This window comes from Paenibacillus favisporus, assembly GCF_040545415.1.
In the GTDB taxonomy this organism is placed as follows: domain Bacteria; phylum Bacillota; class Bacilli; order Paenibacillales; family Paenibacillaceae; genus Paenibacillus_AQ; species Paenibacillus_AQ favisporus.
The window spans coordinates 225,410-282,944 of the sequence record NZ_JBEPLV010000008.1 but is presented as its reverse complement, the minus strand read 5'-3'; the positions used below and the strand labels follow the sequence as shown (position 1 = coordinate 282,944).

55 protein-coding genes and 1 riboswitch (2 of these 56 cut by a window edge) are annotated in these 57,535 nt (G+C 54.0%); of the genes, 16 read left to right on the top strand and 39 right to left on the bottom strand.

The window, feature by feature from the left end:
• From ABID47_RS29975 to ABID47_RS29965, 3 genes are all read right to left on the bottom strand, one after another.
• A protein-coding gene (locus tag ABID47_RS29975; RefSeq protein ID WP_435530685.1) for a PucR family transcriptional regulator crosses the window boundary here: on the bottom strand, window positions 1–535 show its start. Its footprint begins 995 nt before the window's first position; 535 of the gene's 1,530 nt are visible here — the first part of the coding sequence; the start codon lies at window positions 533–535; its stop codon lies off the left edge, out of view.
• 706 nt (window positions 536–1,241) lie between these two features.
• The gene (locus ABID47_RS29970; RefSeq protein ID WP_354502429.1) at window positions 1,242–2,153 is read right to left on the bottom strand and encodes a hypothetical protein; all 912 of its coding nucleotides are present in this window, start codon (window positions 2,151–2,153) and stop codon (window positions 1,242–1,244) included.
• Window positions 2,154–2,263: 110 nt separating this feature from the next.
• Window positions 2,264–3,271 carry an SH3 domain-containing protein gene (locus tag ABID47_RS29965; protein WP_354502427.1) on the bottom strand — a complete coding sequence of 336 codons (1,008 nt, stop codon included), beginning with the start codon at window positions 3,269–3,271 and terminating at the stop codon, window positions 2,264–2,266.
• A 658-nt stretch (window positions 3,272–3,929) separates the two neighbouring features.
• Between ABID47_RS29965 and ABID47_RS29960 the strand changes: the two genes are divergently transcribed.
• A complete protein-coding gene (locus ABID47_RS29960) occupies window positions 3,930–4,013 on the top strand; it encodes a putative holin-like toxin (protein ID WP_220687457.1) in 84 nt (27 codons plus the stop codon).
• Between the two features lie 454 nt (window positions 4,014–4,467).
• On the opposite strand, the gene ABID47_RS29955 is transcribed toward ABID47_RS29960, so the two are convergent.
• From ABID47_RS29955 to ABID47_RS29945, 3 genes are all read right to left on the bottom strand, one after another.
• Entirely contained in the window at window positions 4,468–4,950 is a 483-nt protein-coding gene (locus ABID47_RS29955; protein WP_354502425.1) for a DinB family protein, read from the bottom strand.
• Window positions 4,951–5,260: 310 nt separating this feature from the next.
• On the bottom strand, window positions 5,261–5,914 hold the full coding sequence (locus ABID47_RS29950) for a lysozyme inhibitor LprI family protein (protein ID WP_354502423.1): 654 nt from the start codon (window positions 5,912–5,914) through the stop codon (window positions 5,261–5,263).
• A gap of 393 nt (window positions 5,915–6,307) precedes the next feature.
• Window positions 6,308–7,876 (bottom strand): copper amine oxidase N-terminal domain-containing protein, encoded by a 1,569-nt coding sequence (locus tag ABID47_RS29945; protein ID WP_354502421.1) that lies wholly within the window; start codon window positions 7,874–7,876, stop codon window positions 6,308–6,310.
• 150 nt (window positions 7,877–8,026) lie between these two features.
• Between ABID47_RS29945 and ABID47_RS29940 the strand changes: the two genes are divergently transcribed.
• A complete protein-coding gene (locus ABID47_RS29940) occupies window positions 8,027–8,410 on the top strand; it encodes a winged helix-turn-helix transcriptional regulator (RefSeq protein ID WP_084204047.1) in 384 nt (127 codons plus the stop codon).
• A gap of 125 nt (window positions 8,411–8,535) precedes the next feature.
• On the opposite strand, the gene ABID47_RS29935 is transcribed toward ABID47_RS29940, so the two are convergent.
• On the bottom strand, window positions 8,536–9,042 hold the full coding sequence (locus tag ABID47_RS29935) for a GNAT family N-acetyltransferase (protein WP_089545564.1): 507 nt from the start codon (window positions 9,040–9,042) through the stop codon (window positions 8,536–8,538).
• 98 nt (window positions 9,043–9,140) lie between these two features.
• Complete coding sequence (locus tag ABID47_RS29930) at window positions 9,141–9,986, bottom strand: SDR family oxidoreductase (RefSeq protein WP_354502755.1); 846 nt, start codon at window positions 9,984–9,986, stop codon at window positions 9,141–9,143.
• Between the two features lie 319 nt (window positions 9,987–10,305).
• On the opposite strand from ABID47_RS29930, the gene ABID47_RS29925 reads away from it, so the two are divergent.
• Both ABID47_RS29925 and ABID47_RS29920 read left to right on the top strand, forming a co-directional pair.
• Complete coding sequence (locus ABID47_RS29925) at window positions 10,306–11,037, top strand: MBL fold metallo-hydrolase (protein WP_354502418.1); 732 nt, start codon at window positions 10,306–10,308, stop codon at window positions 11,035–11,037.
• A gap of 216 nt (window positions 11,038–11,253) precedes the next feature.
• Window positions 11,254–12,345 carry a M24 family metallopeptidase gene (locus ABID47_RS29920; RefSeq protein ID WP_354502416.1) on the top strand — a complete coding sequence of 364 codons (1,092 nt, stop codon included), beginning with the start codon at window positions 11,254–11,256 and terminating at the stop codon, window positions 12,343–12,345.
• Window positions 12,346–12,468: 123 nt separating this feature from the next.
• Here the strand turns inward: ABID47_RS29920 and ABID47_RS29915 are convergent, their stop codons facing one another.
• The 14 genes from ABID47_RS29915 to cobD form a co-directional block, all read right to left on the bottom strand.
• A complete protein-coding gene (locus tag ABID47_RS29915) occupies window positions 12,469–13,155 on the bottom strand; it encodes a queuosine precursor transporter (RefSeq protein ID WP_212982549.1) in 687 nt (228 codons plus the stop codon).
• 297 nt (window positions 13,156–13,452) lie between these two features.
• A complete protein-coding gene (locus ABID47_RS29910; RefSeq protein ID WP_354502414.1) occupies window positions 13,453–14,535 on the bottom strand; it encodes a hypothetical protein in 1,083 nt (360 codons plus the stop codon).
• A gap of 426 nt (window positions 14,536–14,961) precedes the next feature.
• Window positions 14,962–16,356 (bottom strand): L-cystine transporter, encoded by a 1,395-nt coding sequence (locus ABID47_RS29905; protein ID WP_076173412.1) that lies wholly within the window; start codon window positions 16,354–16,356, stop codon window positions 14,962–14,964.
• Between the two features lie 240 nt (window positions 16,357–16,596).
• Window positions 16,597–18,210 (bottom strand): cobyric acid synthase, encoded by a 1,614-nt coding sequence (locus ABID47_RS29900; protein WP_354502412.1) that lies wholly within the window; start codon window positions 18,208–18,210, stop codon window positions 16,597–16,599.
• A 16-nt stretch (window positions 18,211–18,226) separates the two neighbouring features.
• A complete protein-coding gene (gene cobS, locus ABID47_RS29895; protein WP_354502410.1) occupies window positions 18,227–19,060 on the bottom strand; it encodes an adenosylcobinamide-GDP ribazoletransferase in 834 nt (277 codons plus the stop codon).
• The gene (gene cobU, locus ABID47_RS29890) at window positions 19,057–19,650 is read right to left on the bottom strand and encodes a bifunctional adenosylcobinamide kinase/adenosylcobinamide-phosphate guanylyltransferase (protein ID WP_354502408.1); all 594 of its coding nucleotides are present in this window, start codon (window positions 19,648–19,650) and stop codon (window positions 19,057–19,059) included. Before cobU ends, cobS begins: the two co-directional genes overlap by 4 nt.
• Window positions 19,647–20,717, bottom strand: coding sequence for a nicotinate-nucleotide--dimethylbenzimidazole phosphoribosyltransferase (gene cobT, locus ABID47_RS29885; protein ID WP_354502406.1), 1,071 nt, complete (start codon window positions 20,715–20,717; stop codon window positions 19,647–19,649). Before cobT ends, cobU begins: the two co-directional genes overlap by 4 nt.
• Before the next feature lie 94 nt (window positions 20,718–20,811).
• Window positions 20,812–21,591 (bottom strand): ABC transporter ATP-binding protein, encoded by a 780-nt coding sequence (locus ABID47_RS29880; protein ID WP_145136761.1) that lies wholly within the window; start codon window positions 21,589–21,591, stop codon window positions 20,812–20,814.
• Window positions 21,588–22,634 carry a FecCD family ABC transporter permease gene (locus tag ABID47_RS29875; protein WP_354502403.1) on the bottom strand — a complete coding sequence of 349 codons (1,047 nt, stop codon included), beginning with the start codon at window positions 22,632–22,634 and terminating at the stop codon, window positions 21,588–21,590. Before ABID47_RS29875 ends, ABID47_RS29880 begins: the two co-directional genes overlap by 4 nt.
• Entirely contained in the window at window positions 22,634–23,647 is a 1,014-nt protein-coding gene (locus ABID47_RS29870; protein WP_354502401.1) for an ABC transporter substrate-binding protein, read from the bottom strand. Before ABID47_RS29870 ends, ABID47_RS29875 begins: the two co-directional genes overlap by 1 nt.
• A gap of 352 nt (window positions 23,648–23,999) precedes the next feature.
• Window positions 24,000–24,217, bottom strand: a riboswitch (cobalamin riboswitch).
• Between the two features lie 284 nt (window positions 24,218–24,501).
• Window positions 24,502–25,443, bottom strand: coding sequence for a histidine phosphatase family protein (locus ABID47_RS29865; protein WP_354502399.1), 942 nt, complete (start codon window positions 25,441–25,443; stop codon window positions 24,502–24,504).
• Window positions 25,431–26,402: an adenosylcobinamide-phosphate synthase CbiB gene (gene cbiB, locus ABID47_RS29860; protein WP_354502397.1), complete on the bottom strand. Its 972-nt coding sequence runs from the start codon at window positions 26,400–26,402 to the stop codon at window positions 25,431–25,433. The genes ABID47_RS29865 and cbiB overlap by 13 nt, the downstream gene beginning before the upstream one ends.
• Entirely contained in the window at window positions 26,399–27,121 is a 723-nt protein-coding gene (locus tag ABID47_RS29855; RefSeq protein ID WP_354502395.1) for an adenosylcobinamide amidohydrolase, read from the bottom strand. The genes cbiB and ABID47_RS29855 overlap by 4 nt, the downstream gene beginning before the upstream one ends.
• Before the next feature lie 187 nt (window positions 27,122–27,308).
• Window positions 27,309–28,403, bottom strand: a complete 1,095-nt coding sequence (gene cobD, locus ABID47_RS29850; protein WP_354502393.1) for a threonine-phosphate decarboxylase CobD — start codon at window positions 28,401–28,403, stop codon at window positions 27,309–27,311.
• Between the two features lie 173 nt (window positions 28,404–28,576).
• Between cobD and ABID47_RS29845 the strand changes: the two genes are divergently transcribed.
• Entirely contained in the window at window positions 28,577–29,578 is a 1,002-nt protein-coding gene (locus ABID47_RS29845; protein ID WP_354502391.1) for a lipoate--protein ligase, read from the top strand.
• 188 nt (window positions 29,579–29,766) lie between these two features.
• A complete protein-coding gene (locus ABID47_RS29840) occupies window positions 29,767–30,231 on the top strand; it encodes a GNAT family N-acetyltransferase (protein ID WP_354502389.1) in 465 nt (154 codons plus the stop codon).
• Window positions 30,232–30,283: 52 nt separating this feature from the next.
• On the opposite strand, the gene ABID47_RS29835 is transcribed toward ABID47_RS29840, so the two are convergent.
• On the bottom strand, window positions 30,284–30,544 hold the full coding sequence (locus tag ABID47_RS29835) for a YqkE family protein (protein ID WP_105446012.1): 261 nt from the start codon (window positions 30,542–30,544) through the stop codon (window positions 30,284–30,286).
• A 174-nt stretch (window positions 30,545–30,718) separates the two neighbouring features.
• On the opposite strand from ABID47_RS29835, the gene ABID47_RS29830 reads away from it, so the two are divergent.
• Window positions 30,719–31,621 (top strand): DMT family transporter, encoded by a 903-nt coding sequence (locus ABID47_RS29830; protein WP_354502387.1) that lies wholly within the window; start codon window positions 30,719–30,721, stop codon window positions 31,619–31,621.
• Between the two features lie 345 nt (window positions 31,622–31,966).
• Window positions 31,967–32,764, top strand: a complete 798-nt coding sequence (locus tag ABID47_RS29825) for a Cof-type HAD-IIB family hydrolase (RefSeq protein WP_076173429.1) — start codon at window positions 31,967–31,969, stop codon at window positions 32,762–32,764.
• Window positions 32,765–32,889: 125 nt separating this feature from the next.
• On the opposite strand, the gene melA is transcribed toward ABID47_RS29825, so the two are convergent.
• The 3 genes from melA to ABID47_RS29810 all read right to left on the bottom strand — a co-directional run bounded on the left by melA (window position 32,890) and on the right by ABID47_RS29810 (window position 36,293).
• Window positions 32,890–34,398, bottom strand: coding sequence for an alpha-glucosidase/alpha-galactosidase (melA, locus tag ABID47_RS29820; protein ID WP_145160678.1), 1,509 nt, complete (start codon window positions 34,396–34,398; stop codon window positions 32,890–32,892).
• Window positions 34,399–34,539: 141 nt separating this feature from the next.
• Window positions 34,540–35,487 (bottom strand): AraC family transcriptional regulator, encoded by a 948-nt coding sequence (locus tag ABID47_RS29815; RefSeq protein ID WP_308737721.1) that lies wholly within the window; start codon window positions 35,485–35,487, stop codon window positions 34,540–34,542.
• Between the two features lie 29 nt (window positions 35,488–35,516).
• A complete protein-coding gene (locus ABID47_RS29810) occupies window positions 35,517–36,293 on the bottom strand; it encodes an MBL fold metallo-hydrolase (RefSeq protein WP_354502384.1) in 777 nt (258 codons plus the stop codon).
• A gap of 447 nt (window positions 36,294–36,740) precedes the next feature.
• On the opposite strand from ABID47_RS29810, the gene ABID47_RS29805 reads away from it, so the two are divergent.
• Window positions 36,741–38,003, top strand: coding sequence for an MFS transporter (locus tag ABID47_RS29805; RefSeq protein WP_354502382.1), 1,263 nt, complete (start codon window positions 36,741–36,743; stop codon window positions 38,001–38,003).
• A gap of 73 nt (window positions 38,004–38,076) precedes the next feature.
• Here ABID47_RS29805 and ABID47_RS29800 read toward each other — a convergent pair whose 3' ends face one another.
• From ABID47_RS29800 to ABID47_RS29765, 8 genes are all read right to left on the bottom strand, one after another.
• Window positions 38,077–38,346 (bottom strand): hypothetical protein, encoded by a 270-nt coding sequence (locus tag ABID47_RS29800; protein WP_251672975.1) that lies wholly within the window; start codon window positions 38,344–38,346, stop codon window positions 38,077–38,079.
• Between the two features lie 302 nt (window positions 38,347–38,648).
• Window positions 38,649–39,716 carry a sulfate ABC transporter substrate-binding protein gene (locus ABID47_RS29795; RefSeq protein ID WP_354502380.1) on the bottom strand — a complete coding sequence of 356 codons (1,068 nt, stop codon included), beginning with the start codon at window positions 39,714–39,716 and terminating at the stop codon, window positions 38,649–38,651.
• A gap of 200 nt (window positions 39,717–39,916) precedes the next feature.
• Complete coding sequence (locus ABID47_RS29790; RefSeq protein WP_354502378.1) at window positions 39,917–40,981, bottom strand: sulfate/molybdate ABC transporter ATP-binding protein; 1,065 nt, start codon at window positions 40,979–40,981, stop codon at window positions 39,917–39,919.
• A 1-nt stretch (window position 40,982) separates the two neighbouring features.
• Window positions 40,983–41,780 carry a sulfate ABC transporter permease subunit gene (locus ABID47_RS29785; RefSeq protein WP_354502376.1) on the bottom strand — a complete coding sequence of 266 codons (798 nt, stop codon included), beginning with the start codon at window positions 41,778–41,780 and terminating at the stop codon, window positions 40,983–40,985.
• Window positions 41,777–42,592: a sulfate ABC transporter permease subunit CysT gene (cysT, locus tag ABID47_RS29780; protein ID WP_354502374.1), complete on the bottom strand. Its 816-nt coding sequence runs from the start codon at window positions 42,590–42,592 to the stop codon at window positions 41,777–41,779. The genes ABID47_RS29785 and cysT overlap by 4 nt, the downstream gene beginning before the upstream one ends.
• Window positions 42,593–42,915: 323 nt before the next feature.
• Window positions 42,916–43,710, bottom strand: coding sequence for a DMT family transporter (locus tag ABID47_RS29775; protein WP_354502372.1), 795 nt, complete (start codon window positions 43,708–43,710; stop codon window positions 42,916–42,918).
• Between the two features lie 332 nt (window positions 43,711–44,042).
• Window positions 44,043–45,041: an alpha/beta hydrolase gene (locus ABID47_RS29770; protein ID WP_354502370.1), complete on the bottom strand. Its 999-nt coding sequence runs from the start codon at window positions 45,039–45,041 to the stop codon at window positions 44,043–44,045.
• Between the two features lie 36 nt (window positions 45,042–45,077).
• The gene (locus ABID47_RS29765) at window positions 45,078–45,962 is read right to left on the bottom strand and encodes an MBL fold metallo-hydrolase (RefSeq protein WP_354502368.1); all 885 of its coding nucleotides are present in this window, start codon (window positions 45,960–45,962) and stop codon (window positions 45,078–45,080) included.
• A 300-nt stretch (window positions 45,963–46,262) separates the two neighbouring features.
• Here ABID47_RS29765 and ABID47_RS29760 point away from each other — a divergent pair, with 300 nt between their 5' ends.
• Together ABID47_RS29760 and ABID47_RS29755 are read left to right on the top strand one after the other, a co-directional pair.
• Window positions 46,263–46,808 carry a helix-turn-helix domain-containing protein gene (locus ABID47_RS29760; RefSeq protein ID WP_145160688.1) on the top strand — a complete coding sequence of 182 codons (546 nt, stop codon included), beginning with the start codon at window positions 46,263–46,265 and terminating at the stop codon, window positions 46,806–46,808.
• 126 nt (window positions 46,809–46,934) lie between these two features.
• Window positions 46,935–47,336 (top strand): secondary thiamine-phosphate synthase enzyme YjbQ, encoded by a 402-nt coding sequence (locus ABID47_RS29755; RefSeq protein ID WP_089545536.1) that lies wholly within the window; start codon window positions 46,935–46,937, stop codon window positions 47,334–47,336.
• Window positions 47,337–47,509: 173 nt separating this feature from the next.
• On the opposite strand, the gene ABID47_RS29750 is transcribed toward ABID47_RS29755, so the two are convergent.
• The 3 genes from ABID47_RS29750 to ABID47_RS29740 form a co-directional block, all read right to left on the bottom strand.
• Window positions 47,510–48,094, bottom strand: a complete 585-nt coding sequence (locus ABID47_RS29750; RefSeq protein ID WP_076173442.1) for a TetR/AcrR family transcriptional regulator — start codon at window positions 48,092–48,094, stop codon at window positions 47,510–47,512.
• A gap of 5 nt (window positions 48,095–48,099) precedes the next feature.
• Window positions 48,100–48,732, bottom strand: coding sequence for a YigZ family protein (locus ABID47_RS29745; protein WP_076173443.1), 633 nt, complete (start codon window positions 48,730–48,732; stop codon window positions 48,100–48,102).
• Window positions 48,733–48,839: 107 nt separating this feature from the next.
• Window positions 48,840–50,195: a glucose-6-phosphate isomerase gene (locus tag ABID47_RS29740; RefSeq protein WP_200633988.1), complete on the bottom strand. Its 1,356-nt coding sequence runs from the start codon at window positions 50,193–50,195 to the stop codon at window positions 48,840–48,842.
• Window positions 50,196–50,408: 213 nt separating this feature from the next.
• On the opposite strand from ABID47_RS29740, the gene ABID47_RS29735 reads away from it, so the two are divergent.
• Window positions 50,409–51,308, top strand: coding sequence for an NAD(P)-dependent oxidoreductase (locus ABID47_RS29735; RefSeq protein ID WP_354502364.1), 900 nt, complete (start codon window positions 50,409–50,411; stop codon window positions 51,306–51,308).
• A gap of 121 nt (window positions 51,309–51,429) precedes the next feature.
• Here ABID47_RS29735 and ppnP read toward each other — a convergent pair whose 3' ends face one another.
• Both ppnP and tkt read right to left on the bottom strand, forming a co-directional pair.
• Window positions 51,430–51,747 carry a pyrimidine/purine nucleoside phosphorylase gene (gene ppnP, locus ABID47_RS29730; RefSeq protein WP_076173446.1) on the bottom strand — a complete coding sequence of 106 codons (318 nt, stop codon included), beginning with the start codon at window positions 51,745–51,747 and terminating at the stop codon, window positions 51,430–51,432.
• Between the two features lie 50 nt (window positions 51,748–51,797).
• Window positions 51,798–53,840: a transketolase gene (tkt, locus tag ABID47_RS29725; protein WP_251672959.1), complete on the bottom strand. Its 2,043-nt coding sequence runs from the start codon at window positions 53,838–53,840 to the stop codon at window positions 51,798–51,800.
• Between the two features lie 435 nt (window positions 53,841–54,275).
• On the opposite strand from tkt, the gene ABID47_RS29720 reads away from it, so the two are divergent.
• The 4 genes from ABID47_RS29720 to ABID47_RS29705 form a co-directional block, all read left to right on the top strand.
• The gene (locus tag ABID47_RS29720) at window positions 54,276–54,968 is read left to right on the top strand and encodes a response regulator transcription factor (protein WP_354502362.1); all 693 of its coding nucleotides are present in this window, start codon (window positions 54,276–54,278) and stop codon (window positions 54,966–54,968) included.
• A gap of 198 nt (window positions 54,969–55,166) precedes the next feature.
• Window positions 55,167–56,087 (top strand): ABC transporter ATP-binding protein, encoded by a 921-nt coding sequence (locus ABID47_RS29715; protein ID WP_354502360.1) that lies wholly within the window; start codon window positions 55,167–55,169, stop codon window positions 56,085–56,087.
• Window positions 56,084–56,833, top strand: a complete 750-nt coding sequence (locus ABID47_RS29710) for an ABC transporter permease (RefSeq protein WP_354502358.1) — start codon at window positions 56,084–56,086, stop codon at window positions 56,831–56,833. The genes ABID47_RS29715 and ABID47_RS29710 overlap by 4 nt, the downstream gene beginning before the upstream one ends.
• Window positions 56,834–56,918: 85 nt before the next feature.
• A protein-coding gene (locus ABID47_RS29705) for a sensor histidine kinase (protein ID WP_354502356.1) crosses the window boundary here: on the top strand, window positions 56,919–57,535 show its 5' portion. Its footprint extends 316 nt past the window's final position; only the first 617 of its 933 coding nucleotides appear in the window; its start codon is at window positions 56,919–56,921; its stop codon lies off the right edge, out of view.

The following is a 57,535-nucleotide window of genomic DNA, read 5'->3' as shown; positions in this document are numbered from 1 at the left end:
TGACACGATTGATGATATCCAGGTTGCTGTTTGTCAGAACGATGTTCGCTTTCATCCGGTCCGACAGCAGTTTAAGGGTAATTTCCACGCTCCGCAAATGCTCCGGCAGCAGTGATACCTTTTCCAGTGATTCATTCACGAAATGCTCATTCACATTCTGATTGCTGACGATCGCCTCCATGACTTCATAAATGACTTCATTATATCGAAGAGAGTAATCGTTTCTCGGCATGCAAATGATAATAAAATTCAAAGATTCAGCCAGCTCGAGCACTTCATCGGCGATATCCGGCATTACAATGCCAACATAGTACAGAATCAGCCCCACTTCACCCAGGTCATGCAGGTACTGAACGGTTTTGCACTGCTGCTCTACGCTGTCCTTTATGGAATAAAAAGAGCTGATGACCAGCTCTTCGGCATACCACTCTTCTTGAACGGTCTGAATAATTTGCGAAAAGAAATTAACATCCGCCACCTCTAAAACAGATAAAGAGGATACGGTCTGATGAAGCCTGCTTGTTCCAGTGACCACCTGAGCTCCTCTAAATGAAGGCAGCTGCAGTATATCTTTAACGGTTACCCCAATTCAACCACCACTTTTTTGTCGATTCAAGCTGCTCCTATCTTCAATCTGTACGATAGCTTGATCATATACTTCTCTACATTTTTTATAGATAATATTAGTATAACCCTCGTTATGATAAGCAACCAAGTAAGTTCCTTTGCCAACTATGAAATTTTTTGCATACTCGGCTGTAACCTTTGATAAAGTGATATTTCAGCTATAATTAGATCTGCAAATTTGGGGTTTTTATTTCCATCCTGGTCAGGTTTTATGTTCATCATTTCTACTTGAAGGTTTTGTTTTGTAGAGACTGTATCTACGAACCCGAGAGGTTTAAAGGAGCGTGGCGACTGGGTCCAACGGACTTATCCTTGCAGGGTTGTGAATTGACTACGCTCCTCTTCCTTCTTAATCTTGCGAACCAAGGCAGATATTCAGCTGTCTTAAAGTCAAATAATGTTTCGTCTAAATCGAAAAAGATCATTCATAGTTCTCCTTTATTTGTTCTTTTATAACTTTGCGCTGATTTCCTATAACGTTTCCGTATTCACGACGTCCTACCGACTTAAGGCGACGACGTCGCCGGTGCTGAACCCTCTTCCCTACGAGCGCTTCTCGTGGACCGAGGGCGTCAGGCCCGAAGCGTAAATATAATGTTATCAGAAGTACCGAGCTACCTTGAATCAGCTCTAGCATTCCTGTTCCTTGTAACAAGTTCCACAGTAAAGCAAGCAAATACAGAACCAACTAAATATGGAAGAGAGAACCATTTTACTATTACGTCTATGAATTCCTTAACTTCAGATATAGTAATAGATTCAAGTTCACTAATTTGGTTCAGTTTTGGTGTGATTATTTCTGCGAGATAATCAGAAATAAAAAAACAATATGAAATTGTTGAAAATACTGCAAGTAGCAAGTAAACTGCAACTTTTACTTCATCAAATCTATTAGCAGGTGTCCAATAAACGAAAATGTTTATTAACAAAATACAAAAAAGAATAACCATCCACTTTGATGCAGAATCCGAAATAAAAATTTTCTTGTTAGTAAGTTCGAATAGTAACATCCCAATAAAACTATATATAATCAAAGAAATTAAAGGCATCAGAAAAAATAATAGGAAATACATGGTCCAATGTCTTATCCATCTTAAAAATAAATATCTAATTCCATAGTACAGAGCACAGTAAAATGGAAAGACAAAGAGATTTATTATATATGGTATAATATGAATTAAATTAATAGAAATAATCACCGAAAAATAGCTTGTAGCAAACCACCAACCTAGCATGCGAGAAAAATAATCCTCACTACCTCTTTCTAATTTGAGTATTTCTCTATATACACTTCCCAATACTATTACTATAAAAATAATTATTCCAAAATTTAATGACTTTGAAAGAATATTATTATATTTAAATATCAAAAAGGATAATATCGATATAACAATACCATAGATTACATATATATCTTGAAATCGGCCCATTGATAATTTTCTTTGGCTCCAAGTAATAATACTTGGAATAATGTATGAAAATTGTCTTGATAAAAAGATAAATAGATTATGTAATACTTCTTTCAAAATATATTATCTCCTTCAATTCAGTATTTCGGATACATCTATGCGTTAACACATTGTTATAGGATGTTTATCGTAATCTTCGAATTACTTACATAACTTCTTTCATGTGTCTATATAATTTTAACGAGGTATCTTGCAAAAACCCATCCTTCTTTATAAGAATCTTCGGAGTGATCATAATAACGGATGTATGCCCAGTCCTTTTTCTTGCCAATCAGTTTTACTCTTTGTCCGATGTATACTAATCCTACAATCTGACTATTTTTATTTGGATTCTTTCGAGCTATTAGCTCCTCCGCTCTGACTAGGCGTAGCTGATTAACAGCGAGAGTCTCAAACTCAGTATACACACTTAGTGCTTCTTTTTCCTCCCTAATAATCGTGGACTTTGAAGCCTGTATATCTCTTTTTATTAAATCTGATATGGTTAGTGCATCTGACAACTGATTAACTAGGTAAGGTATTAATATGACTGATATTAGAAATTTAACTATTGGGTTTAATGATTCGTATTTTTCAATAAATTTCTCAACAAAATTTTGCGATTCATCTTGTTGTACTTGAACAGAAAACTGCTCAACTTCATTTTGAAGAGAATGCTCATCGACAGGGCTTAATTTATCCTCTGAAACTCTCGATTTCTCAACGATAGTATGCAATGCCGTTTCATAAACTCCTAGCAGTTCTTGTTTATAGGTCTGAATCCCGAACTCATCTTGCTTTGGAATTTTAAAGACGGTTTCCAACGTTCTAGCTACAGTCCTCATAATCGGACTGTCTATCATTGAGGCTCCAATGCCCCCCATTTGTCTCACAGCTTGCATTGCCGGACTGTCTACCAGTGAGGCTGCAATCCCCTCCATTTGTCTCACAGCTTGCATTGCCGGACTATCTACTAGTGAGACTGCAATCCCCTCCATTTGTCTCACAGCTTGCATTGCTGGACTGTCTACTAGTGAGGCTGTAATGCCCTCCATTTGTCTCACAGCTTGCATTGCTGGACTGTCTACTAGTGAGGCTGTAATGCCCTCCATTTGTCTCACAGCTTGCATTGCTGGACTATCTGATAGATTGACATTTAACCATACTTTTTGGTTTCCCTTAATTTTCTTCATCATATGTTTTTGCCTCTTCTTTAAACTATATTATTATATTTTTTATTCTTCGAGAATTTCGCATAACGTTCCCTCATTCACGAACCCGAGAACCTTAAGCCCCCAACTGGGGCGGCCGCGATGCGGTTAGGTTCGCAGGGTTGTCGCCTGAGTTTCCACTCCTTCAAAATGCCTCTCGGCGACCAAGCAGCCGTGTGGTTGCACCCCGTGAATGCAGTGTTAACTGAAGTTCATTGCTTCTTCGAAATTACCTTAACTGATTTTGCTTATTAAAATCATGGTCTCCCTCACATGTATAATTTTATTTAATGCGGATAATTCATATAACGTTCCCGCATCTATGACGCGACCTGGCCTCAGATAACTCTTATCTTAGGCCAGGTCACGTGTTGTCTGATTTAACGCCTATGAGCTTGCTTCTGACAACCAAGGGGCGAATGCTTCGCAGCATAGATGCATTGTTAAGTGATGTTACTGCCTTCACTGTTTTTACTATCTCATATGAGTTTTACAGATTTATATTGTTTTTTTGTCCTTGGTGTATTCTAGTTATTTATAGTATTTTAAAGGTATTTTGTTCTATCCTATATGTTATAATTTGTTAGTACAATATACGGCTATAAGGGCGGTCGGCTAATCTCCCAGAAGGGAGGTGATGCCCATGGAGGTCAAAGATGCACTTTCCTTAATGTTCATGTTCGGTATGTTCATTTTGGCATTGCTCACCTACATGAAAAAGAAATAGACCGCCCTGGTTAGGATAACGGTCTATTTCCGACCCATCTTACATGGCCGACTGCTCTTTATGCAGTTATTGTACTTGGGGCCGTGTTACCGCACGGCTCCTTACTTATTCTTACCTCAGTATAACTCATTTTATAACGCTTTTATAGGGTTATTTGTTTATTTATCTTGGTCCTAATGATTTAATTGCAGTGATTTCACGTAACGTTCCTGTATCCACGACGTCCCACCAACTTAAGCTCCGCGAGGGGCTGGCCGCGGTGCGGTTAGTCGGTGCGGATGTGTCCGCCTAAGCCTGCTGCTCTGCTGATCTCCTTCAGGCGGACCGAGGGTCGTCAGACCCAATGCGTGAATATAATGTTAACTGAAGTCATCATCTCCTCAAGGACACACAGAAAAGATAGCCCCATATACCATTCTTGAGGCTCAGGAAGCTTAATACCTACAACCGTTTTTTAACCTACACTTATCAATAGTTTTTTGAGCAGCATGATCTGACCAATATGATATGCATTATGAATACATAAATTTGATACTACTCCCCACCAAGGAGCATTGAAATATGAGGGGATTTCTTTTATAAGTTTAAGATCTTCGCTTTCCTCAAGTGCCCTATTCCAACTTTCAAAGACTGTTTCAAGTCTCTGTAAGGTCTTCTTCCACTCAAAATCATTTATTGTATGTTGATTCACATAAAAAGTATCATCATTGTTTATTGAATTTTCTAATTCAAATTGTTCAACGTTATATCTCTCAAGCCACTTCTCATTCCAAAATATGAGATGATTCACGATCGACCAAATTGATTGTTCACTTTCACTTTTCCATGCAGCTTGTGTAGCATTTAAATCTTTTAAAATTTCATGGAGTGGAATGAACCAACTCTTATCGTTATAACAGGCGTTTAACTGGTCTATGAGAATAGATCTATAACTCATTCTTTTACCTCACTTTTCGATTAATCTTTCGGTTACTTCGGACGACGTTCCTGTATTCACGACGTCGAGAGGCTTAAACGACCGGAGGGAGTAGGTGTGTCAGCACTTAGGTCACGTCTAACGTTCTTGTATTCGTTAAATGACCCAACCTTAGATAGCGTTTATCTTAGGATGGGTAGTTTGTTGTCTGAGCTAATTCTATGATCATACATCAGACAACCGAGGGGTAGTAGCCACGCAGCGTGAATACATTGTTATCCGCCATTACTGTCTTCGAAACACCTAAAAACCATTGATCAAGATTCCAACTCTATTTCTTACTTTGGTATAAAAACTCAACTTCACCATCTAGCAAATATCGATATTCAAATAATTGCATTGTTCTTTCCCTAATTCTCCCCCGTATAACCGTGGTTAGGCTTACTGGTCCTTTTGATCCAAGATAACCGTTATAAATAAATGTCTCTTCTATAAATTTTGATTCCCTTAAGTGATACTGTAACCATTCTTTCTGCGATTCAATTAGTGCTTCTCTGGATTCTCTATCCAACTTAGAAAGAAGCGTTTTATATATTTGATTCAACTCTTTATCCCAAATCTCTGTATATTTGCTTTCAAATGCTCCCCATTCCAATGTTGTAATAATCTCTTTGGAATTTTGAAATTCATCAAATTCCACTTCATAATCATGATCTATAGGGTTACGAAGCATTTCATCATAAAATTCTCCTTTAGAATCAAGGTTCCCAATGCTCATGGATAACACTTCATTGTTAGAAGGATCTGATCGACCTTCAGTTGTTTCTTTCGATTCTCTTCCATTACCTGTACTCACTACATCAGGAGGCAGTTCAGAAATCCTTATTGATTTAGTTTCGCTGTCCAAGGTAGCCGATTGACTAATATTTTGACAAGATGAAAACACGATCGTAATAAAAAATAATAAGAGTATCTTACCTTTCATAAATGATCTCCTTAAATATTATCTTTAATATTTACCGGTAATGTCGCCTACGCTTTCCTTACCCACTCAGTATGCGACAGACATTCATATTACCCTCTGTACCTCCAATCGTATGCTATACTTCCAAATTATTCAATCCAAAAATCGGCCTGCGGACTCTGTATACGGCGGATATTTTTGATACCGACATGGGCGTACTATGCACCGTAACGGGCTTAACATTTCCCTTGCCTCTTTGATTTTTTTGTTAGTCGACCGCCCCCTATGTCCCTTATCCCCATTAAAAAAAGGCAGCCCCTCAGGGCTGCCTTCAGTTCTTCTCATACGTTCCGCATTCGTCATCAGCTTCATCCGAGTTTTTCAAGCTTTCCAGCTTTCAAACCCATTAATAATCTACTCCCGCTCAATCGTCACCAGCTGCTCGCTCTTATCCCAGTTCACCTTCGTGCCGAAGGCGTCGGCCACAAAACGCAGCGGCACGTACAGCGTGCTGTCGCGGTTGATCACCGGCTGGGTCAAGGTAACGGCTTTGCCGTCGATCGTCGCTTGCTTGGAGCCTTCCTTGATGACGATCTGGGTGCCTTTCAGGTCATCCACCATCGTCAACTGCTTCGTAGCCCCGTTCCATTTTAACTGAGCATCCAGTTGACCGGCCACATACTTGATCGGCACCATCGTCGTATTGTTCACGATAATGGCTTCCGGGTAGTACCAGTAGTCATCGTCTTCGCCATCTTGGCGCGTTGTCATCGAAATCTGCTTTTGCGTAATCTTCGCATCTTCCATCAAGAGACGGTACAGGTCGGATTTCGCATCGAGATGACGGATCACTTCACCTGGCGTCACGCCGATCAAGCTTGGTTCCCATACGCCTTTGGACGTGTCGACCTTGTTCACAGTCACCGGCTGGTTGACGTTCCACGTCTCCGACTGCGAGTGAACCTTCACCTGCTTCACAGGCACGCCTTCACCCTGCGGAATTTGGATCGTCAGGTCCATGTTCTGCTTGCGGATCTGCAGCTTGCTGTCCAGGAAGAAGTCCAGGGAAAGCACGGTATCCTTGCCAAGGATCACCGACATATCGGGTTCAGCCATCATTTCTTTGACGGTGTTGTCGTATTGAGGCAGGAACTCGTTCAGCGCCTTCAGCGCTTCATCGGTAAAATAAGTCACCGCCGCGTCTTTATCCTTCAGCACGCTTTCCGGCGTGCCGAACGCTGCAGCCATATCGCCCATGTCCTCACCGGACTGGCTAAACGTAGATTCAAAGATCGGATAGTAGACGTCGTAGACGGCCGCGATCATTTCTTTTAATCCTTCTTTATCCTGGGATACGCTGGTCAGGAAGCCTTTAACCAAGCCTGCCAGCTCATCCCCGCGAATGTCGATGTGCAGCTTCTGCAGCGACAGCGATTCGCCGTTCACTTTGTCAGTCACGGAGGACAGTGCGATCGAGGACGGGTTCGGAGCGTGCTTGATCAGGAAGCCGCCGACATCCTTCACCATTTTCAACGCGCTTTCGTTGGACATTTGAAGTCCAGTCATCGTGAGCCCTTCCATGCCTTCCATGCCGTTCAGCGGAATCACGACAGGTTGAGTCATGCCTTCAAGAGACAAGGCCAGGTTGTCCTTATCTACGGACAGATGGAACGGAATTTGCTTGCCGTTAACCTTCACGGCGCCTTCAATCGATCCGGTGTTTGGATCCTGCGTACGAGCCGAGTCAATCGTGAGCGAGATCGAGTTGATCAGGTCGATCATCTGCTTATCTTCTGCCGACAGCCCGCTATCCGCAGGCACCAGTTCAAGCGACATCGAGGACTTCGCTTCGGACGATTTGACATCCAGGGTACTGAGCACCGCTTTGTTGACGTCCAGGCCGCCAACGGCCTGACAGCCTGCCAGCACAATCAGCATGATGGCCAGTCCGAGCGCCAATCCCCATTTGAAACGCTTCTTCATCAGTTTACCTCCCCAATATGTATGTATGGAAAAAATTCCATTTTATATAGTATGCCAGCAGGTAACACCGGATGTAAAGAACATTTCAAACCGTATATATTTAACGCGGCATTTACGATATAATGAACATCATAAACGAGGTGAAGAAGCATGCAATCAAGTCCTTTGTGCCCCAAATTGGAAAAAGGGATGGAAATTATCAACCGGCGCTGGACCAGCCTGATCATCCATCAGCTGCTGAGCGGCCCGAAGCGTTTTTGCACCATTGAATCCTCCCTGCCGATCAGCGGCCGGTTATTGTCGGAGCGGCTTAAGGATTTAGAGCAGGACGGTGTCGTCCGGAGAGAGGTTTTTCCGGAAACGCCGGTGCGAATCGAATATTCCTTGACCGAGAAGGGCATGGCACTCGAACCAGTCATCCGGGGAATCGAGCTCTGGTCCGAGCAATGGGTCACGATTGATAATGCGGACTCCACGCCCGCCGAAGCTGCCAAGTGCTGCGAAGCGAAGCCTGCCTGCGACGAGGACCTTTAATACGTACGGATTGGACCAACGCCCTCATCATCACACACAACAAAAGGCGCCTGCTGCATGCAGAGCGCCTTTTCGATATTCCTGCCTTTATTATGGATAATGAGCCGCCATTGCCTCCGGGCTTACTATACTTTGCGCCCAACGATGACCAAATCCCGTTCCACGCCATCCAGCTCGGCCACGCCCGGCAGCACGCCCCAATCCTCAAAGCCATAGCGGCGCAGCAGCTTCAGGCTCGGTTCGTTATGACCGAACACAAAACCCACCAGCCGGTTCAGTCCGAAGCGTGGAGCTTCGGCCAGCGCCTTTTCCAGTAAAATCCGGCCGACGCCCGCCCCGCGGCACTCTTCCGCCACGTAAATGCTGATCTCCGCCGTCGCGTTATAGGCTGCCCGCCCATAAAAAGACTGGAAGCTGAGCCAGGCCACAACCTTCCCTTCGGAACGCATGACCCACAGCGGACGGTGATGGCTGTTATGCTCATGGAACCAGGCCAGCCGGCTCTCGACCGTCACAGGCTCCAGATCCGCGGTCACCATTCTGCCCGCTACTGTCGTGTTGTAGATATCGACCACCGCCTGCAAATCCTCCAGCGCGGCGTCTTCAATGATGTAATGTTGTTGCGTCGTCATCTGCCCTGTTCAGCCTCCTACCGCTTGTCTACGAATCGTTATTTTCTATTGTAAAAGAATCCGAGAATCTGTGCTATAGGAAGCTTTTGACGATGCACTCATCTGTCCAGTCCCACCATCTGCTCGCTCCAAGCCCACAAGCGTTTTGCACTCTCCCGGTCGGCTGCTTTGGACTTCAGCGCCTGCTGCTTTTTCCGGTAAAAATATTTCCCGCTTACGCCCGCAACCTCCGGCGAAGCTGCCAGGTAAATGGCGGTGTCCGCCCCCTGCTCCGGCGTCAAGAACATGGGCTTCAGCGCGGCCAGCACCCGCTTGCCAAAGCCCGTATCGCGGTTCACCCCGATTTGAGTCGCGACGGCGCCGGGATGGACGCAGTTCGCGGTGACCCGGGTGTCTTTCAGCCGCTCGGCCAGCTCCACCGTGAACAAAATGTTCGCGAGCTTCGACTGGGCGTACGCCTTGATCGGATTAAAGCGGCGAGACAAAAACGGATCGTCAAAATGGATGCTGCCGGCCTTATATGCTCCGGATGCAACGACCACGATTCTTCCCTGCTCCGCGGCGGTCAGCCGGTCCAGCAGCAAGTTGGTCAGCAGAAAATGACCCAGGTGGTTCACGCCAATGTCCATTTCGAAGCCGTCGCGGGTTAGCTGTCTTTTCAGCATAACTACTCCCGCGTTGTTGACCAGCACATCCAGCACCGGATAACGCGCCTTGAACGCCTCCGCAAAGCGGCGGATACTCGCCAGATCACCCAAATCGCACAGCATCAGCTCAATCGCCTCCGAGCCGCTCCGGCGGATAGCCTCCTGCAGCGCAGCTTGGCCGCGCGACTCGCTCCGGCACACCATAATAACGTGCGCTCCCTGCTTCGCCAGTTCGACCGTCGTCGCCAGTCCCATACCGGAGTTGGCGCCTGTCACGACCACCGTTTTTTGCTCCATGCTCACCCTGATCCCTCCCTTTTCGCGTACAGCTTTTCTAAAATACTAGCACACAGGCAAGGGAAAGCGTAGATGGTTCTGCTGAATTCCTCCCCTCTTCTTTCCGCATAGGCAGCGCCATTATATACGGCTTTTCCGCAGGCTCATACTAGAGAGGCATCCTGCAGGACCTGGCCATAACGGACAGCATTTTGCAGCATCAAGACTCGAGGCACTTTCAAGAACTGCTTTTTCTTTTTGCAGATGAGAGGTTTATAATAGAAGCAATCCATACTTTCACATTAAAAAACATAGGAGGTGTACCGGATTTATCCGGGAAATGATGCAAATCGGACATCAGATCGTATCCATTGAGCTGTTTGCCCAACCGACGGCCGAGCAGCCTGCTTACCAGCCAGTCCTGCTGTGGGATGAAACCGGGGCCACGCTCGTCGACACTGGCAATGTCGGCCAGTTCGACCAGGTCCAGAAAGCAATCTCCGAAGCCGGTCTCACCCTGAACGATATCAAGCGCGTCATCCTCACGCACCAGGACATCGACCATATCGGCAACGTATCCCGCCTGCTTGAAGCTAATCCCGACATCGAGATCTGGGCCCATGAAGACGATATTCCCGTCATCACCGGACAAGAGCCGCTGATCAAGGTCACGCCAGAGCGTCTCGCCCAAATGCCCGAAGCGGCCCGGGAGGCAATTCAAAACGTTCTCGACGAGCGTTCCTCCATTTCCATCAGCCGGGTGCTGCATGACGGGGATCATCTGGAGCTGCACGGCGGCATTCAAGTAATCCATACACCAGGGCATACACCGGGGCATATTTGTCTGTACCTTCCCAAAGAAAAGCTGCTGCTCGCAGCCGATGAGCTGACCATTCGCGAGGGCGAACTGCAGGGACCGATACCCGGTTTCACGCCGAATATGGCGCAGGCCATCGAAAGCATGGGCAAGCTGGCCGATCTGCCGCTGGATGGAGTGTTCTGCTACCACGGCGGCTTGTACGACAAGTCACCGAACGAACGCATCCGGGAGATCATTCAAAGTCACCGGTAACCCATACGTCTATCGAAGTCATTGCATTGAAAATGGCCGCGTTTAAAGAAAATTCTCGAGCCGCGTAACCATAGGATTGAAGTGATACGGGGAGCCTGGATCGGGCAGTTCGATCAACGAGCAATCGAGCAATCGAGCCATCGGGCAATCGGACAACAACATTGACGGACACGGCCTGCCCACCAGCCCCCTCTACATAAGAAAGGATGAATAACCATGAGCAACCGAATCACCGCCTTGGAAAAGGCCATGAACGAACACGGCCTCGACAGCCTGCTCGTTACCGACCCTAAGCATGTTTATTACTTGACCGGTTTTGCCAGCAACCCGCATGAACGGTTTCTCGGCCTGCTGTTGACCCGCGGCGAACAGCCGCTCCTGATTGTTCCGGCACTTGATGCCGAGGCCGCCCAGGCCGCATCCTCGGTAAAAAACATCATCACGCATGCCGACACGGACAATCCGTACGACCTGCTTCGGCAGCAGTTCAAGAACACGATCGGCACGCTCGGCATCGAAAAGGAACAAATCAGCGTGGCGCGCTACGAACAGCTGCAGCAGTCGGTTGGCGCCGGGCAGTACGAAGATATCGGTCCGCTGCTGCGCGCGATGCGCGTCAGCAAGACGCCGGAGGAAATCCAGCGCATGAAGCATGCGATTGACCTGATCGAAGAAGTGCTGCGGCAGGGCCTCTCCCGCGTGAAGCCGGGTGTGACCGAGATCGAAATCGTCGCCGAGCTCGAATATTTAATGAAGAAACTCGGTGCGGACGGTCCTTCGTTCGACACGATGGTGCTGACTGGACCGAAGACGGCGCTCCCTCACGGCACGCCAGGTCAGACCAAGATCCAGTCCGGCGACCTGCTCATGTTTGACATGGGCGTCTACGCCAACGGCTACGCTTCCGATATCACCCGAACGTTTGCGGTCGGCGACATTTCGCCGGAGCTGACGAAGATTTACAATACCGTGCTGGAAGCCAACCTGCAGGGCATTCAGGCGATCAAGCCGGGCGTGACGCTGGCTTCCATCGACCAGGCTGCCCGCCAAGTAACGGAAGACGCAGGCTACGGCCAGTACTTCATGCACCGTCTCGGGCACGGCCTCGGCATGGATGTCCACGAGTATCCGTCCGTGCACGGCGGCAATACCGACTTGGCGCAGCCGGGAATGGTCTTCACCGTGGAGCCGGGCATCTACGTGCCGGGACTGGGCGGAGTACGGATCGAAGACGATATCGTCGTCACCGACAACGGCGTTGAAGTCTTGACCTCGTATCCGAAAGAATTAACGGTTATCGGCGATTAATGCCTTATGAAACGGCAAAACCGGAAGAACCCTTCGACAGATGGATCTTCCGGTTTTATTGTGCTGCAACCATTCAGCTTATCTATTGAACAGCGGCAATCATACAGTGGCCGTCTGCTCTGCTTAATCCTCGTCCTTGAATTTGAAATCGCGGGCGATATATAGAAACGGCGTTCCCACCGCGGTCAGCACGAACTTGATCAGATACGTCGTCACGAATATTTCAATCCATACAGAGAGCTCGTAACGCGGACCGGCAAAAGCAATCGTACAGAAAATAAGCGTGTCCACCAGCGAGCTGATCATCGTGCTGCCGTTGTTGCGGATCCAGAACTGGTTCCGCTTGCCGAACAGCTTCCGCAGCCAGGCATACAGGCGCACGTCCAGGAACTGGCTGACGAAGTAAGCCGTCAAGCTTCCCAGCGCCAGGCGCGGCATCAGGCCGAAGATGTTCTGCAGCGATTCCTGCGCGAGATCGCTCTCGTCCGGCGTAAAGAACAGCGCCATCTGCATCAGCAGCGTCGTCATCAGCAGTGTGAAAAAGCCGAACCACACCGCCTTCTGCGCTTCCTTCCGGCCGTATTTTTCGTTCAGCAGGTCACTGGTCATATACAAACTGACATACATCGTGTTGCCCAGCGTCAGGACGATGCCGAAAATATCGATCGTCTTCGTCACCTGAATGTTCGCGATCACCGTCGCGACCCCGATCCAGGCGTACAGCCCCTTTTTGCCGAATAAACGGTAGCACAGCAGGTACAGCGAAAAATTAACAAGTACGAACAAAATACCCCACAACAAATTGTACACTCGTGTTCCTCCTAGTTTTGATTACGCGGGATGGTTGCGAACCGCGGTTTTGGGGTCTTTGTCTATTCTTTCAAACCCAAAACATGTACTACTGTATCACACGGAAACGGAAGTTGCCATGTTTTTTTCTGGGACCGGAAATGTCTTGGGCAGGCTCCGGGAACCGCCGGGAGGCACTGCTGCAAACAAAAACTGCCCACGTTCCGGCGTTCGCAGTCGGCATGGGCAGTCTCTTCAATGTCGCATATATAATGGATCACACTCGTTCATCGTCCTGAATAAGGCACAAGCACGGCTTTACTGCACGTCCGAGTTGGTGAAATACAGCGTCTGCGGTCCGGCCGCTCCACCGGTCAGGCTCAGCTCGGCCGCGATCGTTTTGCCCTTTTTGTTCACCGTAAATTCAGTAAACTTCCAGGCGTTCTGATAGTTTACGAACGGCGACTGCAGCAGATCCTTGCCCCAGCCGATCACGTAGTGGCCTGCGCCGCCGGAGGGGTTATCGTACACGGAAATAGTCCGTTTGACGTCCAAATCGTTGTTGATGGCAACGCTGAGGTTGTACATGACCCCATAGTTGCCGTTGTTGATGACGGTTCCGCCGTCCACCGCGTTCCAGCCTTCCTCATACTCACCCGGCATGCTGTCGCTCCACGGACCGCTCGCCGCTGAGGAAATGCGGATCAATGAATTGCCGCTCGACGTATTGTAGTCCAATGTACCGGTTCGGTCCGCATGAGGGAATGTCCCGCGCACGTGCACATCCTTCGGCAGAATCGGTACGTCCAATGGGTTAGCCGGCTGCTCTTTATAGCCCAGCGTCGTTACCGTGACGGTCGCATCCCCATGCCCTTGCTGCGTATACGCGGCAAAATTAGCGATGCCGCTGGCGGTGTGCGTATTTTCCGCGAGGGCGGTCAAGTAATAGCTCTCACCCGGCTGCAGGATCGCTTCCTGCTTCTGGGCTGCACGATTGCTCATAAAATCAGCCAAGGCCATCTGACCGGCGACGTCCGGATAATAATCCGTCGCAAGCCCGATCCCCTCCGAGAACAGCATGACAGGCTCGTCGGACGTGTTGGTCACAGCCACGGCCACGGTCAGCGGCTCGCCGGTCATATTTTGATGATGCCAAAATACGCGGAACGATCCGGTCACCGCATCCCTGTAGTAAGCGCCTTCAACTTTAGGGGATTCCGGGGAGTCGCTCAGGATCAGGGATCCGCCCGTTCCCGTCAGCACCGGTTTCACCATGGGGACCGCCGGTTTCAGCGTCTCAATCGGTACCAGCTCCGTGTCGTCCGCAAAAGCCGCAGCCGATCCGGACAGCAGCAGCGTGCCCAGCAGGCCGATGTTCAGCAGCCATTTCGTCTTTTTCATGCTCATTCCCTCCTGAATTTGTAAGAGTATCCTTCCAGGTGGCGATCGTGAGATGTCATTTCGGATGGTTAACATGTTCGCGAAGGTGCGGTGTTTTCCTTTTTTTAGGGACTGCGGCCAAAGGCTCATTTCTTGGGATTGTTTCGTGACGAATCTATTTTGCCCGATGGTGCGGGGCTCCCAAACATCTCAGCACTGTTAAAGCCTTGCTGCGGCACGTATCCTTTCTCCGCGGCCCCTCCCCGCCCTGAGGACATTTCGCTTGGGTTCGCCAGCCAGTCCTTTGGTCGCAGAAAATAACGCCGAATGGTCTAGATTTTTATTGCAATCTAAAAATGCCGATCCTCTTAAGCTCATACTTTCTCATATCAAAAAAAGAAACCAAAGCCCGCAAAGGCTTTGGTTTCTTCGGACGCGTCCGCAAGCTTACGCATGCGCCGAGTCAAGTTCGACATGGTTGTTGTTAAACGTATCCTGGTCGTTCTCTTTCAAAATTTTGCTCGAGATCAGACCGGCCGTGATCGAGTCGTTGACGTTCAGCGCCGTGCGTCCCATGTCGATCAGCGGTTCAACCGAGATCAGGAGACCGGCGAGCGCCACCGGCAGGTTCATCGTGGACAGCACGATCAGGGATGCGAAGGTGGCACCGCCGCCGACGCCGGCAACCCCGAAGGAACTGATGGTTACGATCAGAATCAGTTTAATAATGAAATCCCAGCTTGTCGGATCGATGCCGACCGTCGGTGCGATCATCACCGCCAGCATCGCCGGATAAATACCGGCGCAGCCGTTCTGGCCGATTGTGGCACCGAAGGTTGCCGACAGGTTGGCGATCCCTTCCGATACCCCAAGCTTCTTCGTCTGAGTTTCCACGTTCAGCGGGATGGTTGCCGCACTGGAACGGGAAGTGAACGCGAAGACGAGCGTCGGGAAAACTTTGCGTACGTATTGGATCGGGTTGAACCCGAACAGTGTAATCAGAATCAGATGAATGATAAACATGACGATCAGGGCCACATACGAAGCGCCGACAAACTTGGCCAGCTTCAGAATCTCATCGATATTCGTGGTAGCGGTCGTCTTCGTGATCAAGGCCAGGATGCCGTATGGCGTCAGCCTGAGCACCAGTGTAACGATCCGCAGGACCACCGCATAGACCGCTTCGACCATTTTGCGGAAGGTAGCCGCCTGCTCCGGTTTTTTACGGTCAATACCGAGAACGGCAACTCCGATAAAGGCCGAGAAAATAACGACAGCCAGCGTCGAGGAGCGGCGTGCTCCGGTCATATCCGCGAACGGATTCGTCGGAATGAATTCCAGCACCTGCTGCGGGATCGATTTGTCCTTCACGTCTCCCACTTTTTCTTCCAGCTTCTGACCTTGAGCTTGCTCGCGGTCACCCGCTTGAATCTCAATCGCCTTCAGGTTAAAGGACAAGCTGGTTACGATACTTACCGAAGCTGCAATCGCTACGGTGATGAGCAGAACAGCGATGATCGAGCCGCTCATTTTGCCAAGGTTCTGTCTGCCCTTCAGGTTCATGATCGCCGAAATGATCGAAACCATGATCAGCGGGATGACGACCATTTGTAACAAGCCGACATAGCCGCTGCCGACAAGGCTGAACCAGTCGGTAGACTTGCTGACGACCTCCGATTGCGTGCCGAAGGCCCATTGAAGGATAAATCCGAAAATAATACCGAGCGCAAGGCCGGTAAATACGCGTTTCGTGAACGATACGTGCTTCTTCTGCATCCAGATCAACAGGCCGATCAGGATGAGCATCACAACGACGTTCACCACAGTCCAAAGTGTGTCCATCTCTCTTTCGTTCTCCCCTCTTATAACAATAATGTTAACGCCTGTCCCTGCGGCTTGCCCGCGGGCAGGTCGCTTGCTTTTTTGGGCAATCTGTGAAACTGGACTTTAGTGTAGCATAATTCATACTATTTGGGTAGGGTTAATTTCATGTTAGAATTTGCTGTAAAAAAAGAAAAAAGAAGCCATTCGCCAAGTGTACTTCGGAATGACTTCTATTTATTACCCGCATCCTGCTCAAAACTATACCGTCTTGGCGGATATTCCCATGATTTGATACACCTGCTCCAGATCGAGATGCTCTCTGACGAGCGACGCAACCCGGTCAAACTCCTGCTCTTTCAGCCCCGATGCGGAGAACGTCTCCTTCACCGGGCGGAGCCCTTTGCTCTCGCGGATCCGGTCGAGCCATAAACGGCGAAGCCGGTCGTTATGAAACACGCCGTGCAGATAAGTTCCCCAGATCCGCCCGTCCAGCGTCCCCCAGCCTTCGGCGGCCGGCTGCTCTCCGTCCGGCCCCAGCTTAAACACCGGGGCCATCTGCTCCCCTTTCAGGCTGCGGCTCTGCCCCATATGGATTTCGTATCCTTCAACGGAAATCGGTTCGCCGGCGGCCAGCAGGCATCGGCTCTCTGCGGACAGCAGCAGAGGGGAATGGTCCGCAACCCGGCCGGTCACCCGGACCGTGCGCTTCTCCTTCGCAAACGTCGTCGCGACCGGCAAATAGCCGAGTCCCTCCTCCTCCCGGGCCACGCCGCCATCGGCGGCGTCCGGATCATGCAGCATTTTGCCGAGCATCTGGTACCCTCCGCAGATGCCGGCCAGCTGCGCATCGCCCGATTCGACGGCTGCGGCGATCGCCAGATCGAAGCCCTGGCTGCGGAGATACTGCAGGTCCCCGATCGTATCCTTCGTCCCTGGCAAGATGATCACATCCGGATGACCGAGATCAGCCGCCTTGGTAATAAAGCGGACCCGGACATCCCTTTCCTCCTGCAGCGGATCAAAGTCGGTGAAGTTGGAAATGCGCGGATAGCGGATGACGGCAATGTCGATGTCCGCTTCCGGGCTGGACTGCCCTTTGGCGGTCAGCTCATCCAGCACGACGGAATCCTCGGCCTCGATGCGGATGTCCGGGATATACGGAAGCACGCCCAGCACCGGAATGCCGGTCCGCTCCTCCAGCCAGTCCAGCCCCGGCTGCAGCAGGGACAAGTCCCCCCGGAACTTGTTGATGATAAAACCTTTCACCCGCTGCCGCTCGTGCGGCTCCAGCAGTTCTAAAGTACCCACCAGGAACGCGAACACGCCGCCCCGGTCGATGTCCGCAACGAGCAGCACGGGCGCATCGGCCCAGCCGGCCAGGTTCATATTGACGATGTCACGGTCCTTCAGATTAATCTCGGCAGGGCTGCCTGCGCCTTCCATCACGACGATATCGTACTGCCCGCGCAGCCTGTCGAGGGCTTCCAGCACCGTGTCCTTCGCTTCCGGCAGAAAGCGGCTGCGGTAATCGGTCGCGCTCATGTGTGCCAGCGGGCGCCCGTGAACGACGATCTGCGAATGCATATCGCCCGTCGGCTTGATCAGGATCGGGTTCATATCGGTGGTCGCCTCGATCCCGCAGGCTTCGGCCTGCATCCCCTGCGCCCGTCCGATTTCCTTGCCGTCCGCGGTCACGTAGGAATTCAGCGCCATATTTTGCGACTTGAACGGTGCCGTGCGGTATCCGTCCTGCACGAAGATGCGGCAGAGCGCCGCGGTCACGACGCTTTTGCCGACGTCCGAAGCCGTTCCCTGCAGCATCAGCACGGCTCCCGGTGAGCCGTCATTCCGTGTTGTATCGGTTAATTCCATCGCGTCTGCCTCCTAGTCAAAAACGGTAGATGAGTATGGTCAGCACGAGCAGAAGCACCGTCTCAATGCCCTCGTTCAGCGCGCCGTAGGTGTCGCCAGTTAAGCCGCCGAGCTTGGCGTTCATCCGCCGCCCGGCCCACCATCCGGCAGCCCATGCCGCCAAAGGAAGCAGCAGCCAGGCTAATCCGGCATGGAGCCAGGTGATGCCTCTATAGCTCCAGATCCCGGCAGGTCCGTAGGGAAGCAGCGGAGACAGCAGCGCCGCGATCAGGGTGAGCCCTGCCGCCAGCAGGAAGGACTCCATGCTCTGCTTCCGGGTCATGCCATTGAAATAACTGCCCGCCAGTCCCTCTTTGCCCCGCGCCATCGGCCAGGAAGCCATCGCATGGACCATGAACCAGCGGCTCCATACCGGCGGCAGCAGCAGAAGCAGCGGCGGGAGGCCGCCGAGCAGCAGCGAGTAAATCAGCGATGCCTTCAGCAGCAGGAGCAGCACGCAGGCCATGACGCCCATGGCCCCGACCCGGCTGTCCTTCATGATCTCCAGCATCCGCTCCCGCGAGCGGTAGCTGAGCAAGCCGTCCGCCGTGTCCATCCAGCCGTCGAGATGCAGGCCTCCGGTCAGGCCGACCCACAGGATCAGCATGAGCACGGCGGCAGGAAGCGGCGGAAGCAGATACGAAGCGGCCGCTCCGCCGATCCAGACGGTCAAGCCGACCGCCAGCCCGACCAGTGGATAGAAGCGCGTACTCCGCCGAAATAGCTCTGGCGTATAATCCAGGGTCATCTTGACCGGAAAACGGGTCAGAAATTGAAAAGCGGCCGCAGCCGCCTGAACGTTCATTTTCATAGGTGATACTCCCTGCTCTTCAGCTCGATCGGAATGCCGGCCGTCACCAGAAAAACCTGGTCGCTGATGGCCGCTACCTTGCGGTTCAAGATGCCCGCATAATCGCGGAACACCCGGCCCAGCCGGTATTCCGGCACGATGCCGTCGCCGACCTCATTGGTGACCAGCACCAGCGGAGCGGGATACGCCTGAATCTGCTCCACGAGTTGGTTGATGGCTTCCATGAGGCGCGGTTCCATATCCTCCTCGCCCTCATGCGCCAGGAGCGTATTGGACAGCCACAAGGTCAGGCAGTCCACCAGTACGGCCGGTGCGCGATCTTCCGAGGGTGAAGCAGCGCCAGCAGGATCAGCCTGCGCGGTGCGCAGCGCCTGCAGCAGCTCGGCCAGCCGCAGCGGCTCCTCCCGGGTCTCCCAGGGATACGCCGCTTCGGTGCGCTGCTGCCGATGGAGGGCGATCCGCTCCTCCATCTCCCGGTCAAAGGCCTGCGCCGTCGCCACGTACACTGCCTGCCGGGCGTGGGCCATCATCCAGCGCTCCGCAAAGGAGCTCTTGCCGCTGCGGGCGCCGCCCGTTACGAGTACGCTCACTCGGACGTCACCGCCTCGCCGCCGGAGATGCCGGCGCTTTCGAAGGTGGCCATCTCGCGAACGATGCGGCACGCCGCGTCCACCAGCGTCAGGCCGAGCACGCCGCCGGTGCCTTCGCCGATGCGCATGTCCAAGTCAAGCATCGGCGCCAGCCCGAGCTCCTGCAGCAGCAGGCGGTGCCCCTGCTCATGCGAGGCGTGGGACGCGATCATGTATTCCGCGGCCAGCGGAGAGATTGCCCGCGCAAGCAGAGCGGCGGCGCTCGAAATGAACCCGTCGATGACCACGGGACATCGATGGGCGGCCGCGCCGAGGATGACGCCGGCCAGGCCGCCGATTTCGAGCCCGCCGACCTTGGCGAGCACACCGATCGGGTCGGCAGCGTCCGGCGCGTTGACGGCGAGCGCCTTCTCGATGACGCCGATCTTATGAAGCAGGCGCTCGTCGGTCAGGCCTGTCCCGCGTCCGGCCGCCTCCTTGACCGGCGTGCCGGTCAGCGCGCACATGACGGCCGAGCTGGCCGTCGTGTTGCCGATGCCCATTTCGCCGGTAACGAAGATGCGGACGCCTTGCGCCACCGCTTCCTCGACGACGGCGATGCCGGTCAGAATCGACTGCTCTGCTTCCTCGCGGCTCATCGCCGGTCCCTTGGCCATATTGGCCGTCCCGTACCGCACCTTGCGGGACACCAGCTGCGGATGGGCCAGGTCGCTCTTCACCCCGATGTCGACGCAGACGATGTCCGCGCCGGCCTGCCGCGACAGCACGTTGACCGCTGCGCCTCCAGCGAGAAAATTGAGGATCATCTGCGGCGTCACTTCCTGTGGGAAGGCGCTGACACCTTCCTCGCACACCCCATGGTCCGCGGCCATAATGATAACCTCTTTGCGCTCGAACAGCGGCTTCGTCTCGCCGGTTATGCCGGCCAGGCGGATTGCCAGCGACTCCAGCTTGCCGAGGCTGCCCGGCGGTACCGTCAGGTTGGCGATATGGGCTGCCGCCTCCTTCGACGCGGTCTCATCCAGGGGCTGAATCCGCTCCACGTACTGCTTCAAAAGTTCGTTCATCTTGCATCTACTCCCTCTCTCGTAAAACTGCCTTCAAACCGATCAACTCACGGACCGCTTACTTTCCGCACTCGTTCTCTGGGCTGCATTAATCCTACCGCTGCCTGGTCACCAGCACCTGCGGAATACCGCTGACCGGATGGGGAACGATGACCGGCTCAATGCCGTACACCAGACGGATCGTTTCCTCGGTAAGCATATCTTCCGGCGTTCCCATTCCGACCGCCTGCCCGTCCCTTAATACCAGCAGTTTATCACAAAACTGCGCCGCGAGGTTCAAATCATGCAGGACGGCGACGACCGTGATGCCCTCTTCCTTCCGCCACTGCGCCACCAGTTCCATGAACTGGTGCTGGTAACGGATGTCCAGGTACGTCGTCGGCTCGTCAAGCAGCAGAATCTGCGGCTCCTGCGCCATCACTTTGCCAAGGGCGACGCGCTGGCGCTGCCCGCCGCTCAGCTCATCCAAGGGGCGGTCCGCAAGTTCGTGCAGCTGCAGCTTATCCATAATGCCCTCAATCAGGGCGTCAGGATCGCCGCCCTCGTCCCGTCCGAGCCAATCCTGATACGGGTAACGTCCCATCTCCAGCACTTCCCTGACCGGATAATGAACAGGAGGAAGGCCGTCCTGCTGGAGAACGGCCATCATGCGGGAGAGGATTTTCCGGTTATAGGCAGAGGCAGGTTTACCGTGAATCAGTACCTCGCCGCTGCTGGCCTTTTCCACGCCGGAGACCAGCTGCAGCAGCGTCGACTTGCCGCTGCCGTTCGGCCCGATAATCCCCCACCATTCGCCTTCCTGGACCGACCAGTTGAGGCCATGGAGAGCTGTGATGCCGCCATACTGTTTCCCTGCTTCCCTGATCTCGATCATGTCCATCTCCCCTTCCGCTGCTTTTTGTTCCGGTACAGCAAATAGGCAAAAAACGGAGCGCCTACGAAGGCCGTCACCACGCCGAGTGGAATCTCGGTCGGCGCCAGCAGGGAACGGGCGATCGTGTCGGCCCAGACCATAAAGACAGCTCCGCCGATGGCCGACAGCGGCACGATCAGCCGGTAATCGGGACCGGTAATCAGCCGGATCACATGCGGAATGACCAGTCCGACGAACCCGATAATGCCTGCAACCGACACCGCGGCAGCCGTGAGCAGCGTGCTGACGAGCAGCACCCCCAGCTTCACGCGGTCCACGTTCATCCCCATATGGGCCGCCTGCCGCTCACCTAAGGACAATAGATTCAGCGCGCGGGCCCGGCTCCAGACCACAGCAAATCCCACCAGAAAATACGGCAAAAGGATGGCCGTATACGACCATCCACGCAGGCTGAGGCTGCCCATTGTCCAATATATAATTTCATTGATCGTCCGGTTCGACATCGCCGAAAGGAAGGATACGACCGCTCCGAGAAAGGACTGCATCACCACGCCGGACAGAATCAGGCTGTTCGTCGGAATTTTTCCGCTCTCCCTGGCCAACGCGGTAACCATCCACAGCGTCAGCATTCCGGTCACGAAAGCGACCGCAGGCAGCGTCCAGCCGCCGAAAAACGAATACTGCAGCCCGAAAAAGATCAGGAACGACGCGCCTACCGCCGACCCCGAGGAAACCCCGAGCGTAAACGGATCGGCTAGCGGATTTCGCAGCACGCCCTGAAACCCCGAGCCGGCCACGGCCAGTGCCGCGCCGACCAGCATGCCCAACAGAATCCGCGGCAGCCGCACCTTCACGATAATCTGCTCAAACGATGCGTTCCACGTCGGGTCGATATGGCTCCCAATCCATGGAATCCGGTGCAGCAGAATGAGGGCGATGTCCTGGACCGGCAGCGCGACCGAGCCGATCCCCAGACAGATCAGCAGGGTCAGGACGAGCAGGACGATGCCGATTCCTCCATAGCCTGCCAGCTTTTTGCTCATTATTTAAACAGGTCCGGATAAACGGCTTTCGCCACTTCCTTCAAGCCCTGCGTGACACGCGGGCCCGGACGGCTCAGCAGATTGTCGTCAAGACCGATGACCGCATCGTTCTTCACAGCTGTAATCTGGTCCCAGCCGCTGCGGCCTTTAATGATGTCGCCAAGGCTTTTCTTCGTCTTCTCGTCGATGACACTGTTGGCATACAAAATTACGTCCGGGTTGTCCTTGATGATTTTCTCTTCGCTGATTTCGCTCCAGCCCTCGGTGTCCGCCGCCACGTTCACGCCGCCGGCCAGGGTGATCAGCTCATCCATGAACTCACCCTTGCCGACCGTCCAGCCCGGGGAAAATTCGATGTATACCTTTTTCTTCTGCTCCGGCGTCAGCGATTTTACCGCTTCAGTAACCTCATTTTCCTCCTGCTTCATCTTGTCGACCACCGCTTTGGCTTCCGCCTGATGATCGGTGATGAGACCGTAAGTTTCGATATTTTTGATGACGTCATCGACCGTTTTCGGATCGGTCTTGAAAATTTGAATGCCGAGGTCGCGCAGCTTCTTCACCGCTTCCTCACTCATCGAAATGCCCGTGAACACGATGTCCGGCTGGGCCGCAATGATCGCTTCCTCGTTCGGTTTAGTGATGCCGCCCATTTTCGCCTTGGACTTGGCCGCTTCCGGATAATCGTCATAATCGGACACCCCGACGATCTCGCTGTCCAGCCCGATCGCGAAGAGCGCCTCCGTTTCCGCTGGAGATACCGAGATGATATGCTTCGGCGCTTCCTTGAAAGTAAAGGACTCTCCGGTCGCATCCTGAATGGTCAGCGGATAGGTTGTTTTCAGTTCGTCTGTCTTTGTCTGCGACGCACTGTTATCCGTGTTTTGCTCCGTTTGTGCAGCAGGCTGCTGCGAGGCGGAGCTGTCTTCATTCTTGGCGCCGCAGGCACTCAGCGATAAGGCAAGCAGCAGCGCCGCAAGGCCTGTGGACCAGCGTTTCAACGTTACGTTCATGATTTCGTTCTCTCCCTCTTTGTCTATCGAATAATTTTCACAAAAGAGGCCTGACCGGTATACGAAAACGGAATAAACCTGACGGAAATGCTAGAGTGGTAGCGCCGCTGCTCACCATGAGCAGGTGTATGGCGTCTGCCGCTCCATTCTTTGTCAACTAAAAAACCCTGACTCTTGTTCGATCAAGAATCAGGGATTACGTCTGCACGGAACATCCCGCGGCATCGCCGCGATGGACCGGTGTGCCTTGTGGCATGGTGCGAGGCCAAGAGTTCAAGCCAATGCTTGCTTGAGCCGCGGCGAACATGCGTTATGAAGGGCACGTGAAACGTAATCCTTTCCTCGAAGGACCGTCATTTCCTCTTATGAGGCAGGTCTCCTGACTTACAGGCTGGGTAAAATCGTCCCCGCCTTCCCATCCCGTGTAGCGGCGGAACAGTGGCTTCCTGGGGACATACCTGTTTACAGTGGCGGGACCGTGCCGGAGTTGCACCGGCTTCCCTTTTCACCCGGATCAACGCTCGCCTTATACGGCAGACAGCTTCCGGGACCTCACAAGCACTCCTATTCAATTATCCTGGCCATGCTTCTTTTGTCCTGATTATAGGGGAAAAGCCTGCGGGTGACAATGGAATTTTTGTGTCCGGTACTTGCCAGGATACATGTCCCGTCACGTGCCCGTTGGCATGTCCGGTCGCGGGCACGGGGGGCATGTCCAAACTCGGGAGAACGGACGATTCGGGGAGCAAGTCCTTGTATACCGGCCGCCTGAGCCCTTTCGCCGCTTCCCATTGCCGGAGTGAAGAAAAGCTCGGACCAGTCAATGCCGACCATTACCTTGTTTGCATCCTCTCTCAAGCTTCATTCACCAGCTTGCCGTTCCAATCGCCGGTTTCTTCAGTGAAGCTCAGCCGGATCCGCAGCAAACTCCCGGGCTGAGCATGCACGTCCCAGAAGGACAGCCCCGGAACGAGGCGGACCGCAAGCTGCCGCAGAACGCCGCCATGGGCGACGATCAGCATCTCCGGCGGAACCTGAGATTCGGGGCCGGTGCCTTCCGGTCCTTCCGACCGGGAAAGGACCGCCTTGTTGTCATCGCTCCCTTGCGATCCGGAAAGTGCCGCCTCGCCAATTTCGGTTCCTTTCGATCCGGGCAGTGCCACCTTAACTATCTCGTTTCCTTTCGATCCGGAAAGTTCCACCCCGCCATTCTCGTTCCCTTGCGAACCGGGCAATGCCGCCTCACCAATCTCGTTCCTTTGCGATCCGGAAAGTGCCGACCCGCCATTCCCGATCCCCTTCGATTCAGAATGCGCCGACCCTCCGTCGTTCTGGGCCTCTGCCGGTCTGCTGCATGTCCCTTCCACGTCCTTCAACAAGCTGCCGATAAACCCGTCGACCCTCCCGGCAAAATCCGCCCATGACTCCCCGCCCGGCGGCGTCACCTGCTGCGGCGAATCGATCCACTGCCGGTATAGGGGCTCATGCTGCAGCTGCTCATAGGTATGCCTTTCCCAGGCGCCAAAGTCCATTTCCCGCAGCCGCGGGTCATACATCGCTGTATCTGCGTGCGCCGGACTGATGATCGCCAGTGTCTCCCGGCATCGGGCCAGGTCGCTGCAATATACGCCGTGGAACGCCTTCCCGGCCAGCTCCCGGGCCAGCGGCGCAAGCTCGTTCCTGCCGCCCGGATCCAGCGGGATATCCGTATGCCCGAGGTAACGCTTCTCCCGGTTCCACCGCGTCGTGCCGTGCCGGACCAGCAGCAGATCGACCTGTTTCACTAGGAGGTCCATAAGCTGCCCCCTGTCGCCCACAGCACGGCAATGCCCAGCAGAATAAAGATGATCGATACCGTGATAAGCAGCCGGATCGTCATCGCGATGTCGCGCGCCTCCATAGGGCGCAGCACCTCACCCATGTAAGCCCGGAACGAGACGACGCCGTGGTACACGTTCTCGCCGCCGAGCCGGATGCCGAGCGCGCCCGCCACCGCGGATTCGGGGAAGCCGCTGTTTGGGCTCGGATGGCGGCGCGCGTCCCGGCGCACGGTGCGCCAGGCTCTGACGGCGTCCAGACGCAGCAGCCAGGCGGACAGCACCAAGATGCCCGCAGTGATCCGGGCAGGAATGAAGTTGGCGATGTCATCCAGCCTCGCCGACGCCCAGCCAAGATGCAAATATTTGTCGTTCTTGTAGCCGACCATGGAATCGAGCGTGTTCACCGCCCGGTAGGCCATCGCCAGCGGTGCGCCGCCGATGATGGCGTAGAACAGCGGCGAGACGACGGCGTCGACGATATTTTCCGCCACCGTTTCGACCGTGCCGCGGACGATCTCCGGCTCGTCCAGATGGGCCGTGTCCCGGCCGACGATCATGCCGAGCGACTTGCGCGCCTCGGGTAGATCGCCGCGCCGCAAATGGCCAAGCACTTCCTTGCCGGCATCCTTCAGCCCCTTGACGGCAATCGTTGTGGCGATGAGCAGTGCCTCCACCGCCCAGGCCAGCCACGGATGCACCTGATGCAGCCCCCAGAGGACAAGCCATGTCAGCAGCAGGGAGCCGCCCGCCATGATGACCGGGAGAAGAATTCCCGCTCTCTTGAGTCCTGCCGGACGGGTGACCCTCGCCCGAATAGCGTTCTCCACCTTTTTGATCGCCTTGCCCATGCCGATGACCGGATGGGGAATCCACCTCGGATCCCCGATGATCCAATCGATGATAAAAGCTGCGGCAAGGATCCATATTGCGGTCATTTCCGCTCGCTCCAGGCCGCCAGCAGGCCTTCCTTCACCGTGCTGTACACCGCGCGGCCAATCATCGCGCCGAGATCGGTCGCGGTGCCCGCATAGCGGTGCAGCCCGGCGTAAGCGGCGCTTTGGCTTACGCCGAGGACGACGGCGTCCGTCGTCGTCCCCGTGGCGATCAGCCCATTGTCCGGGTCGCGCACGTCCAAGTCGGCCAGCGCCGCGGCCTTGGCCTCCACCGCCGTCATGACGGCGTTCAGCATGGCCGCCTTCGTCAACTGGCCGTCGATGGCCAGCATGATGTTGATCGTTCCCGGCGTATAGGCCGCGAACGTCCGCCGCTTCGAGCCCGCGCGGGCCGCATTGGATATGCCCGCCGTCGTGCAGCAGAACACCGCGGCCTGCTCGTTCTTCTCCTCGTGCACCGCCGCATGGCGGAGCTGGACTGCCGTCAGCAGCCCCGCTGTCGTCTCCAGCGGGTATCCCCACGCCGTGAGCCATTCCTCCGTATCGCTCACCGGGTCGCTGCAGTCATACGTCCGGTCCACATACATATTCGTCACCCGCTGCAGCCTGCCCATGCCGCCTCCGTGAATGGAGCTTCCGAGGCTGTCCAGCAGCTCCGGCGCCTCAAGCAGCAAATGCCGCTCTTTCTGCGTCAGCACGAGCCCCGGCCACACGGTGGAACGGTACGTATCCTGCAATCCGTCCATAAATGGTGTCGTCATCGCTTCTTATCCCCCATATCGATCTTGTGTTTATGCGGACTCCAAAACCTGGTCCGCAAAGGATGTGCACACCCCGCGCCAGCGCTTCTCCAGCGTAGCAGCTGTACAGCCCTGCGTCTTGGGCCTGCACAGCTTGTCCTTTTGTGCAGATCTGCTCCTTACATCAAAATGGCTCCCAACGTGCAGGTCATTCCGCCCTGCTGGCGAGCACGTCGCCCAGCACCGCCAGCAGCCGCGCGTTGGCGTCCGCTCCCTTCACCGCAAACCGGACATGTCCCGGCCCCAAGCCCGGGTACATGGCGCAGCTGCGGATCAGGACGCCGCGAAGCCCTAGCTCGCGCTGCAGCTCCCCGGCACTCCACGGTGCCGGCAGCTCCGCGAGCAGGAAGTTGGCTTCGCCGCCGCTCACGCGGCAGCCCAGATCCCGCAGACCAGCCCTCAGCCGGGCGCGCTCTGCGGCGATCAGCTCCAGCGTCTCGCGCTCATGCGCCTCGCCGCCCTCGAGGCACAATTCCCCGGCGAGCAGGGCCAAGCCGTTGACGCTCCACGTCACCTGCTTGCCCGTCATCGCCCGGATCACGTCCGGATGCGCGGCCGCATAGCCCAGCCGCAGCCCCGGAATGGCATAGAACTTCGTCATCGAACGGACCAGGATCGTCCGCGGAAACCGCTCCAGCTCCGGCAGCAGCGTCATCCGCCGCCCTTCCGGGATGAAGTCGATGAACGCCTCATCGACGACAAAATAGGTCCGGGTCCGCTCCGCCTCAGCCGCCAATTCCCGAATCTCTTCGAGCGGATACTGCACACCGTTCGGATTGTTCGGCTGCCCCAGAAAGAGCAGGTCTACCTTCCTCATCATTCCGGCAATGTCCGAAACCTCAGCTCTCCAGTCGCGCTCCCGGCTGCCGAAGACGGCATGCACCTCGGCGCCGAACTGCTCCGACAGCTGCCGGTACTCCGAAAAGCAGGGCTGCACGATCCCGACCCTCGACGGCGCCAGCCCGAGCAGCAGGAGCGCCATCGATTCCGCCGCCCCGTTGCCGATGCTTAAATGTTCCGGCGTCACGCCCAGTTTGCGGGACAGCAGCGCTTTCAAACGGCGGTGTCCCGGATCCGGATAACGAAGGATGGAAGGCAGCGCCTGTCCCAGCTTCGCCATGACGCCTTCCGGCGGACCCAGCGGATTGATGTTAGCACTGAAATCCAGAAAGGACGCCGGATCGCCGCCGTACAGTTCCGACGCACTCTCCAGATCCCCGCCATGTCCGTATCGTTCCAGCATATGTATTTTCCCCCCCAGCAGTTCTCTGTCTTGAATCGCTTGCGAATGACCCCATTATTACGCCAAATTTCGCTGCGCGTCAATTCGGTTTTCGCTTTTGTTTCTTGTCCGCAATTGGTTTACAATAGACAAGGAACTGAATTAATTAAGGCCTTTTAACGGAGGAATCAAATATGCTGTTTATCGATAACCAGGGAATTACCGACCCTGCCGTCAATCTGGCGATTGAAGAATTCGCCCTCAAACATCTGCCCATGGACGACAGCTACCTGCTGTTTTACATTAACCGTCCTTCGATCATCATCGGTAAACATCAGAACACGATCGAGGAGATCAACCAGGAATACGTGAAAGACAACAATATCAAGGTTGTTCGCCGGCTCTCCGGCGGCGGTGCGGTGTACCACGACCTCGGCAACCTCAACTTCAGCTTCATTACCAAGGATGACGGGGAATCGTTCCACAATTTCCTGAAGTTTACCCAGCCGGTCATCGACGCGCTGCACCATATGGGTGTTAACGCGGAGCTGAGCGGACGCAATGACCTGCAGGTCGGCGAGCAAAAGATTTCCGGTAACGCCCAATTCTCGACCCGGGGCCGGATGTTCAGTCACGGCACGCTCATGTTCAACCTGAATCTGGACGATGTTCAGGCTTCCCTGAATGCCAATCCGGAGAAATTCAAGTCGAAGAGCACCAAGTCCGTACGCAGCCGCGTTGCTAACATCAGTGAGCTGATGAACCAAAAGATGACGATCGAGGATTTCCGCTCCGAGCTGCTCCGCTACATTTTCGGCATGGAACCAAACGAAGTGCCGCAGTACAAGCTGACGGAAGCCGATTGGGAGATCATCAACCAAATTTCCAAGGACCGGTATCAGAACTGGGAATGGAATTACGGGCAGTCTCCGCAGTCCAACGTCAAGCATACGAAGCGGTTCCCGGTCGGCATCATCGACATCCGTATGGACATCAAGGACGCGCGGATTCAGGACATCAAAATTTACGGTGACTTTTTCGGTGTCGGCGATGTGGCGGATATTGAGGACCGTCTGCGCGGCAAGCGTTACGAAGAGTACGAAGTCCGGGAAGCCCTCGCGGACATCGACGTGAAGCACTATTTTGGCAACATCGGGATGGATGACCTGATCGGTCTGATCTTTTTGGAAGAATAGTCGGACTCGGAATTCGTCCTTATTGTAATAGTGACATACAGCAAAGAGAGGCCCCATGAATTCCATGGACCTCTCTTTTTTTATCGCTCCAACCTTCTCTTCCTATGGTATAATCGGCTGCAAAAGCTTGCAGACGAGTGTCTTCCGCTCACCGCTCAGGCTCACATGAACGGAGGTAAGGTTTTTCCATGGAAATCAGGCCGATCTTTGAAACCGACTATGACCGTGTAATCCCGGTCGTCAACGACTGGTGGGGCGGGCGCCAAATGACACATCTGTTGCCGAAGCTGTTTTTCGAGCATTTTCAAAATACCAGTTTTGTGATGGAGGAAAAAGAGAGTGGAAAGCTTGTCGCCTTCCTGATCGGTTTCCAGTCCCAGACGCATCCGAATGAGGCGTATATCCATTTTGTCGGCGTCCATCCCGATTATCGCAAGCAGGGCACGGCCCGGACACTGTATGAGCTGTTTTTTGAAAAAAGTCTTCAGCTCGGCTGCGACACGGTGCGCTGCATTACCTCGGCTGTGAACGAAACGTCCATGAAATTTCACGCCCGCATGGGCTTTAAGCTGACGATGGCCAAAGACTATGCCGGTCCGGGGCAGGATTACATCTTATTCGAAAAGAAGCTAAATATGGACAGTGAAAAATAAGCACACAAAAAGCTGCCGCTAACCGGCAGCTTTTCTAATAGTTATCATTTTCTCATTTATATTTACGCCAGTCCATGCTGCTGTTCTCCAGCAGATGTTCAAAATCGTTATCCAGGCGCTTCTGTTCCGCTTTGCGCGCTTCGGCCGCTTGTCTCTCCTGCTCTTCCTTCTGCTTCTGCTGCTCCGCCTTCAGCTCGTTGGACTGCTGCTTCAGCTTATCCAGCACCTCGCTGCTCAGGAGATCCTTCAGCGTCGCCGGTTTATCCGAGACTTGCGGCTTGCTCGGGGCTTGGTTTCGGTTCTTCTTAGCCATCGTATCATCTCCGTTTCCCCCACATTATAGCAGGTTTCCCAGGCTCCGTCATGCCCTGAACCTGCCCTTGGTGCCTTTTTGATCCTTGTTCTCCCTCGGGTTTTACGTTACAATTTGGTCGCTTGCCTGTTTTGCACAGGCCGATCGTACGAACCGTGAAAGGAATGACTTCATTTGAACCGCTCCCGTACTGCCGACCTCAGCCTGCTCATCGTGGCGATGATGTGGGGGTGTACCTTTTTGATCGTGCAGCATGCGGTCCGGGTCCTGCCTCCCCTTGCCTTCAACGGCATCCGCTTCTTGGGTGCGGCGGTGCTGCTGGCCCTGATCATTACGTTCTTCTACCGCAGCCAGTGGCGGGACATTTCCGGCAAAATGCTGCTCCACTCGTGCCTGCTGGGCCTTTTTTTGTTTCTGGGCTATGCCTTTCAAACGGTGGGACTGCTGTACACGACCACTTCGAACGCCGGTTTTATTACCGGCTTGTCCGTCGTGTTTGTTCCGTTTTTGGCGCTCCTGCTGCTGAAAAGCCCCATTTCCCGCTATACGTGGATCAGCGCGCTGCTGGCCGCCGCCGGTTTGTACCTGCTGGCCTTCGCCGGCACCGCCCTGACGCTGAACAAAGGCGACTTTCTCATCTTCCTGTGCGCGGTGGCGTTCGCTCTGCATGTGGCGTATACGGGCGTGTTTGCGCCGCGCTATTCAGCGCTGCCCCTGGCTGCGATGCAGATGGCGGTCGTCGGGCTGCTCAGCCTCCTTTCTTCGCTGTTATTTGAGGATGTGGGCCCGTTAGCGCAGGTGGCGGATCGTCTGCTGAAGCCCGAAGTGATCTGGGCGCTCCTGGTGTCGATTGGTCCGACCAGCGCGTTCGCCTTTTGGATTCAGACCGTGTGCCAGAAATATACGAACCCGTCGCGGGTTGCCGTTATTTTTGCCATGGAACCGGTCTTTGCGGCATTGACGGGCGTCACCTTCGGCGGAGAGGTGCTGGGCGCTGCGGCGGGACTGGGATGTATTTGTATTTTTGCCGGAATGATCCTCGCGGAATTGAAATCTGCCCCGCGTGAGGTACAATAAGAAAAGTATGATCGAAGTACTTTCACAGAAGACAGACCGCTTTTAGTGGAAACTTTTCTTGCGAGATCAAGTTACTTTTCCCAATAGAGGTTGGACTTTCTGATCTCTAAAGAAAAGTATGATCGATGTAATCCACAGAAGACAGACCGCTTTTAGTGGAAACTTTTCTTGCGATAATAGAATGCTTCAGCTTCGCTGAAAACGATAGATTCTATTATCTAGATAAGAGCCATACTGTGCAGGAACGTTTAGAGAAATACCCTTCCTGCGGTAGAGAGAACATGGACGAGCATTTCAGCGCCCTTATAGGCAGAGAGGTTCGCCATGATTAAAGGAGAGAAAACCATGTACAAATTGATCGCGATCGACATCGACGATACTCTGATTAACGACGATAAAGAGGTGACCCCGGGCACCCAGCAGGCGCTGGAGCAGGCGGTCGCCAAAGACGTAGTTGTTACGCTGGCCACGGGACGGGCTTATGCCTCTGCCCAAGCCATTGCCCGCCAAACCGGGCTGAACGTGCCGATCATTACGTACCAAGGGGCACTGGTCAAAAACCTGATGGACGAAAAAGTGCTTTACGAGCGCTACGTGCCAAAGGATGCGGGATACAAGCTGTTCCAATACTGCATCGAGCATAACCTTCACTTGCAGGTTTATATCGACGACAAGCTTTACGCCCGTGAAGAGAACCAGAAGCTGAAGGATTACAGCGAACTCAACCGCACGCCTTACTATATAGAGCCGGATTTTGAAAAGCTGATCGCCCAGAAGACGCCGAAGATGCTCATCATCGACGATCCGGCCTACCTGGATCAGCTGATCCCGATTCTGCGCGACCTGCTGGGAGACGAAGTGCACATCACCAAATCGAAGCCGCACTTCCTCGAAATCATGCACCGTGAAGGCACCAAAGGCCATGCCCTCACCTTCCTCGCCAGCCACTTTGGCTGCGACATGTCCGAGACGATCGCCATCGGCGATTCCTGGAACGATCATGAGATGCTGGAAGCGGCAGGCCTGGGCATTGCGATGGGCAACGCTATCCCGGCGCTGAAGGACATCGCGAACTACGTAACGTTAAGCAACAACGACGAAGGCGTGAAGGCCGCGATCGAGAAGTTTGTGCTGAACGTTTAATTCAGTCGAATATTTAGCGATACCCAAGATTTAAAAAAGACAGCCGCGAATCAGGATCACCGATCCTAGTTCGCAAGCTGTCTTTTTGTTTGCCGGCTGATATTTCCCGGCTGCTGGGTTACCGTTTACTGAACCGCTTTGGCCCGGTCCTTGCCTTTATCCGATTCGCCGGCGTTTTTGTTGGCGGCTTCCCGGTCCTGCTGCATTTCCTCCACGGTCTTCACCTTGAGGCGTGCCGCACCGCGGTATCCTTCCCGGGTTGGAATCAGGTTGCCGGAAGCCAGCCGTACCGACGCCTCGGCGATGGCATCCCCGTATTGCGGGAGCCACTGCTCCTGCGCCACGAGCATTTCGTCGACCATCTGCCAAATTTCGTTCGGGTTGCACACCGCGCCGACCAGCGGGTCCATCATGAACGCCTGGCGAAGCAGCTTGTCGTCGCCATGCACGGCCGCTTCCACCGCCAGCCGCTGCACGGAAATGCTCGCATTGCAGACTGCCGCCGGTCCGAGCGGCAGATCCCCGACCACCGGCATGGAGATGCCGTTGCGGTCGACGTATCCCGGAGCCTCGATGATCGCGTCATCCGGCAGATTGGTGATCACTCCGTTGTTGACCACGTTGAAATGCCCCCGGTACACCCGTCCCGTCTCCAAGCCTTCGATGATGTAGGATCCGTGCTCATGGCTGCGCTGGTCCTGCTTGTATTCGAACGGCTTCTCCTTCATCCAGTTGGGAAAATCGGTCTCAAACCAGTTGCGCCCTTCCGTGCAGACGCGAAGGTATCCTCCGGTCTCCCCGTTGATCCAGCTGCCGAGGTCGATCCAGTCGTTGATTTCGTCCGCCCGCTTGCGGTACCACGGAACATACTCGCTGAGATGTCCGTTCGATTCCGTGCTGTAATAGCCGAAGCGGCGCAGCATGTCGATCCTTACCTTCTCCGTCCGGCTGAAATCCGGATGCTTCTCGAACGCTTCCAGCAGCTTGCCGGTCAGGTCCTCCCCATTATGGCGGATCTGGACATACCACGTCTGATGGTTGATGCCCGCGCAGATGATATCCACTTCCTCCTGCTTCAGGCCAAAAGCTTCCGCAATCTGCCAGTGGCCGCCCTGCACCCCATGGCACAGTCCGACCGTGCGGACCCCGCCGTACTTGTTGCAAGCCCACGTAAGCATCGCCATCGGATTGGCATAGTTCAGCAGCAGCACGTCCTTGGACGCCATTTCGCGGATGTCCTTGCAGATGTTCAGCATCTCGGCGATGCCGCGCTGTCCGTACATGATGCCGCCTGCGCACAGCGTGTCGCCCACGCATTGATCGACGCCGTATTTCAGCGGAATGTCCACATCCGTCGCGAACGCCTCCAAGCCGCCAACACGGATCGTACAGATGACGTATTTGGCATCCTTCAGCGCCTCGCGGCGGTTCGTCGTCGCGTGAATGTTAATGTCCAGCCCGTTCTCCCGAATGTCCCGCTGGCACAGCTCGGTTACCATGTCCAGGTTGTGCGGATTGATGTCCGTAAAAGCAACTTCCACATTATGAAATTCCGGAACGGACAACAGGTCACGCAGCAGTCCACGGGTAAAGCCAATGCTTCCCGCCCCGATAAAAGCAATTTTAAATGACACGGCAAAAACCGCCTCCCTCAAGAATAGTCGCCAGGTTCACCCTGATACAGGTATTGTAGCAACCCTTCCTGGGAAAACGTTATCAAATTCATGACCTCTTTGCCGGAAAAGTGTCAACAATTCTCACTTTTTAGATTTAGGTTAATGCACGTCCCGGGAATCCACGTACCCTGCGATCCGGGAAGCCTTCCGGTACTCGACCGGCGTCTGGCCGGTATGCTTTTTGAACATCAGATGCAGATATTGGCGGCTGCCGATCCCCACATAATCCGCGATATCCGCCACAGGAATTTCCGTCTGCCGCAGGAGCATTGCCGTTTTGTCCATCCGGTAGGCGTTCAGGTATTCCATAATCGACATGCCTGTCTTCTGCTTGAATACCCGCTGCAAATACCCGGGGTGAAGCCGGACATGCTCGGCGGCGTCTTTAACCTGGATGCTGCGATCGTAGTTCTGATACAGGTATTCGATGCACTGCCGCACGTACATGCTCTGCGTATCGGGACCGGCCTCCACGTATTCCTGATGCAGCCGGGCAATCCGGATCAGCAGCTCGGCGAGCATCAGCTGCGGCATCAGCTCCTGTCCGGATTCGGCGGCGTCCAGCTCCAGAACAAGATTTTTCAGCAGCTGATGCACGTCATGAAATTCCCTAAGCACGACATAGGGAGCCGGGTTCCGGAACAGCGCCGCCAGCGCCTCCTCTCCCTCGGCCAGCTGTTTCGTCGACGGCAGCACCCCATCCCGCTCGACAAAGCGGAATTCGATGTTGAGCATCCGGCAGGTCCCCGTCACCAGCAGACGATGGGGAACAGTTCCGTCCAGCAGGATAAAGCCGCCCTTGGTCAGATGCACAACCGCTTCGTTTTCGCCAAACGGCTTCACCCCGACTGAGCAGTTCCCGTCTATGACATACATGATTTCGGAGGAGTCATGGGTATGCAGCGCCATGTCAAAACCGTTCCACTCTTTAAAATAGTAGGCGCTCACCTCCGGACGGCAGTCCGCCAGCATCAGCTTCTCGGGAAATAATCCGCCGGGTTCCCATCCGTCCAATTCGCTGCCATTCCATCCGCTGACGTTTGCCATGGATACGAACCTCCTTTTCCCCTTAACGTTCAGACCAGCTCAACCTTCATTCCGGCCACGGCCAGCGTCACCTGCGGAGGGAGCGGATAAGACCGGTTCAGGTCGATATCATGCGACATATGGGTGTAGACCGTTCGCAGCGGCTTCACCTCCTGCAGCAGCTCTGCCGCTTCCTTCATATCGTACACGGACCGGGTGGGATAAGGCGCCGTCTCATGAAAAAAGCTCGTCCCGAGCACCAGCAGATTCAGGCCGTGCAGCGGCCGTTTCTCCTCCTCGTTCAGACCGATCGAGTCCGAGCAGTACACCCAGCGGAAGCCCGGTTTCTCCAGCCGGTATGCAAAGGCATAACCGTTCGCCCCATGCGTCACCTTCCACGTGGTGATGTTCCAGCCGCCAAGCTCGATTCCAGCATCAGCGGGAATCATTTGAAGCTGCCGGTGGATCCATGGAAACTGCCGCTGAATTTGGTCCAGCACCTCCTGCGGGGCATACAGCTCCCCTTTGGCCTGCCGCCAGCGGCATTCATCCGCCCACTCCGGCAGCCCGCCGATATGGTCAAAATGCGCATGCGTCACCAGCATCCGCGCCGTCGCCCGCTGCCCGATCGCTTCCATCTGGCTGCGCCAATCCGGCCCGCAATCGATGAGGAAGCTGTCTCCCTCCTCCTGCCCTTGGACTAGCACCGAAGAACGCAAGCGGCGGTTCATTCCCGTTGTCCGGGCCTCTTCGCACACTTCGCAGCTGCAGTACACGCGCGGGACGCCCATCGCGTCCCCGGTTCCCAAAAAGATCAATGCGTCCATTGCGTCGGTCATCTCCTTATTTTTCCTATGTATGTAGGGTGGTGGTTATATTCCTGGTTCGTTACAGCTATATAGAATGAACTCAAGAAATTCATGTTGAAGGGCTTGGATAAGCTGTTACAACAGGGGGTTCAATTCGAAACTTGAGTTCAATCTATAATATGATACCATATTCGCCTTTCCGAGAGTTCTCGGTCCAGAGACCGACTGCAAAATCATACCAGCGGCGATTTTTGCCGGCCCTTTATTCGAGTACACTGAGATCAAAGCTGCGAACGACGGACGCATCAGGCACCGCTGTTAAAACTGCCCCTGACCGGCGCAAGCCGGACACAGATGATCGGATGAACCGCATAATGCGGATGCCCGGTGCCTTGGAGAAGTCAATGAACCACTCAAGTTCGCCATATTTGTACCGTAAAATTTAGAAGAAACGAGGTCACCCGCATGGAGCTTTTCCGCAATGCCACATTTGTTAAAATGTTTTTGGCCAACTTCGCGTCCCAGCTTGGGTCAATGGTTGGCAGCATGGCTTTCGCCTTTTATCTCGTCGACCGCTTCAGCAGCCAACCCGCTTACGCCACGTTAGCCGAGTTGATGTATTCTCTGCCGACACTGGTCGTGTTCCTGTTCGTCGGCGTGCTTGCCGATCGACTCGACCGCAAACGCATCGCCGTCAACAGCGACTGGATCCGCGCGGTCCTTTCCCTGGTCCTGCTGCTCGCGATTTATGAAAACTGGATCGTCGGCGCGTTTGCCCTTCTATTTCTGCGCAGCGCCATCTCGAAGTTTTTTGCACCCGCCGAAATGAGCCTGCTCCAGGGGGTCATGAAACCCGAACAGTACGTGCAGGCCTCCAGCCTGAACATGTCCATCTCGGGCGTATTCATGCTCTTTGGCATGAGTCTCGGCTCGGCAGCTTACTATTACCTTGGCATTGAAGGCGCCATTCTGATCGACATGGCCAGCTTCGTCATCTCCGCCCTGCTTCTTATGTCATGCCGTTTCCCGCAGCATGTCTCCCACCCCAACGGCAAAATACGCTTGAAAGACCTGAATTTGAAAAGCATCACTGCCGACTTCGGCATGGGCTTTCAATACATCGTCCGTTCGCGCCTGCTGCTGGCGATTATTCTCGGCTTTTTCTTCTTCGGCATCGTCAACGGCGTGTTTTCGATCCTGCCCCTCTTTACGATGAAATACAAGCTTAGTCCGGAGCACTACGAGGTGTACACACCTTTGGTCATGGTATTCCTCGGGATCGGCTACCTGGTGGGCAGCGCCATCAGCACCCTGCTTATCAAAAAGACCGGTAAAGTCGGCGTGCTGATCACCGGATTGTTCCTCATCGGCATCATTACGCTGGTCGCCGGCGGTTTCCACCACATTCAGCTGTACTTGGGCACGATGGTGCTGCTCGGGGTGATCCTCGCTCCGATCAACGTTGTGCTGGGCGGATGGCTGCCGGAGCTCGTCGAGCCCCAAAGCATGGGCCGCGTCAGCGCCTGGATCGAGCCGCTCAACACGACCGGCCAGGCGATCGCGCTCGGATTTCTGGCCGTTGCCTTCCCCGGCTTGGTATCCGTCACCGCACTGTACTGGATCCTGGCGGCCAGCATTTTTATCGTCAGCGTCTACTACCTTGCCGTCCTGCCTTCGCTCAGCCGCAAGCACCAGCAGCAGGAGATGAACGTCGAAATGCCCGGCTGATGGCCGGGCTTTACTCAAAAAAGAAGAAAGCCCCTTCCCATAAAGGAAGGGGCCAGTATGTAACTGGTTCTTACTAATAAATCGTCAGCGCCGCAGCCACGGTAACCCCTATAAAGCATATGTTCCCGATCGTATTGATAATTTTATCGCTGCCGAAGCTGATTTTGACTCGGCGCACCACGCTGAAGAACAACATCACGCCCAGCATATGAATTACAAACCGCATCGGCGAATCCGATTCATTCACATAACCGACCAGCATTTTGCTACAGAATATCCACAGTACGGCCAAAAACGTAAACAGTGCTGCACTGTACAGGTACCGCGAAACACCTTTTACCATGGAATAACCGCTCCTTCCGTCTGGCTTATAGAACACTTCCAACTGACTATGCTCTAAACCTATTTTCTGACTGGTCAAAAAAATATCATTACTCTAACTCTACCTTTAACTTTAGCATAGAACAGTTAATTTTCCAACAATTCCCTTATCCATAAAAATGTCAGACTCTAGTTTTCGGATTAACTTGTCCGGGATCAGCCCACATAACAGCTTGACTATTCCGCCAGCCAATCCCCTTGGCACCAAAAAAGCAGGCCCCGCCAAGCGGTCACCTGCTTAAACACTGCTCCGATTTCTGCCACTCAAATCCCCGCCAGCACCTGGTACCACACACCCCGCTTGGAGTAGAGCGTGCTGCGCACCTCGTCCCAGCCGCCGAGGTAGTTGATATCGAACAGCCCTTTCGGCACCGGGTACTTGGCCGTGTTGGCCTTCAGCACCTCGTCGTCGACGGGCCGGAAGCCGTGTGCGGCGAAGATTTCCTGCGCTTCCTTGCTCCACAGATACTTCACGAACGCCTCGGCCACCTTGGTGGTGCCGTGCTTCTTGGCAAAAGCGTCCACGACGGCGGCCGGATTCTCGATCAGAATCGTGTTCTCCGGAATGACGACGTCGTATTTGACGCCCTGCTGAATTCGCGCCAGGAGCTCATTCTCGTACGTGACGATGACGTCGCCCACGCCATACTCGAACGCCGCCATGGACGCCCTGCCGCTCTTGTCGAGCGACTCCACGTTCTTGTGGACCTGCTTCAGGAAAGCTTTGGCCGCGGCCGGGTCCTTGTGTCCCTGCTGCTCCGAAGCTTTCAGACCTGCGCCGTAAATCGCATTGATGTCCCACTGCGCCCCGCCCGAAGTCTTCGGGTTGGGGTACAGCACTTTGACCCCCGGCTTGGTCAGGTCCTGAAAATCCTTGATCCCCAGCGGATTCCCTTCCCGCGTGCCCAGCACGACGATGGAACGGGTGACCATGCCTTGATCCGGATGTTTCGTCTTCCAGTCCTTATCGATGAGCCCCGCGCTGACGAGCTTATCGACGTCTCCTTCCATCGCGAGCAGCGTGACGTCGGCCTCAAAGCCGCCGGCAATCGCGCGCGCCTGGGTTCCCGACGCCTCATAGGACTCCTGGAATTTGACCGTCTGTCCGGTCTTCTCCTTCCATTCCTGCTGAAATTTCGGCAGGATGTCGGCCATCGCATCCTTCGCCACGCTGTACGCGCCAATCACCAGGGTGACGTCGCCGCCCGCTGCCGATACGGTGCCATTCACCGGCGCATCCTTGCTGCAGCCGGTAAAGACGAGAATGCAGGCCAGCAGCAGAGCGCCGAGAAGACCCGGGCGGAATGCCGGCTTTCTATCGTGATTTTGCATCGTCTGCCACTCCTTTAGGCTGAAACTTGCCGTGTTTGCCGCATCAGCCTGCCGGAGGGCAGGCTGGAGTTGTAATACGGATGATGTTCACAGAAGCGGTATTGCTGTGTCATCTCTAAATTACGGAATTACCCGTGCTAAGAGTAAGTATTTTCCGAGGTCCAATATTGAGATTTCAAAGAAGCGTTACTCGGATCCCTTTAAATAATGACCGGCATCGGGTCCACCTTAAGCCGGTTTTCTTCGATCCAGCTGCGCTCGTCGTTGAACAGGTACGCGCGGTGCACCAGCACTCGTACCGGCTGACCCGGCTGCAGCGTATCCTTCTCCAGCGAGCGGTACGTCATCAGCTTGTGGCTGCCGACTTCGACCTCCACCATCCACTCGCTGCCGCGGAAATGCAGATGGCGCACGATGCCTTCCTCCGTTGCAGACAGCACCCGGAATTCGTCGGACCCGCCGACTTCAATGTACTCCGGCCGGATGAGCGCCCGGGTGCCGCTGCCCCCGGCAGCTTCCTCGAAGCCTTTCAGTTCACGCGCATTCTCCACCACGGTGGACTCCCCGATAAAGGTCGCGACGAACGGCGTCTTCGGCTCCTTGTAAATATCCCACGGGGTGCCCTTTTGCTCCAGGCGTCCCTGGTTAATGATCATGATTTCGTCGGCTACCTCGATCGCCTCGTCCTGGTCATGCGTCACGAAGATCGACGTGATGCCCACGCGCTCGATCAGCTCCCTGAGCCAGGAGCGGAGCTCCTGCCGGATCTTGGCGTCGATCGCCGCAAACGGCTCATCCAGCAGCAGCAGCTGCGGTTCCGGCGCGAGCGCCCGGGCAAAAGCGACCCGCTGACGCTGCCCGCCGGAGAGCTGCTGCGGATAACGCTTCTCAAAGCCCGCCAGCCCGGTCAGCTCGACCAGCTCCATGACCCGATCCTTGATCTGCGACTTCGGCGTTTTCTTCACTTTCAGGCCAAAAGCAATATTGTCGAACACCGTCATATGCTTAAACAGCGCGTAGTTCTGAAACACAAAGCCGATGCCCCGCTCCTGCGGCGGAAGCGCGTTGACCAGCTCTCCGTGGAAGCGGATTTCCCCGCTGTCCGGCGTCTCCAGTCCCGCAAGCATCCGCAGAATCGACGTTTTGCCGCCGCCGCTCGGCCCGAGCAGCCCGATCAGGTGGCCCTTTTCAATTCCAAAATGCACATCCTTTACGGCATGAAAATCACCAAAATGCTTGTTCAATCCGCGAACTTCCACATGCATATCAGCGCACTTCCCTTCTTTTTTTGGCCCATTCCATCAAGAGGAGCAGACTTACCGAAAAAGCAGCCAGAACCAACGCAACGCTGTTGGCCGAAATGACATTGAAATTTTCCACGTCCTGGTATACTAGCGTCGTCGCCGTTTGGGTCCTGTTAATGATATTACCCGACACGACGAGCACCGCTCCGAACTCGCCCAGCGAGCGCGCCACCGTCAGCACGATGCCGTAAATGACCGCCCAGCGGATCGATGGCCAGGTTACTTTCCAGAACGTCGTCCAGCCGTAGGCCCCCAGCGTCGAGGCGGCTTCTTCCTGCTGAGCCCCGATTTCCTGCAGCACTGGCATCACCTCGCGCACCATGAGCGGAAAAGTGACAAACAGCGTAGCAATGACCATCCCCGGAAAGGCGTACACAATCTTAAAGCCAATATCTTCGAAAAAGGCCCCCACCGCGCTTCCCGGCCCCAGCAGGAGCACGATCATCAGCCCCCCAATGACGGGGGACACCGCATACGGCAGGTCGACGATGCTGTTCAGAAACCGCCGGAGCCCGCCGCCCATCCAGCTGCCGCGAACGAGATAGATAGCCATCATCATGCCGAGCAGCGTGTTCAGCACCGTCACGGTGACGACGATGAGCCCGGTCATCATCAGGGCGTGCAGCGCCTCAGGCCTTGCCAGGGCATCGCCCAGACCGCCCAAACCACCTTCGAAGGCACCCATGACCATTTTGCCGAGGGGAGCGATCAGCAGCAGGAAAAAGACCAGGTATGTCAGCGTAATCCACAGTTTCTTCATGCTCTATTCCCCTTCGTCTGCACAAAATTCACGACCCAGAGTATGACAAAAGACAGCGTCAGCAGCAGAATCGACACGGCAGCGGCCCCGGCAGTATTGTCGCTCTCAACCTCCCCGTAAATAAACACGGAGGCGATCAGCGTCCGGCCCGGAATGTTGCCGGCGACGAGCACGACGGCCCCAAACTCCGCCAGCGCCCGGGAGAAGGCCAGCATTCCTCCGCTGAGCATGCCCGGCAGCATGGACGGCAGCACAACTCGGAAAAAGATTTTGGTGCCCGAAGCCCCCAGCGTCCGCGCCGCCTCCTCCTCGGAAGGATCGATCTCCTCCAGCAGCGGCTGCACCGCGCGGATGACGAAAGGAAACGTGACGAACACCATGGCGATGACGATCGCCGGCTGATGGAACACGATTTCAAAGCCGAGCGCTTCGGCGGCTCCGCCGATCAGGCTGCCCGGTCCGAGCAGAAGCAGAATCATGAGGCCTCCGACCGCGGTCGGCAGGGCAAACGGGAGATCCACCAGACTGTTCAGCAGCGATCTGCCCGGAAAACGGTAGCGGACGATCACCCAGCCGATCATCGTACCGATCAGAACGTTAATCATCGTAGCCACAAGGGCCAATTTCAGCGTAAGGAGCACGGATTTCCACGCGATCGGGTCTTTCACGCTTTCCGCAAAAGCGCTCCATCCCAGCGAGAACGAATGATAATACACTCCCAGCAAAGGGAGCACGACCAGCAGTACAAAATAAAGAAGAACGGTGCTTCGAAAACCCCAGGTCCAGCCTTTATGTCGCAGCAGTGTATTCACTTGACCCCTCCCTGCCTCCGGGAATCGGCCCGGTCGGCGCTTGACGATTGATGATTTCCATTATAGATTAAATTATTCCTATTTGACTACTTGGTTTTTGCTTATCAGTACTTTACCAAAAACTGTCTCACACCGTCAATACAAAAATAGATTTATTTCCAGTCTCCGTTTACGCCGCAAAGAAAAGAGCCTGCACAAGTACAGGCCCTGCATTTTTCAGTCCAAAACATTCGGCCCGTTCCGGGGCAAAGTCAAGGTCTAACCGTGATGATCCTTTGCCTCATCGAGACCGTCTGCGATGGAACTCCCAGCACTCCACTCTGTTATCGCTCCACCACGGACATATGGAGTTGATCGGCATGCGCAGTTCTTTTCGAATGTCTTTGGAAGGTTGCCAGGATGACGCCGCAAATAATCAACACCGAACCCGCAACTTGCATGTAGCTGATCGGCGTACCTAGAATGAAGTAGCCTGACACCATCGCAACAAATGGCTGCAAATTCAGAAACAGGGACGCGGTCGCGGCACCTACCCTGCGAATTTGAGTGTTCCAGACGACGGCGCATAATCCTTGGATAAGCAGCGCGGATCCAATTAAGACAAGCCACCACCCATAGTGTGGATGAATCTCAGCATGCGGTTCGCTCCAGATCGATACCGGGAATACCGCAATACACCCCAGCATCGTTGAGTAGGCCGTTGCCACAAGCGGTTCGATGCGCTCTGTCAGCTTTTTCATGAGAATGACAGACCCTGAAAATGCCAGCATGCAAATCAGCATCCATCCAATCCCGGACGAGATGCGGAGCATAAAACTTGCGCTATTCGCCACAACGAAGAAGACACCGGCAAAGGCGACGACCGACCCCATCGTCATCCGAAGCGTAAACGGTTCCTTCAGAAACAAGCGGGCAAACAGTGCAGTACAAATCGGTGATAACGATAATATCAATGAAGCCGTCGTCGCATCGACCGTGCGCAGTCCCGTAAAGAACGAGACTTGATGCAGCAGCATTCCCACTAGAGCATAAGGTGTTAAATACACGGCATCCCGCAGCGTAACCTGAACTAATCGGCGGGTCCCTATAAGAAAAACGTCTATCGACGTACCTTCCAAGAAGACAGACCGCGTTTAGCGGAAGTTTTTCTTGCGATTATAGAATGGTTCAGCTTCGCTGAAATTTATAAATTCTATAATCTTCAAATAAACCAGCAGGAACACCGAGGAGACGGCATGCCGATAGGCCGATAGATGCAGCGCAGGAAATGCTTGCAGCAAAAGCGAGCCCAGTACGAAGTTGCTACCGTAGAGTGATGCGCAAAACAATAGAAGCAGATAGGATCGCAAACGATTCGCCTTCTTTCAAAAATGTGGTTACGAAAAAAGCCTGCGGCAGCATGCCGCAGGCCTCGTTTTAGGCATATGAAACTTCGGGCACTGCACCCGGGTTATTTCGCCGGGATATACGATTCTTCAAGAAAGCTGAGGATCGCTTGGAAAGCCTGCATCCTGTTCTTCTCCAGCAGCACCATGTGCGTTCCTTCCCCAATTTCTACCCAGCGGCGATAAACGGCGCCGGTCAGTGACGTGAAAAAGTTTTGCGCCAAATCAAGAGGCACATCGATGTCCCATTCCGCGTGAACAAGAAGGACAGGCACCGTGATCTCCTTGGGCTCATAAAAAGCTCTGTTAGCCGTCCAGTATTCTCGGATGTCCAGAATCGGCCCATTGGTCGCCCGAATATGTCCCGGATGGACGCTTTGGCTTCCCGGATCGGAAGCTAACGTCGCTTCGGTCCATTGTCCGAACCAGCCTTCCGGAATCAGATCGGCGCGTTTATCTTCAGGGGCGGCGCTTAGCCAGCGTTCCTTCGTGCTGCCGACCGGGACGAGACGATAGGAGCCGAGCGGACCTCCGGTATCGATAGGGACCGGTTTCGTGCTCAGCCACTGAGGCGCAACAAGAATAAGCTTGTTTACTTTATCGTTGTTTCGGCTCGTATACGCCCCGGCGACCGTTCCGCCCCAGGACATTCCCAGAATGTTGACCTTCGATAAGTTCCGATGTTTTAAAACGAAATCTACCGCCGAGCCCAGGTCGCGAACCCCGGTTTCCGTGCGAACCAGCGGAGGGTTGGAGTCAGCGGGCTGCTCCATCTCAGGGGGTCTCGTCGAGCCTCCATAGCCGCGAACATCCACGGCATACACGTCGTAACCATGACTTGCCAAATAGTCCAAGAACGTGAAACCATCCAATTCAACGTCATACAAACTGCCAATCGGATATGTGGCACCGTGAACCATGACAATCGTTTTCTCGTTCGTGAACGTGTTCATGGAAGCCGGACGTTTGTTGCATACATATAGTTCGATTCCTGACGTATCGCTGGGGATACGGTGGTCTTCGGTCAAAATCGGTATATCGTGCCTAAAATCGTTTGTCGTCATGTTGTCAGCACCTTTCAATGCGATTAGGTAAATTTATTAGATGAATTCCCATTTGAATCCGTTGCCGTCACGAGTCACGTACCCCGCAGAACTCCCCGGAAAATGAGTACTGAAATAAATGATGGGCCGATCCGCGACATAATCCAGTACCCTGCGCCGGGAAACGCGTGCTTGTTCCGTGAATTCGCAATACATGGAATTCCACTCGGGATGATATACCTGAAACGGATGGTGCATCACGTCAGCACCGAACAAAGCTTCTTCTCCGCCGGACGTGAGGCTGATCGACATCTGACCGATGCTATGGCCGGGAGTCGGAATAAATTTGAACATATCGAGGAACTCTCCCCCCTCTGGAGGGATTGTCTTCACCAGTCCCGCTTCGACGACAGGCAAAACGCTCTCTTCGTATGCGTTAAAGTTGGGTTCGTTTTCTTTATTGTGGCTGGCCGGGCTGGAGTAATATTGTTGTTCCGAAAGCGGAAATACATAGGTGGCGTTCGGGAACGTCGGTACCCAATTACCGCCTGCAAGCCTTGTATTCCAGCCGACATGATCCACATGCAAATGCGTCAACAGGACATAGTCCACGTCTTCCGGCGTAACCCCCGCCTCCAGGAGGCGATCAAGATACGGGAGCTTTAGATTGGACAATTCCGGATTATACGGAAGATGTTTATCATTTCCCGTCGCGGTATCAATAAGGATCGTATGGTCCGGAGTCTTCACGACCCAAGTTCCTATACTAACGACAAGCTGAGAATCGCTGTCGATTAGACCGGCGGGCAGGGTATCCCGATTCTTTTCCAGAAACGCCGGGTCCCACGAGCCCGCAAAATAAATTTCCGGCGGGACGCCGCTCAGCGTCATTTCCGTGACACGGGTTACGGTTACGTCGCCTACTTTATAGACTTTGTTCATTTGAAATCCTCCGGTTTTCTTTCTAAATCGTAGATCGTTCGAGACAACTATTATCATGGGATCTGACAGTATCCCAAAAATTTCGCTCAATATGGAAATGGTTGAAGGAATTCGTAAATACCCGGGTATGAGACTGAACATCAACCTTGATCTAATAGTAGTTCTTAACCCCTGATATTTCAACGGTTTTACAGCGTAATTCGCTCTGCTTCAAAGTGCTTGATACCACTGCAAATATCCGATATGATACACGTAAAAATTACGTTCACAGCGAATTTTTAGGTGAGGAGAGGACTTCAGATGAATTCAATCGGCGATACCATTCGAAATACGAGAAAAAAACAAAAATTGACGCTCAAAGAGGTTTCCACCATGGCCTCCATCTCTTTGTCTTTTCTCAGTGAAATCGAACGCGACAAAGTGAATCCATCCCTTAGCGTTCTCAAGCGTATAGCAAACGCTCTGGGTGTGAATTTTACCGATCTGTTTGGCGAGGAGAAACGAAGCATCGTCATCAGAAAAAACGAACGAAAACCTCTCGTTCACTCCGAGGGTTCCAGAATAACTTGGTATGCTCTCAGTCATGGAAGCGGCAATAAGATGGGACCGATTTGGGGAGTTCTCGAAAAAGGCGCAACATCAGGGGATGTCGGCGTTGGCCATCCCGAAGGGGAGGAGTTTCTTTTTATCCATACCGGACGATTGGAGTTCATCCTTGGAAATGAACGGTTCACGCTTGAAGAAGGCGACAGCATTTATTACGATGCCCGAACGCCGCATAGTTACAAAAATATCGCCGAGGGGGAGACGCTGCTGATTGCCGTTCCCTCTCCTGCTACCTTCTAGATTCACTTTATCCTGTGGAGGAATAGGCCAGCCCGTTCATTGTGCTTACGGCACAGCAGCTGTATCATAGGCTTATGACATGTCCAAAATCAGGTAAAATACACTTTAGGAAAGGAGACATACGACATGCTGCATACCCTTGAATTAAGTACGGCGTCACGGGACGAAATGAGGGATATTACCCGCGAGATTATTTCGCTGGTTCATCAGAGCGGGGTCAAGGAGGGGACGGTGCTGATTTACTGTCCGCACACGACCGCCGGCATCGCTATTAACGAAAACGCCGATCCGGACGTGAAGCATGATGTGCTGCTGCGTTTGGATGAGGTGTATCCGTGGGAGCATCCAAAATACCGCCATGCCGAGGGCAACACGGCTTCCCATTTGAAGTCGATCACCTGCGGACCTTCGCAGACCGTGATCATTACGGAAGGTGAGCTGCTGCTCGGACGCTGGCAGGGGATTTATTTTTGCGAGTTCGACGGGCCGCGGCGCAGACAATACCATGTGAAAATTATGGAGGGATAAGGATAGCCGCCGTATCCCCAAAAGCAGGCATGACAAAACAGGTGTCGGGGTACGAGGCATTTCTGCATGCCCTCCCCTTCACCTTATTTTCTTCAGCTGCGCTCACACTCACCACAGCATTTATACGTTGGCGCAATACCAATTCACCGTTATAAAGTAAGTATCTAAAAAAATTACCGCAAACTGCGGCAGCATATCTTCACATGCGTAATGGCCGCGGGTTTGATCTCCTCAAAAGTCACGCGATCCTGGATGTAATACGAGATGAATCCGTGCATGGACAAAAATAACGTTAGCGGCAGATTGCGGCAATGATCGGGGCCGTGCTCCTCCTCGTTCATGTAACGGCGCACCATGGAGGCAAACAATTCGAAGCAGCGCCCCTGCTCAGAACGGCAGTAGGACAGCAGTTCTTCGTCCCGGATCATGAACATGATCTCGTACTGATAAGGATGGTCCAGGCCGAAACGGATGAACTCCAGCATGAGCTGTTCCACCTTGGTCAAGTCCTGGGTCGGAGCGACCTTGAGCACCTTATTCAGCTGTACAGCGAGATTGTTGAAATCCTCAACCACGATGGCGTAGAACAATTCTGCCTTTTCCTTGAAATGATAGTATAAGGAACCATGACTGTAACCTAAATGCTGACCAATACTGCGCATCGAAATGGCCCGGTATCCCTTGGTCACAAACAAATGCCTGGCCGCTTCCAGAATCCTCTCCCTCGACAACTCCTGTTCCACTGCTCTTCTTGCCATAGACCTTATTCCCCTTCAATAAAATAAAGCTTTTCGCCCTCCGTAATCAGGGATTGCCCCTGCGTCAAATCCACCATCCACGACATAAACGTCTCCGCTTCACGGTCTTCCGGCAGGCACGTCAGCCGCACCTTATCCGTAAACACCGTTTCCCCCATTCGGACCTCACGGCCCCGGAGCTCGTTCTCGACTTTCCCCAGCCAGGTATAGTCGATTTCTACAAAAATCTCGCGGTGAAGCACGCGTGTGATCGCTTCCCCCGCTTCAATCGCCGCCACAGCACCGTCCGTGTATGCCCGGATCAGTCCTCCCGCCCCCAGCATGATGCCGCCGAAGTACCGGGTCACGACGATCGCCACATTTTTCAACCCTTGATTGCGGATCACCTCGAGAATCGGCTTGCCGGCCGTTCCGCTCGGCTCTCCGTCATCCGACTGCTTCTGGATTTCATCCCTCTCCCCGATCATGTAGGCGGAGCAGTTATGCGTGGCATTCCAGTGCAGCTTCTTGATCTCTTCAATAAAAGCGTTTGCATCATCTTCGCTGTCCACCGGTTTCACATGGCCGATAAAACGGGACTTCTTAATGACAATTTCCTTGGATCCCGCCCCCCGGACGGTTCGATAGCGATCAATCATGTTCATGCCCTTTCTTATTTGCCAAGAAAGCAGTCCCCCGCTGTTGATTAACCGGTGAACTGCTTCCCTAGCTTTGTATGTCTATTCAAAAGTTGCTGATGTTATTCTTATTCGGACAGTCTTGCTTCCAGCTTCGCTTTTTCTTCCTCATAGCCCGGTTTGCCGAGCAAAGCGAACATGTTCTTCTTATAGGCTTCCACGCCAGGCTGGTCAAACGGATTGACCCCAAGCAGATAGCCGCTGATACCGCACGCCTTTTCAAAGAAGTACACCAGATATCCGAAGGAATACGGAGTCATATCCGGTACGGTTACGATCAGGTTAGGAACCTGTCCGTCTGTATGTGCCAACATCGTGCCTTGGAAGGCCTTTTTGTTGACGAAATCCATCGTTTTGCCAGCCAGGAAGTTCAGGCCGTCCAAATCGTCCGGATCGCTTTCGATCGTAATTTGCTTCGCTACATTTTCTACCTGGATGACCGTTTCGAAAATGTTGCGGCTGCCTTCCTGAACGAATTGTCCCATGGAGTGCAGATCGGTCGAGAAGTCGACGGATGCCGGATAAATACCCTTATAGTCCTTGCCTTCGCTTTCGCCGTACAGCTGTTTCCACCACTCGGATACGAAGTGAAGAGAAGGCTCGTAGTTCACGAGAATCTCGATGGCTTTGCCTTTGCGATACAGTGCGTTACGCACGGCAGCGTATTGGTAGCTGAGGTTCTCATGCACGTTCGGGTTGCTGAATTCCTTGGAAGCGTCAGCGGCACCTTGCATCATCTCTTCGATGTTGATTCCGGCAGTAGCAATTGGCAGCAGGCCAACTGCAGTCAGTACGGAATATCTTCCGCCCACGTCGTCCGGAATGATAAAGGACTCATAGCCTTCTTCATTCGCGAGCTTCTTGAGGGCTCCTCTTTCCTTGTCAGTTGTTGCATAAATGCGTTTGCGGGCTTCTTCCTTGCCGTATTTCTTCTCCAGCTCGGCTTTGAAAATACGGAATGCAATCGCAGGCTCCGTCGTTGTGCCGGACTTGGAAATGACGTTCACGGAGAAGTCCTTGCCTTCGATCAGATCGAGCAAATGCGCCACGTAAGTGGAGCTGATGTTGTTGCCGGCGAAATAGATCTCAGGCGTCTTGCGCTTATCCTTTGGTAATACATTATAGAAGGAATGGGACAGAGCTTCAATCGCCGCGCGTGCGCCGAGGTAAGATCCGCCGATTCCGATGACGATCAGAACGTCAGAATCGCTTTGGATTTTCGCTGCTGCTTTTTGGATGCGTGCAAATTCTTCCTTGTCGTATTGGGTAGGAAGATCGATCCATCCCAAGAAGTCAGAACCTACGCCTGTCTTGTTATGAAGCTGCTCGTGAGCGAGTCGGATCGGCTCTGCCAGATAATCCACTTCGTGCTGACCGATAAAGGAGAGCGCCTTACTGTAATCGAAATTTAATTTGGTAGACATATCTAATGTAAACCTCCTAGTTTGGCTTCATCTCTATTCTATTTACGCTCCGAAAAAAACAGCTTTAGAATAGGATACTGTAATTTCACTGCATTTGGCAAGGACAATATGAAGCTTATCCACCCACAATTTCACTTCTCCCCCCATGGATTGTCGCATGGCCTCATGGTAAACTTAATGAATGCTTATATCTCACAGGAAAAGGTGATTCTCATGAAAAAAATAGGCTTCATCGGACTGGGCACCATGGGAGCGCCCATGGCTTCCAATTTGTTAAAACAAGGTTACGAGGTAACCGTCTATAACCGCACGGCTTCCAAGGCCGAAGCGCTTGTCCGGGAAGGCGCGTCCCAAGCCGCCACTCCTGCCGAAGCGGCCTCAGGACAGGATGCGGTCATCACGATGGTCAGCAATGACGATTCCATCCGCGAGGTGTTTTACGGCGAAGATGGCATTCTAAAAACGCTGGCTCAAGGCACCACCGTCATTGACAGCAGCACCATTTCCCCGGGGCTCGTCAAAGAGCTGGCCGCCGAGGTTCACAAGCTCGGAGCCTATTTCCTCGACGCACCGGTTACCGGCAGCAAGCCGGCGGCCATCGACGGCACACTCGTATTTATGGTCGGCGGAGAAGCTTCCGTGCTGGAAGCCGCATCCGGCCTGTTTGATACGCTGGGCAAGAAGTTCATCCATATGGGACCAAGCGGCAGCGGTTCCGTTGCCAAGCTTGCCCATAACACGATGGTCGGCATCAACAACCTGGCCTTGGCGGAAGGCTTCGCCATCGCCGCCAAATCCGGCATTCCTGCGGACAGCTTCCTCGAGCTGGTACAGCTCGGTTCGGCCGGCAGCAAGGCCGCGGACCTGAAAGGCCGGAAGATCATCGACCACGACTTCAGCAACCAGTTCTCCCTTGCGCTGATGCTCAAAGACCTGAAGCTCGCCTCCTCCCTCACCGACGCCACCGGCGTACCGTCCCCGATGCTGAACCTGGCAAAAAGCCTGTTTCAAGCCGGGCAGACGCAGGGCTTCGGAGATGAGGATCTGTCCGCTGTCGTCAAATGCTATGAAGCATGGATCGGACAGACGATCGGCGGCAAGCCGCTGCAATAATGGACGGGCTCCTTCCATATACAGCCATAGGTTGAATGGAACGGCTCCAAATTATGCAGAAAAATGAGTTTACCGGAGAGAAAAGGGTAAGTCCGCCAGATGACGGACTTACCCTTTTTCGTTACTCCGCCGGGTAGGAGCAGCAGTAATCGGTTACGCTGAACACTTCCAGAGCGAATTTGGAATGGGCAGGCACGTGAAACGTGTGTGCTCCCTGAATTTCTTGCCAGGATTCTTCACCGGGAAGAAGGACCTTCAGGTGGCCGGACAGGATCTCCATAATTTCAGGACCGTCCGTCCCAAATTCATACGTGCCCGGAAGCATGATTCCGAGCGTAACCTTGCTACCATCTTCCAGAATGACGGTGCGGCTGGTCACCTGGCCGTCATAATAGACGTTGGCTGCTTTGACGATGGTGGCATTGCTGAACTGCGACATGTGCTCACTGCTCCTTTTGAACTCAAAATATGAATTAAACGGCTATGACCTTACAGCAGCCCTTTGACACGGCTGACTACATTGTCCACCGTAAATCCGTATTCTTCGATGACGCGGTTGCCAGGAGCAGATGCGCCAAAGATGGAGATGCCGAGAATGTCGCCTTTGTCGCCGACATAGCGTTCCCAACCGAATGGCGAAGCCATTTCGATGGCAAGACGCGCTTTGACGTCAGGCAGCAGGACGGAATCTTTGTAAGCTTGATCTTGTTTTTCAAACAGATCCCAGCTTGGCATGCTGATGACGCGAACTTCGATGCCCTCTTTGGACAGCGCTTCGGCAGCTTTCACAGCCAGCTGTACTTCGGAACCCGTTGCGATGATTTGCGCTTGAGGTTTGCCGTTCTTCGCGTCAGCTACTACATAAGCACCGCGCTTGATGCCTTCGCGTGCGCCCTCAGCCGTAGCGGCCAGGATTGGCAGGTTTTGGCGCGTCAATACGAGCGCTACCGGGTTCTCTTTATTTTCAACGGTGTAAGCCCAGGCTGCCGATGTTTCGTTGGCGTCAGCCGGACGGATTACAGTCAATCCAGGAATGATGCGCAGCGATGCCAGCTGTTCGATCGGTTCATGGGTAGGACCGTCTTCACCAACCGCAATACTGTCATGAGTCAGAACGTAAGTGACAGGCAGCTTCATGATCGAAGCCAGACGAACCGCCGGACGCAGGTAGTCGGTAAATACGAAGAACGTTCCGCCGAATACTTTCAGTCCGCCATGCAGCGTCATGCCGTTCATCACAGCAGCCATCGCGAATTCGCGTACGCCGAAGTAGATGTTGCGGCCTTCGCGGCTGTCAGGCGTGAAGTTGGCCAGGTTGTTCAGGTGAGTCATTGTGGAGCTTTCCAAGTCGGCGGATCCGCCCAGCAGCTGTGGTACGCCGCCTGTAAGACCGTTCAGGGCGTTACCGGAAGCGACGCGTGTCGATACGGCTTTGTCTTCCACGGAATACTTCGGAAGGTCTTTATCCCATCCTTCAGCAAGGTCGCCGGCAACGGCTCTTTCGAATTGAGCGGCCAGTTCAGGATAAGCTTTCTTGTAAGCCTCGAACTGCTCGTTCCATTCTTTGTTGACTTTCACGCCGTGTTCTTTCACTTTCGCGAAATGAGCGCGAACTTCTTCAGGCACGTAGAAATCTTCTTCGTATACCCATTTGTAGAATTCTTTGGTCAGCTTGGCTTCTTCCGCACCCAGCGGGGATCCGTGAGTACCGCCATGGCCGCCTTTACCTTGTTTGTTCGGGCTTCCGTAACCGATGATGGTTTTCACTTCGATCAGGGTCGGTTTGCTCGTTTCGGCTTGCGCTTCCGCAATGGCTTTCTCGATGGCCGGAAGATCGTTGCCGTCTTCCACGCGCAGCACTTGCCATCCGTAGGCTTCGAAACGCTTCTGTACGTTTTCGGAGAAGGACAGGTTAAGTTTACCGTCGAGGGAAATGTCATTGGAATCGTACAGCATGATCAGTTTGCCGAGCTGTTGATGGCCCGCCAAAGAAGCAGCCTCATGCGAGATACCTTCCATCAGGTCGCCGTCGCCGCAGATCGCGTACGTATAGTGGTCAACCACTTTGTAGTTGTCTTTGTTGTAAGTTGCAGCCAGCTGAGCTTCAGCCATTGCCATACCAACGGCCATAGCCACGCCTTGTCCAAGAGGACCTGTCGTTGCGTCAACGCCAGCTGTGTGACCGAACTCTGGGTGACCTGGAGTCAGGCTTCCCCATTGACGGAATTGTTTCAGTTCTTCCATTGGAAGATCATATCCGCTCAGGTGAAGCAGGCTGTACAGCAGCATAGAGCCGTGCCCAGCGGAGAGAACAAAACGGTCGCGGTTAATCCAAGTCGGATTCTCCGGATTGTGGTTCATCGTCTTTGCGAACAGCTGGTATCCCATTGGTGCAGAGCCCATCGGCATACCCGGATGTCCGGAGTTGGCTTTCTCGATCGCATCGATCGCGAGGGTACGGATCGTCGTAATCGACAGATTATCGATGGTCGCGTTCTCGGCCTTGTCAATCGCTTGATTCTTGTCAGTCATGGTTATCCTCCTCAGTATTTCTGGGAAATTAACATGAAGCGGGCACACTTGAAAGCACGGAAAAACCCGGCGGCTTAGAAGAACATCCGCTTGAATGTTTCATTTTGACTTATTATAACACTTGCCTTTCTTCTTTTCCATAACCTTTATCACCATTCCCCATGAAGAAGGTCATTATGCGGAGCAAATCAGATCGGATAAAGGGGCAGCAGATCCCGCCCGAAGCCAAGAGCCGGGCGGAATTGAGCGAAGTCCCGCCCTCCCTCCGTCTGGCAATAGTTTCAAACTATTTTCATGTACCCTGCGGGTTGACTCGTCTTCCATCTATGACCCGCACGGTCCGGTCCTGAAACAGCAAAAACCATTGGAAACAGCCGTTTCTTCAAGTATGATAGTTCGTAACTCAACTTCATGTAACCGAGGTGAAAACGTCAAATGAACGGAAATACGCACATTCTGGTAGTGGAAGACGACAACGACATCAGCGGCCTGCTCTGCAGTATCGTCCGCCGCAGCGGATATACCGCACAGCCCGCCTTTTCCGGAACCGAGGCCCTCATTTATTTGAAACAGCAGCCCTGGGACATGGTCCTTCTGGATTTGATGCTTCCCGGCTTATCCGGCGAGGAAGTACTGAAAGAAGTTCGGGAACACGGCGCTCCGCCGGTAATGATCATTTCCGCCAAGGGCGACCAGTCCGGAAAGATCGCCGCCCTCCGCGGCGGTGCCGACGACTATATCACGAAGCCGTTCGACATCGAGGAAGTTTCTGCACGCATCGACTCGCATCTTAGACGGATCCATCGTGCCGCGAACTCCGCCAAGCCGGTCATCTATTCGCATAAAAATTTGCTGCTCGACCCGGAAGCCAAAACCGTACACGCCGACGGCGAGCCGATTTCCCTGACCGCCCGAGAATTCGATATCCTTCATCTGCTCATGGCATCGCCCAAAAAGGTATTTTCCAAATCCAATCTGTACGAGAGCATCTGGGGCGAGGAGTTTCTCGGGGATGACAATACCGTCAACGTACATATGAGCAATCTGCGCAGCAAGCTGGCCAAGGCTTGCCCTGGCGAGGAATGGATCGAAACCGTCTGGGGCATCGGCTACCGGCTGAAGCCGTGAGGAGGTGGAACTTAGGCCCGCTGCCTTTCAGGGTTGTACAGCCGCATCCTTCAACAGCATAGCGTTATCCGCTGCAGTCTTGTACCGGCCGCAGTCGCCTCTTCAGACTTAAGCCTTTCTTAAGAATTGCCTTAAACTTCTCTTACGCTTTCCGGAATACACTGAGCCTATCACTGGAGGGAGGCTGATGAGAAAACCATGAGCGAATATGTTCTTCGCACCACTAATCTCACCAAAACGTTCAAAAACGGCGTCGCTTTGGATAAGGTGAATCTCTCGATCAAACGGGGGTCCATTTACGGATTCATTGGGCAAAACGGAGCCGGCAAATCCACGCTCATCCGCATCGCCGCGGGGCTGGCCTTTCCGACGGAAGGCTCGGTGGAGCTGTTCGGATACAGCGGTCCTTCGGAAACAAACGAGGCGCGCAAACGCATCGGATCGATCATTGAAAGCCCGGCGCTGTTCCCGCAAATGACGGCGGAGGAGAACGTCGAGGCCAACCGGCTTCTGCGGGGCATTCCCGGAAAAGACTGCGTAAAGCGCACGCTTGAACTGGTGGGCCTGGAAGAGACAGGTCGGAAAAAAGCGAAAAACTTCTCGCTGGGCATGAAGCAGCGTCTGGGCCTGGCGATTGCCCTGCTGGGTGATCCGGAGTTTCTCATTCTGGACGAGCCCACCAATGGGCTTGACCCTATGGGCGTCGTCGAAATGCGCGAGCTGCTCAAGCGGCTGAACCAGGAACGGCGGATCACCATCCTGATTTCCAGCCATATTTTAAGCGAGCTGCATCTGCTGGCCACCCATTACGGCATCATTCACCGCGGCGTCCTGCTCGAGGAACTGACGGCCAAGGAACTGCAGGAGAAATGCCGGCAGTTCATTCATATCAAAGTTAACGACCCCGCCGCGGCGGCATCGGTCCTGCAGAACCGTCTGGACACCACGGAATTCGAGGTCATGCCGGACGGGTCCATCCAGCTCTACGATCATTTGGAGCATCCCGGGCGCGTATCGACCGCATTAGCCGCATCCGGCCTGGAGATCGAGCAGTTTATGCCGAAAGGCGAAGACCTGGAGACGTTTTTCACGAAACGGATCGGAGGTGTGCAGCCATGAGCAACGTCATCAAAGCGGAATGGTTCAAGCTGCGCAAGGACCTCTCGTTCCGGACCCTGCTCCTGTGCATTGCGGCGGCCGCCATCGTGTATCCCCTGCTCGTCATCATGGACCATACCGCCGGCGAGCCGGAAGTCACGAGCCTGGAGTTTATGCAAAATGTGCTGGCCGGAAACGCCTATGTGCTGAAATTTTCCGCCGCCCTGCTGGCCGGTTTCTTTATTTCCAGCGAATATTCGACCGGCGTCATGAAATGCATCGCCTCTTCCGGCAACAGCCGGATCCGGCTGTTCGCCGCAAAGCTGCTGGTCTTCACCGTTGGTACAGCCTTGCTTGCGCTCACCCTGCCTGTGGTAGCAACAGCCGTGATGGTGATCGCAAATGGGGACGCGGGATCGTTACCGCTACCTTTTGTACTGCGAGCCCTGGGATTTACCGTCCTCTATGCGGCAGGATTCGCCGGCATTGCCGCCTTGTTCTCCACCTTGCTGACCGACAGCGGCAAATCGATCGGCTTCCTGTTTATCCTGTTCCTGCTGGCCGATTCCCTGTTCGCCGGAGCCGGCGGATACATTCCTTTCATCGGCACGCTGTACGACTACTCTGTCTTCCAGCTGGTCAATAACGTGTCGGTCCTGGAACGAAGCAGCGGGCAGCTCACCGCCATGACCGTTGTGCCGGTCGTCTGGTTCCTGATGTTTGGAGCTTTGGGGATTCTGGCCTTCCGGAAGAAGGAGATTAAGTAAGAAGCAACCCCATACAAACAATGAGCTGCAAGGTAGTGAATCTATTTTCGCGGGAAACCATCAAACCAAAGGAGGCGGACAAACGATGCTCTACATCACCATTGTCGCTGTCGCCGTTATTGCTCTGCTCGTCGTCCGCCTCCTGCGGATGCGCAGGGAACTTCGGCGGGTAACCGCCCAGTTGAAGAGCTACAACGATGGCAGGTCGGGCAAAAAAACCGATTTGTCCTATTACGAAAAAGATCTTGAATCGCTTGCGGCTGAAATCAACCGTCTGATCGACCGGGTGACCGAGAGCGGCGCCCTGCAGCGCCGAACGGAAAACGAACTGAAGCAGGCGATCGCCAACATGTCCCATGATATCCGCACGCCGCTGACGTCGATCTTCGGCTATATTCAGCTGCTTGAGGCCGAGGACCTCAGTCCCGAAGAAAAGCATGCCTACTTAAGTGTGATCAAACACCGTTCGCAGCGTCTGCAGGCGCTGCTGAACGATTTTTTCGAGCTGTCCGTGATCGAGTCCACCGATTACGAGCTGAAGCCGGCGCGCATCCGTTTCGTCCCGGTACTGCAGGACGTGATCATGAGCCTGTACGACCAGTTCACCGACTGCAGTATCACCCCAATCCTGGAGTTTCCTGAAGAGGAGGTCATCGGTTTCGCGGATGAGTCGGCCGTCAAACGGGTCATCGAAAACCTGCT

Bases quoted from the DNA above. Each gene is read 5' to 3' on its own strand.
- ABID47_RS29925 (WP_354502418.1), top strand. From the start codon at position 10,306: ATGATGCAAATCGGACATCAGATCGTATCCATTGAGCTGTTTGCCCAA.
- ABID47_RS29720 (WP_354502362.1), top strand. From the start codon at position 54,276: ATGAACGGAAATACGCACATTCTGGTAGTGGAAGACGACAACGACATC.
- ABID47_RS29815 (WP_308737721.1), bottom strand. From the start codon at position 35,487: ATGGCAAACGTCAGCGGATGGAATGGCAGCGAATTGGACGGATGGGAA.
- ABID47_RS29900 (WP_354502412.1), bottom strand. From the start codon at position 18,210: ATGGAATTAACCGATACAACACGGAATGACGGCTCACCGGGAGCCGTG.
- ABID47_RS29935 (WP_089545564.1), bottom strand. From the start codon at position 9,042: ATGACGACGCAACAACATTACATCATTGAAGACGCCGCGCTGGAGGAT.
- ABID47_RS29840 (WP_354502389.1), top strand. From the start codon at position 29,767: ATGGAAATCAGGCCGATCTTTGAAACCGACTATGACCGTGTAATCCCG.
- ABID47_RS29950 (WP_354502423.1), bottom strand. From the start codon at position 5,914: ATGAAAGGTAAGATACTCTTATTATTTTTTATTACGATCGTGTTTTCA.
- ABID47_RS29955 (WP_354502425.1), bottom strand. From the start codon at position 4,950: ATGAGTTATAGATCTATTCTCATAGACCAGTTAAACGCCTGTTATAAC.
- ABID47_RS29835 (WP_105446012.1), bottom strand. From the start codon at position 30,544: ATGGCTAAGAAGAACCGAAACCAAGCCCCGAGCAAGCCGCAAGTCTCG.
- ABID47_RS29910 (WP_354502414.1), bottom strand. From the start codon at position 14,535: ATGAAAAAGACGAAATGGCTGCTGAACATCGGCCTGCTGGGCACGCTG.
- ABID47_RS29920 (WP_354502416.1), top strand. From the start codon at position 11,254: ATGAGCAACCGAATCACCGCCTTGGAAAAGGCCATGAACGAACACGGC.
- ABID47_RS29930 (WP_354502755.1), bottom strand. From the start codon at position 9,986: ATGGAGCAAAAAACGGTGGTCGTGACAGGCGCCAACTCCGGTATGGGA.
- cobD (WP_354502393.1), bottom strand. From the start codon at position 28,403: ATGCTGGAACGATACGGACATGGCGGGGATCTGGAGAGTGCGTCGGAA.
- ABID47_RS29715 (WP_354502360.1), top strand. From the start codon at position 55,167: ATGAGCGAATATGTTCTTCGCACCACTAATCTCACCAAAACGTTCAAA.
- ABID47_RS29755 (WP_089545536.1), top strand. From the start codon at position 46,935: ATGCTGCATACCCTTGAATTAAGTACGGCGTCACGGGACGAAATGAGG.
- ABID47_RS29805 (WP_354502382.1), top strand. From the start codon at position 36,741: ATGGAGCTTTTCCGCAATGCCACATTTGTTAAAATGTTTTTGGCCAAC.
- ABID47_RS29760 (WP_145160688.1), top strand. From the start codon at position 46,263: ATGAATTCAATCGGCGATACCATTCGAAATACGAGAAAAAAACAAAAA.
- ABID47_RS29810 (WP_354502384.1), bottom strand. From the start codon at position 36,293: ATGGACGCATTGATCTTTTTGGGAACCGGGGACGCGATGGGCGTCCCG.
- tkt (WP_251672959.1), bottom strand. From the start codon at position 53,840: ATGACTGACAAGAATCAAGCGATTGACAAGGCCGAGAACGCGACCATC.
- cbiB (WP_354502397.1), bottom strand. From the start codon at position 26,402: ATGACCGCAATATGGATCCTTGCCGCAGCTTTTATCATCGATTGGATC.
- ABID47_RS29965 (WP_354502427.1), bottom strand. From the start codon at position 3,271: ATGATGAAGAAAATTAAGGGAAACCAAAAAGTATGGTTAAATGTCAAT.
- cobS (WP_354502410.1), bottom strand. From the start codon at position 19,060: ATGAAAATGAACGTTCAGGCGGCTGCGGCCGCTTTTCAATTTCTGACC.
- ABID47_RS29945 (WP_354502421.1), bottom strand. From the start codon at position 7,876: ATGAAGAAGCGTTTCAAATGGGGATTGGCGCTCGGACTGGCCATCATG.
- ABID47_RS29855 (WP_354502395.1), bottom strand. From the start codon at position 27,121: ATGACGACACCATTTATGGACGGATTGCAGGATACGTACCGTTCCACC.
- ABID47_RS29795 (WP_354502380.1), bottom strand. From the start codon at position 39,716: ATGCAAAATCACGATAGAAAGCCGGCATTCCGCCCGGGTCTTCTCGGC.
- ABID47_RS29750 (WP_076173442.1), bottom strand. From the start codon at position 48,094: ATGGCAAGAAGAGCAGTGGAACAGGAGTTGTCGAGGGAGAGGATTCTG.
- ABID47_RS29710 (WP_354502358.1), top strand. From the start codon at position 56,084: ATGAGCAACGTCATCAAAGCGGAATGGTTCAAGCTGCGCAAGGACCTC.
- ABID47_RS29880 (WP_145136761.1), bottom strand. From the start codon at position 21,591: ATGATCGAGATCAGGGAAGCAGGGAAACAGTATGGCGGCATCACAGCT.
- ABID47_RS29740 (WP_200633988.1), bottom strand. From the start codon at position 50,195: ATGTCTACCAAATTAAATTTCGATTACAGTAAGGCGCTCTCCTTTATC.
- ABID47_RS29825 (WP_076173429.1), top strand. From the start codon at position 31,967: ATGTACAAATTGATCGCGATCGACATCGACGATACTCTGATTAACGAC.
- ABID47_RS29765 (WP_354502368.1), bottom strand. From the start codon at position 45,962: ATGAACAAAGTCTATAAAGTAGGCGACGTAACCGTAACCCGTGTCACG.
- cobT (WP_354502406.1), bottom strand. From the start codon at position 20,717: ATGAACGAACTTTTGAAGCAGTACGTGGAGCGGATTCAGCCCCTGGAT.
- ABID47_RS29770 (WP_354502370.1), bottom strand. From the start codon at position 45,041: ATGACGACAAACGATTTTAGGCACGATATACCGATTTTGACCGAAGAC.
- ABID47_RS29905 (WP_076173412.1), bottom strand. From the start codon at position 16,356: ATGGACACACTTTGGACTGTGGTGAACGTCGTTGTGATGCTCATCCTG.
- ABID47_RS29865 (WP_354502399.1), bottom strand. From the start codon at position 25,443: ATGGACCTCCTAGTGAAACAGGTCGATCTGCTGCTGGTCCGGCACGGC.
- ABID47_RS29790 (WP_354502378.1), bottom strand. From the start codon at position 40,981: ATGCATGTGGAAGTTCGCGGATTGAACAAGCATTTTGGTGATTTTCAT.
- ABID47_RS29735 (WP_354502364.1), top strand. From the start codon at position 50,409: ATGAAAAAAATAGGCTTCATCGGACTGGGCACCATGGGAGCGCCCATG.
- ABID47_RS29785 (WP_354502376.1), bottom strand. From the start codon at position 41,780: ATGAAGAAACTGTGGATTACGCTGACATACCTGGTCTTTTTCCTGCTG.
- ABID47_RS29870 (WP_354502401.1), bottom strand. From the start codon at position 23,647: ATGAACGTAACGTTGAAACGCTGGTCCACAGGCCTTGCGGCGCTGCTG.
- ABID47_RS29875 (WP_354502403.1), bottom strand. From the start codon at position 22,634: ATGAGCAAAAAGCTGGCAGGCTATGGAGGAATCGGCATCGTCCTGCTC.
- ABID47_RS29800 (WP_251672975.1), bottom strand. From the start codon at position 38,346: ATGGTAAAAGGTGTTTCGCGGTACCTGTACAGTGCAGCACTGTTTACG.
- ABID47_RS29845 (WP_354502391.1), top strand. From the start codon at position 28,577: ATGCTGTTTATCGATAACCAGGGAATTACCGACCCTGCCGTCAATCTG.
- ABID47_RS29940 (WP_084204047.1), top strand. From the start codon at position 8,027: ATGCAATCAAGTCCTTTGTGCCCCAAATTGGAAAAAGGGATGGAAATT.
- ABID47_RS29745 (WP_076173443.1), bottom strand. From the start codon at position 48,732: ATGATTGATCGCTATCGAACCGTCCGGGGGGCGGGATCCAAGGAAATT.
- ppnP (WP_076173446.1), bottom strand. From the start codon at position 51,747: ATGTCGCAGTTCAGCAATGCCACCATCGTCAAAGCAGCCAACGTCTAT.
- ABID47_RS29960 (WP_220687457.1), top strand. From the start codon at position 3,930: ATGGAGGTCAAAGATGCACTTTCCTTAATGTTCATGTTCGGTATGTTC.